52 protein-coding genes (2 of these 52 running past the window's edge) are annotated in these 57,671 nt (G+C 62.1%); 20 read left to right on the top strand and 32 right to left on the bottom strand.

Annotated elements, in window-relative coordinates:
* The 10 genes in view from C5F70_RS25285 to tagH are tightly spaced (at most 52 nt apart) and all read right to left on the bottom strand, a layout consistent with a single transcriptional unit that may run on beyond the window.
* On the bottom strand, window positions 1–84 hold the 5' end (the start) of the coding sequence (locus C5F70_RS25285) for an ABC transporter permease (protein ID WP_104904242.1). It extends 1,101 nt beyond the left edge of the window; the window shows 84 of its 1,185 coding nt (coding positions 1–84); it begins with the start codon at window positions 82–84; its stop codon lies beyond the left edge, outside the window.
* Window positions 84–788, bottom strand: a complete 705-nt coding sequence (locus C5F70_RS25280) for an ABC transporter ATP-binding protein (RefSeq protein WP_104904241.1) — start codon at window positions 786–788, stop codon at window positions 84–86. The genes C5F70_RS25285 and C5F70_RS25280 overlap by 1 nt, the downstream gene beginning before the upstream one ends.
* On the bottom strand, window positions 788–3,757 hold the full coding sequence (locus C5F70_RS25275) for a serine/threonine-protein kinase (RefSeq protein WP_104904240.1): 2,970 nt from the start codon (window positions 3,755–3,757) through the stop codon (window positions 788–790). The genes C5F70_RS25280 and C5F70_RS25275 overlap by 1 nt, the downstream gene beginning before the upstream one ends.
* Window positions 3,754–4,473, bottom strand: coding sequence for a PP2C family serine/threonine-protein phosphatase (locus C5F70_RS25270; RefSeq protein WP_017849970.1), 720 nt, complete (start codon window positions 4,471–4,473; stop codon window positions 3,754–3,756). The genes C5F70_RS25275 and C5F70_RS25270 overlap by 4 nt, the downstream gene beginning before the upstream one ends.
* Window positions 4,474–5,127, bottom strand: a complete 654-nt coding sequence (gene tagF / locus C5F70_RS25265) for a type VI secretion system-associated protein TagF (RefSeq protein ID WP_104904239.1) — start codon at window positions 5,125–5,127, stop codon at window positions 4,474–4,476. It lies immediately after the preceding gene.
* Window positions 5,124–8,624, bottom strand: coding sequence for a type VI secretion system membrane subunit TssM (gene tssM, locus C5F70_RS25260; protein ID WP_104904238.1), 3,501 nt, complete (start codon window positions 8,622–8,624; stop codon window positions 5,124–5,126). The genes tagF and tssM overlap by 4 nt, the downstream gene beginning before the upstream one ends.
* Window positions 8,621–9,910, bottom strand: coding sequence for a DotU family type VI secretion system protein (locus C5F70_RS25255; RefSeq protein ID WP_017849973.1), 1,290 nt, complete (start codon window positions 9,908–9,910; stop codon window positions 8,621–8,623). The genes tssM and C5F70_RS25255 overlap by 4 nt, the downstream gene beginning before the upstream one ends.
* 6 nt (window positions 9,911–9,916) lie before the next feature.
* Window positions 9,917–11,251 carry a type VI secretion system baseplate subunit TssK gene (tssK, locus tag C5F70_RS25250; RefSeq protein ID WP_046381634.1) on the bottom strand — a complete coding sequence of 445 codons (1,335 nt, stop codon included), beginning with the start codon at window positions 11,249–11,251 and terminating at the stop codon, window positions 9,917–9,919.
* Window positions 11,252–11,269: 18 nt separating this feature from the next.
* Entirely contained in the window at window positions 11,270–11,782 is a 513-nt protein-coding gene (gene tssJ, locus C5F70_RS25245) for a type VI secretion system lipoprotein TssJ (RefSeq protein ID WP_017849975.1), read from the bottom strand.
* A gap of 52 nt (window positions 11,783–11,834) precedes the next feature.
* Window positions 11,835–13,145, bottom strand: coding sequence for a type VI secretion system-associated FHA domain protein TagH (tagH, locus tag C5F70_RS25240; protein ID WP_104904237.1), 1,311 nt, complete (start codon window positions 13,143–13,145; stop codon window positions 11,835–11,837).
* 394 nt (window positions 13,146–13,539) lie between these two features.
* Between tagH and tssA the strand changes: the two genes are divergently transcribed.
* From tssA to C5F70_RS25190, 9 genes are all read left to right on the top strand, one after another.
* Window positions 13,540–14,562: a type VI secretion system protein TssA gene (gene tssA, locus C5F70_RS25235; protein WP_102618735.1), complete on the top strand. Its 1,023-nt coding sequence runs from the start codon at window positions 13,540–13,542 to the stop codon at window positions 14,560–14,562.
* A 54-nt stretch (window positions 14,563–14,616) separates the two neighbouring features.
* A complete protein-coding gene (tssB, locus tag C5F70_RS25230) occupies window positions 14,617–15,123 on the top strand; it encodes a type VI secretion system contractile sheath small subunit (protein ID WP_017849978.1) in 507 nt (168 codons plus the stop codon).
* Between the two features lie 2 nt (window positions 15,124–15,125).
* Entirely contained in the window at window positions 15,126–16,622 is a 1,497-nt protein-coding gene (gene tssC / locus C5F70_RS25225) for a type VI secretion system contractile sheath large subunit (protein WP_046488991.1), read from the top strand.
* A 175-nt stretch (window positions 16,623–16,797) separates the two neighbouring features.
* On the top strand, window positions 16,798–17,286 hold the full coding sequence (locus C5F70_RS25215) for a type VI secretion system tube protein Hcp (RefSeq protein ID WP_003195562.1): 489 nt from the start codon (window positions 16,798–16,800) through the stop codon (window positions 17,284–17,286).
* Between the two features lie 78 nt (window positions 17,287–17,364).
* Window positions 17,365–17,880, top strand: coding sequence for a type VI secretion system baseplate subunit TssE (tssE, locus tag C5F70_RS25210; RefSeq protein ID WP_005792513.1), 516 nt, complete (start codon window positions 17,365–17,367; stop codon window positions 17,878–17,880).
* Window positions 17,877–19,736: a type VI secretion system baseplate subunit TssF gene (gene tssF / locus C5F70_RS25205; RefSeq protein WP_104904235.1), complete on the top strand. Its 1,860-nt coding sequence runs from the start codon at window positions 17,877–17,879 to the stop codon at window positions 19,734–19,736. Before tssE ends, tssF begins: the two co-directional genes overlap by 4 nt.
* Window positions 19,700–20,743, top strand: coding sequence for a type VI secretion system baseplate subunit TssG (gene tssG, locus C5F70_RS25200; RefSeq protein ID WP_046381629.1), 1,044 nt, complete (start codon window positions 19,700–19,702; stop codon window positions 20,741–20,743). Before tssF ends, tssG begins: the two co-directional genes overlap by 37 nt.
* Window positions 20,736–23,393: a type VI secretion system ATPase TssH gene (gene tssH / locus C5F70_RS25195; RefSeq protein WP_104904234.1), complete on the top strand. Its 2,658-nt coding sequence runs from the start codon at window positions 20,736–20,738 to the stop codon at window positions 23,391–23,393. Before tssG ends, tssH begins: the two co-directional genes overlap by 8 nt.
* A gap of 173 nt (window positions 23,394–23,566) precedes the next feature.
* A complete protein-coding gene (locus tag C5F70_RS25190) occupies window positions 23,567–25,498 on the top strand; it encodes a type VI secretion system Vgr family protein (protein WP_104904233.1) in 1,932 nt (643 codons plus the stop codon).
* 29 nt (window positions 25,499–25,527) lie between these two features.
* Here the strand turns inward: C5F70_RS25190 and C5F70_RS25185 are convergent, their stop codons facing one another.
* The 8 genes from C5F70_RS25185 to C5F70_RS25140 all read right to left on the bottom strand — a co-directional run bounded on the left by C5F70_RS25185 (window position 25,528) and on the right by C5F70_RS25140 (window position 31,859).
* Window positions 25,528–25,953: a guanosine-3',5'-bis(diphosphate) 3'-pyrophosphohydrolase gene (locus tag C5F70_RS25185; protein WP_017849984.1), complete on the bottom strand. Its 426-nt coding sequence runs from the start codon at window positions 25,951–25,953 to the stop codon at window positions 25,528–25,530.
* Between the two features lie 460 nt (window positions 25,954–26,413).
* Window positions 26,414–26,677 (bottom strand): hypothetical protein, encoded by a 264-nt coding sequence (locus C5F70_RS25170; RefSeq protein WP_046385147.1) that lies wholly within the window; start codon window positions 26,675–26,677, stop codon window positions 26,414–26,416.
* Between the two features lie 8 nt (window positions 26,678–26,685).
* Entirely contained in the window at window positions 26,686–27,939 is a 1,254-nt protein-coding gene (locus C5F70_RS25165; protein WP_017849987.1) for a PAAR domain-containing protein, read from the bottom strand.
* A gap of 43 nt (window positions 27,940–27,982) precedes the next feature.
* Window positions 27,983–28,417 (bottom strand): DUF1795 domain-containing protein, encoded by a 435-nt coding sequence (locus C5F70_RS25160; protein WP_046381626.1) that lies wholly within the window; start codon window positions 28,415–28,417, stop codon window positions 27,983–27,985.
* A gap of 254 nt (window positions 28,418–28,671) precedes the next feature.
* Window positions 28,672–29,772, bottom strand: coding sequence for a hypothetical protein (locus tag C5F70_RS31265; RefSeq protein WP_256588306.1), 1,101 nt, complete (start codon window positions 29,770–29,772; stop codon window positions 28,672–28,674).
* Window positions 29,773–30,039: 267 nt separating this feature from the next.
* Window positions 30,040–30,315, bottom strand: coding sequence for an HU family DNA-binding protein (locus C5F70_RS25150; RefSeq protein ID WP_003213368.1), 276 nt, complete (start codon window positions 30,313–30,315; stop codon window positions 30,040–30,042).
* 191 nt (window positions 30,316–30,506) lie between these two features.
* On the bottom strand, window positions 30,507–31,655 hold the full coding sequence (locus tag C5F70_RS25145) for an NAD(P)/FAD-dependent oxidoreductase (RefSeq protein WP_017849991.1): 1,149 nt from the start codon (window positions 31,653–31,655) through the stop codon (window positions 30,507–30,509).
* 36 nt (window positions 31,656–31,691) lie between these two features.
* Window positions 31,692–31,859 (bottom strand): rubredoxin, encoded by a 168-nt coding sequence (locus tag C5F70_RS25140; RefSeq protein WP_017849992.1) that lies wholly within the window; start codon window positions 31,857–31,859, stop codon window positions 31,692–31,694.
* 197 nt (window positions 31,860–32,056) lie between these two features.
* On the opposite strand from C5F70_RS25140, the gene C5F70_RS25135 reads away from it, so the two are divergent.
* Complete coding sequence (locus C5F70_RS25135; RefSeq protein WP_079444949.1) at window positions 32,057–32,620, top strand: chorismate lyase; 564 nt, start codon at window positions 32,057–32,059, stop codon at window positions 32,618–32,620.
* Window positions 32,620–33,510, top strand: coding sequence for a 4-hydroxybenzoate octaprenyltransferase (gene ubiA / locus C5F70_RS25130; protein ID WP_046485965.1), 891 nt, complete (start codon window positions 32,620–32,622; stop codon window positions 33,508–33,510). The genes C5F70_RS25135 and ubiA overlap by 1 nt, the downstream gene beginning before the upstream one ends.
* 30 nt (window positions 33,511–33,540) lie before the next feature.
* Here ubiA and C5F70_RS25125 read toward each other — a convergent pair whose 3' ends face one another.
* On the bottom strand, window positions 33,541–33,921 hold the full coding sequence (locus C5F70_RS25125; protein WP_017849995.1) for a hypothetical protein: 381 nt from the start codon (window positions 33,919–33,921) through the stop codon (window positions 33,541–33,543).
* 154 nt (window positions 33,922–34,075) lie between these two features.
* On the opposite strand from C5F70_RS25125, the gene phoB reads away from it, so the two are divergent.
* The 3 genes from phoB (at window position 34,076) to C5F70_RS25110 (ending at window position 37,692) form a co-directional block, all read left to right on the top strand.
* Window positions 34,076–34,765 (top strand): phosphate regulon transcriptional regulator PhoB, encoded by a 690-nt coding sequence (gene phoB / locus C5F70_RS25120; protein WP_003176964.1) that lies wholly within the window; start codon window positions 34,076–34,078, stop codon window positions 34,763–34,765.
* A gap of 59 nt (window positions 34,766–34,824) precedes the next feature.
* Window positions 34,825–36,147, top strand: coding sequence for a phosphate regulon sensor histidine kinase PhoR (gene phoR / locus C5F70_RS25115; RefSeq protein WP_104904232.1), 1,323 nt, complete (start codon window positions 34,825–34,827; stop codon window positions 36,145–36,147).
* A gap of 204 nt (window positions 36,148–36,351) precedes the next feature.
* Window positions 36,352–37,692 (top strand): hemolysin family protein, encoded by a 1,341-nt coding sequence (locus C5F70_RS25110; RefSeq protein ID WP_017849997.1) that lies wholly within the window; start codon window positions 36,352–36,354, stop codon window positions 37,690–37,692.
* A gap of 3 nt (window positions 37,693–37,695) precedes the next feature.
* On the opposite strand, the gene C5F70_RS25105 is transcribed toward C5F70_RS25110, so the two are convergent.
* The 7 genes from C5F70_RS25105 to C5F70_RS25075 all read right to left on the bottom strand — a co-directional run bounded on the left by C5F70_RS25105 (window position 37,696) and on the right by C5F70_RS25075 (window position 46,695).
* Complete coding sequence (locus C5F70_RS25105; protein WP_104904231.1) at window positions 37,696–38,367, bottom strand: M23 family metallopeptidase; 672 nt, start codon at window positions 38,365–38,367, stop codon at window positions 37,696–37,698.
* A gap of 207 nt (window positions 38,368–38,574) precedes the next feature.
* The gene (locus C5F70_RS25100) at window positions 38,575–39,480 is read right to left on the bottom strand and encodes a response regulator (RefSeq protein ID WP_046485961.1); all 906 of its coding nucleotides are present in this window, start codon (window positions 39,478–39,480) and stop codon (window positions 38,575–38,577) included.
* A 167-nt stretch (window positions 39,481–39,647) separates the two neighbouring features.
* Entirely contained in the window at window positions 39,648–40,409 is a 762-nt protein-coding gene (gene phoU, locus C5F70_RS25095) for a phosphate signaling complex protein PhoU (protein ID WP_017850000.1), read from the bottom strand.
* Between the two features lie 70 nt (window positions 40,410–40,479).
* Window positions 40,480–41,313 (bottom strand): phosphate ABC transporter ATP-binding protein PstB, encoded by an 834-nt coding sequence (gene pstB, locus C5F70_RS25090; RefSeq protein WP_017850001.1) that lies wholly within the window; start codon window positions 41,311–41,313, stop codon window positions 40,480–40,482.
* Between the two features lie 191 nt (window positions 41,314–41,504).
* Window positions 41,505–43,175, bottom strand: coding sequence for a phosphate ABC transporter permease PstA (gene pstA / locus C5F70_RS25085; protein WP_046485946.1), 1,671 nt, complete (start codon window positions 43,173–43,175; stop codon window positions 41,505–41,507).
* 15 nt (window positions 43,176–43,190) lie between these two features.
* A complete protein-coding gene (locus C5F70_RS25080) occupies window positions 43,191–45,224 on the bottom strand; it encodes an ABC transporter permease subunit (protein ID WP_169884756.1) in 2,034 nt (677 codons plus the stop codon).
* A 484-nt stretch (window positions 45,225–45,708) separates the two neighbouring features.
* Window positions 45,709–46,695 (bottom strand): phosphate ABC transporter substrate-binding protein PstS, encoded by a 987-nt coding sequence (locus C5F70_RS25075; protein ID WP_017850004.1) that lies wholly within the window; start codon window positions 46,693–46,695, stop codon window positions 45,709–45,711.
* A 305-nt stretch (window positions 46,696–47,000) separates the two neighbouring features.
* Here C5F70_RS25075 and C5F70_RS25070 point away from each other — a divergent pair, with 305 nt between their 5' ends.
* Window positions 47,001–48,059, top strand: coding sequence for a helix-turn-helix domain-containing protein (locus tag C5F70_RS25070; protein WP_104904230.1), 1,059 nt, complete (start codon window positions 47,001–47,003; stop codon window positions 48,057–48,059).
* Window positions 48,056–48,547, top strand: a complete 492-nt coding sequence (locus C5F70_RS25065) for a nucleotide-binding protein (RefSeq protein WP_046485940.1) — start codon at window positions 48,056–48,058, stop codon at window positions 48,545–48,547. Before C5F70_RS25070 ends, C5F70_RS25065 begins: the two co-directional genes overlap by 4 nt.
* A 59-nt stretch (window positions 48,548–48,606) precedes the next feature.
* Here the strand turns inward: C5F70_RS25065 and C5F70_RS25060 are convergent, their stop codons facing one another.
* Window positions 48,607–49,896 carry an MFS transporter gene (locus tag C5F70_RS25060; protein ID WP_017850005.1) on the bottom strand — a complete coding sequence of 430 codons (1,290 nt, stop codon included), beginning with the start codon at window positions 49,894–49,896 and terminating at the stop codon, window positions 48,607–48,609.
* A 468-nt stretch (window positions 49,897–50,364) separates the two neighbouring features.
* Between C5F70_RS25060 and C5F70_RS25055 the strand changes: the two genes are divergently transcribed.
* Both C5F70_RS25055 and C5F70_RS25050 read left to right on the top strand, forming a co-directional pair.
* Entirely contained in the window at window positions 50,365–50,769 is a 405-nt protein-coding gene (locus C5F70_RS25055) for an acyl-CoA thioesterase (protein WP_010566936.1), read from the top strand.
* 58 nt (window positions 50,770–50,827) lie between these two features.
* Window positions 50,828–51,727: a D-hexose-6-phosphate mutarotase gene (locus C5F70_RS25050; protein ID WP_104904229.1), complete on the top strand. Its 900-nt coding sequence runs from the start codon at window positions 50,828–50,830 to the stop codon at window positions 51,725–51,727.
* A 53-nt stretch (window positions 51,728–51,780) separates the two neighbouring features.
* On the opposite strand, the gene C5F70_RS25045 is transcribed toward C5F70_RS25050, so the two are convergent.
* From C5F70_RS25045 to C5F70_RS25025, 5 genes are all read right to left on the bottom strand, one after another.
* Window positions 51,781–52,317, bottom strand: coding sequence for a DUF3299 domain-containing protein (locus C5F70_RS25045; protein WP_017850007.1), 537 nt, complete (start codon window positions 52,315–52,317; stop codon window positions 51,781–51,783).
* A 78-nt stretch (window positions 52,318–52,395) separates the two neighbouring features.
* Complete coding sequence (locus tag C5F70_RS25040) at window positions 52,396–52,641, bottom strand: GlsB/YeaQ/YmgE family stress response membrane protein (RefSeq protein WP_046381616.1); 246 nt, start codon at window positions 52,639–52,641, stop codon at window positions 52,396–52,398.
* 106 nt (window positions 52,642–52,747) lie between these two features.
* Window positions 52,748–53,833: a 5-(carboxyamino)imidazole ribonucleotide synthase gene (locus tag C5F70_RS25035; RefSeq protein WP_046381615.1), complete on the bottom strand. Its 1,086-nt coding sequence runs from the start codon at window positions 53,831–53,833 to the stop codon at window positions 52,748–52,750.
* An 11-nt stretch (window positions 53,834–53,844) separates the two neighbouring features.
* A complete protein-coding gene (gene purE / locus C5F70_RS25030) occupies window positions 53,845–54,336 on the bottom strand; it encodes a 5-(carboxyamino)imidazole ribonucleotide mutase (RefSeq protein ID WP_017850010.1) in 492 nt (163 codons plus the stop codon).
* Window positions 54,337–54,587: 251 nt separating this feature from the next.
* Window positions 54,588–55,496 carry a LysR substrate-binding domain-containing protein gene (locus C5F70_RS25025; protein ID WP_017850011.1) on the bottom strand — a complete coding sequence of 303 codons (909 nt, stop codon included), beginning with the start codon at window positions 55,494–55,496 and terminating at the stop codon, window positions 54,588–54,590.
* 182 nt (window positions 55,497–55,678) lie between these two features.
* On the opposite strand from C5F70_RS25025, the gene aspA reads away from it, so the two are divergent.
* Both aspA and C5F70_RS25015 read left to right on the top strand, forming a co-directional pair.
* On the top strand, window positions 55,679–57,103 hold the full coding sequence (aspA, locus tag C5F70_RS25020) for an aspartate ammonia-lyase (RefSeq protein WP_017850012.1): 1,425 nt from the start codon (window positions 55,679–55,681) through the stop codon (window positions 57,101–57,103).
* 379 nt (window positions 57,104–57,482) lie between these two features.
* Window positions 57,483–57,671: the start of a sodium:alanine symporter family protein gene (locus C5F70_RS25015; protein WP_102618756.1), read on the top strand. It continues 1,263 nt past the right edge of the window; the window shows 189 of its 1,452 coding nt (coding positions 1–189); it begins with the start codon at window positions 57,483–57,485; the stop codon falls past the right edge of the window.

The raw sequence follows: 57,671 nt of genomic DNA, 5'->3' as shown, positions 1-57,671 counted from the left end.
CAGCGCCAGCACCGCGCAGGCCGACAGCCACGCATCGTTGCGGTAATCCTGCCAAGCCAGGGAAGCCACCAGACCGAGGCGCATCAGCACACCTCCCCGAGGGTGGCGGTGATGCCGCCATCAGTGTCGCGACGGCAAGCGATACGGCGCACCTGCAAGCCGCTGGCGCGAGCCAGGGGTTCGTCATGGGTGGCGATCACGCAAGCGGCGCGGTGTTCGCGAGCGCGGGCCAACAGCGCTTGCATCACCCGTTCGGCGTTAAGCGGGTCGAGGGACGCGGTCGGCTCATCGGCCAAGACCAATTGCGGCGCATGGGCCAGGGCGCGGGCGCAGCTCACGCGCTGGCGTTGGCCGACCGACAGCGCCGCCGGTTTCTTGGCCAGTTGATCGCTGATTTCCAATTGCTCGGCCAGGCGCGCCACGCTGCCATCGTCCTTCAACCCCAGCAGTTGCCGGGACAAGGCGATATTGCTGCGCACATCGAGAAAGCCCAGCAAGCCGCCGGTTTGCAGGACATAACCGAGGTGCCGGCTGCGCAGCTCGGCCAGGGCGGTCTGCCGATCGGCGCGCCACAACCCGCCGATATCGGTCTGATTGAATTCGAAGCGGTCCACCTGATCCGGCGCGAGCACCAGGGCCAGCAGGTCGAGCAAGGTGCTTTTGCCGCACCCGCTCGGCCCGACAATCGCCACTTGCTCCCCCGTGCGCAGGTGCAACGCCGGAATCACCAGGCTATAGCGCTGGGCACCGACGCCCCGGCTCTTGTGTACCGCGTTCAGGTTCAGCATTACGGCAGCGTCGACAAAGGGACGCGGTACAACGCATCGCCCGGCTCGGCAGCGCCGAAACGGACCCAGTTGGCCAGGTCATTGTGGAAGGTTTCATAGAGGCGGATCTTCGAATCCAGCTCGTCGATAAAGTCTTCCTGCTCGGCCACGCTCAACGACAGCCACAGGTCCTGGGTCATGTTCAGCGACTTGCTGCGGTACGGCAGGCCTTCCAGGTATTCGCCGAGAATGCCGCCATCGGCCAGGTTGCCACCCTTGCGCAGGGCCTGCGGGTCGCGGCTCATATAGGCCGAGGCGCTGGCGATTTCCTGGAAGAAGTCTTTGGGCGAGGTCTGGGTTTTGCGGGCGGCGTCGACGATCAGTTTCAGCGACTGCTGCAGGTCGTTGAGCTGCAATTTGGTCAACATCACGCACACCTGGAACGCCGGCAGCGCCGGGTTGGTCAGGTCGCGGTCGGCGGTCCAGGCGCTGACCAGTTGCGGCGCCTGGCTCGCGGCTTTGCGCCCGAGGAAGTCCATGTGCATGGCGTAGCCGATGGCGGCGGATTTATCCGCCAGGCTTGGCGCGGCGCTCAGCAAGGGCAGCGGCTGCGGCGTGTCATTGCGTACCTGATGCACCAGGTTGGCGAACACCGTACCGATCTCATCGACGCGCTCGCCCAGCTTGCGTACATCGCCACCCGGCACCTTCGTATACAGGTCGCCGATCTGCGGGTTGGCGTCGGCGGTGAGGATGCGGTACTGGCTTTCGGCGCCGGCGTGGGTTTTCTTGCCGGCGTCGGTGCGCAGGTGCAGGGCGTAGATCTTGATCTGCTTGCCCAGCGCCGCCTGGCGCACTTCGGCTTCGTTCATCTGGGTGGCGGCGAACGGGTCGTTCTTGCGCAGCGCGCCGGCGTCGGTGACCAGCAGGATGATACGGCCGCCGTAGCCGGACCAGTCCATGCCTTCGACAGCCTGCATCACCCCGGCAAACGCGTCCTCGTTGAAGGAGTGACTGGACACGGTCGACGCCTTGACCCCGCGCGCCAGGTCGAGGAAGCGCTGCGGGTCGCGGCCCTGGTCGAGGGTGATCAGGGTCTTGGCCACGTATTCCAGGCCCGGGGTTTTCTTGATGCTGTTGCGAAAACCCACCAGGCCGAAGCTGACGCTGTCCAACTCGCCGCGTTCGGCGATGCGGGTTTGCAGCTCGTGGACCACATCGCGGACCTGGTCGATATACGGCTGCATCGACACGGTGGTGTCGACCACCAGCACCACCGCCGTGCGGAAGGCATCGGCATTGGCGTTGATCAGCGCGGTCGCGGGCTTGGCGACCGCGCTGCTGCCAGGGTCGATGGACGCGACGTTGAGCAACTGCACCGGCTGGCCGTTGTCGTCGAAGCTCTCTTTGGAATCGAAGATCGGCAGCAGGTAGAACTGGTTCTGCGGCACCGCGCTGGCGGCCGGCTCCAGGGCCAGCACCTGGCCGTTGTCGTCGCGGTTGTTCTGCGCCTTGGCCAGCACGCCTTTGGCAGCGGCGGGGTCGGCCAGCAGCTTTTCCACTTCGCCGGATTGGCGCAGGAACATCACCGGCGCCCGGCCGGAGCGTTCGGTGAACTTGAGCACCAGGCTTTGCTTCCAGTCGCTGACCTGGGCGGCCGGCAACCAACCGTCGCTGCGCCCATCGGTGGCGGCACCGACGCGCAGCCATGGGCTGCCGTCGACGTCCTTGCGCTGATACACATAGAGCACGGAAAACGCCGGCAGGGCTTTGCCTGGCGCGCTGCCGGCAGCGCTGGCGAGTTTCGCGCCGGGTTTGCTGAGCACGCGCTGGAACAGGGTTTTCTTGCCCGCCATCAGCAAGGGCCGTTGACCGCCGTCCACTTCGGCGACCGCCACCGGTGGCGTCACCTTGGGCACTGTCGCAGCCGGTAGCTTGGCGGGCTGATCACTGCCGCTCAACCACCAGTAACCCGCGCCACCTATGGCCAAGGCAACCGCCACCGCCACGGCGGCCAACGCCAGCACCGGCCCGCGGCGCTGCTCGGACACCGTGTGCCGTGGGGTTGGCGGCACCACCGGCTGGCGCGCCGGTTGCGGCTTGTCGGTCGGGATCTCGATGGATTGCGGAGTGATGCCGGCCAGATCGAAACTCAGCGGAACCGGCAACGGCCGCACCTGCGTGGCGTCCGGCGACTCGGTCGGCAGTTGATCCAGCGCCAGCAGCAACGCCGCCGCATCCGGGAAGCGCTCATTCGGGTCCTTGGCCAACAGTTTGCGCAGCACGTCCTGATAACGCCCGTGATGCAGCGGCAGTTCCGGCAGCGGCTCGGTCAGGTGGGCCAAGGCCGTGGAGAGCGCGTCGGTGCCGGTATAAGGCAGCTTGCCGACGAGGATTTCATAGAGCACCACGCCCAGCGCATACAGGTCTGCGCGGCCATCGATTTCCTGGCCACGCGCCTGTTCCGGGCTCATGTAGCTCGGCGTGCCCACGGCGAAACCGGCCTGGGTGAACTGGGTGCGGTCGTCCAGGGATTTGGCGATGCCGAAGTCCGACAGCACGGCGGTGCCGTCGGCGCGGAACAGAATGTTCGCCGGCTTGACGTCGCGGTGGACCAACCCCTGCGCATGGGCATAACCCAGCGCCGAAGCGATCTGGCGGATCAGCGTGAGGCCCTGCTCCGGAGTGAGGCCGGCGGCGATGCGCTCCTTGAGCGTGCCGTTGGGCAGGTACTCCATGGCCATGTAATACAGCTCGCCGACATTGCCGATGTCATGGATGGTCACCGTGTGCGGGTGCGACAGCCGCGCCAGGGTCTTGCCTTCGCGCAGGAAGCGCTCGCAGAAACTCGGGTCCGCCGCCAGCGCCGCCGCCATCACCTTGAGCGCGACCTTGCGCTCCAGCGAGCGCTGGGTCGCCAGGTACACGCTGGCCATGGCGCCTTCGCCGATCTCGCCTTCGATGTCGTAGCCCGGGATCACGATGTTCATGCCGATACCTTCACGACGATGGCGGTGATGTTGTCCGGTGCGCCGCGGTTCAGCCCGAGGTGGACCAGGCTGCGCACGATTTCATCCGGGGCGTCATGGTTGAGCACTTCACGGATCTCGTGGTCCTCGACGGTCTTGTTCAGGCCATCGCTGCACAGCAGGTAACTGTCGCCGGGGGCGATCAGCAGGTCGACCACCGCCAGTTCCAGTTGGGCTTCCACACCGATGGCGCGGGTGACGATGTTGGCGCGCGGATGCACACGGGCATCGGCCTCGCTGAGCAGGCCGCTGTCTTGCAGGTCTTGCACGTAGCTGTGGTCGCGCGAAATGCCGTCGAGCACGCCGTCGCGCAGGCGATACAGGCGACTGTCGCCGGCCCACAGGCACACGCCGCGCAAGCCGCGTGCGGCGAACACCACCACGGTGCTGCCCATCATGGTCACGCCACGGTTGGCGGTTTCTTCACGCACGGCCGCGTTGATGCGGATCAGGTCGTTGCGCAAGGCCGCCGAGTATTCCTCGAGGGAACGCCCCAGCGGCACACTGCGCAGGCTGTCGACGATCAGGCTGCTGACGTAATCCCCCGCGGCGTGCCCGCCCATGCCGTCGGCCACCACCCACAGGCGATTCTCGGGCAGGTCCAGGCACGCGTCTTCATTGACCTGGCGAACCATGCCCACATGGCTTTTGCTCGCGGATTTGTACGTCGACCCCATCTACATCACACCTTCTTGTCCGAGCAAAAACTGCGCAAAATCGCTGGTGGCGGGCAGGCCCTGACACCGCAATAAACCAGGGGAAATCGTCTGCGAACCACGCCCCCACCACAGGCTGGCGCCTTCGCAGGCCTGTTCGGCGAGTGCGGTCATGCGCGCATGGGGCACGGTGGCGGCTACCCGCTGCAGCCCGGCGAAACGGCTGTCCACCGCGCGCGGTTCCGTCGCCGGCAAGCCCAGGCTGTCGAGGCCGGCGTTGAAGTTTTCGAAGGTGGCACCGGCATCCAGGGTGCCGAGCAACAGCTCTTCGGCCTCTTCAAACCAGCGGTCCGGGCCACCCACCAGGGACGCCGGGTTGGTGTCGTGATCGAGCAAGGCGACCACGGCCAGCGGGAAATACCGCCCGACCCGGTCGATGCTCGGCATCACCACGCCCGCCGCCGCGTTCGGCCCGCACACGCCGGGCGCCAGCACAAAGCGCCACAGCGGGCTGACCAGATATACGTTGAGCCAACCGGCGCCGAGGCTGTGTTGACTGGCGAGCAGGCCCGCCGCCAGCCAGCTGTCCCACGGGCCGATAAAGCTCTGCGGCAAGGCGCGGCTGACAAAATCGCCGCGACTGGCCAACTTGCCGTAGAAGCCCAACGTCGTCATAACCGCTCCGGCAGGCTGAAGCCACTGAGCACGCGGCTCTTGAACGGGTTGAAGGCGCTGTTGGCACGCAATTCGTAGGCGATGCTCGCACCGTCGACCCGCAGGCGCAGGCTGAAGCGGTCCGGCGCATTGCCGGGCGTGAGGTCCGATTGTTCCAGCAGGCGGAACCAGGCCCACGGGCCGTCCAGGGTCACGCCGGAACGACCGCTGGCCGACGGCGGCATGATCGAAATACGCACCACACCAATACTGCCGGGGTTCGGCCATTGCATCGCCACCGGGCGGCTCGGGCCGTGGTCGTAGCTCAATTGCTGGCCGTCGAGGTCGAGCAGGAACTGGGTGATGCTGGCGTCCATCGCCACCGGCTTGAGCTCGAAACGCACGATCGGCTGAGTACCGCCTGAGCGAAAGAACGCATCGCGGATCGTCGCCGCGCGCTGGAAGGTTTGCAGCACACCCGGCGCAATCCCGAGTTTCTGCGCCGCGCCAGGCTGCCAGCGCCAGGTCTGTGCGGAGGTATCGACGTAGGGCTGCAGGTATTTGCGGAAGTAGTTATCCATCACCCCGCCCACGCCGAAGAACTGGCCGAAATCATCCAGAGTGGCGTCACGCGCGCTGCCCGGCGACATCGGATAACGCCCGGCCAGGGACTGGCGATACACGTTCACCACTTCGCTGACCCACGCCGCGTTCAGCTGGTTGCGCACCCCGCCCATCATGCTGTTGGTGGTCGAGTTGACCACCGACTTGACCATGCCCTGCACCAGCGGCGGCTGGCGCTCGGCGTTCAGGCTGACCCGCGTGGCCGCCGCTGCAGCCTGGTTCTTGGCCTCACCGAGCAAGGCATCACCGCTGGCGCCGACCATGGCGCTGACTTGCACGTACAGCGCGTTCATATCCGCCAGCAGGCCGTCGATGGCCGCCGGCTCGCCTTCGTTCTTGCTGACGATACTGTTGAGCTCGGCGAAGTGCGCGGTCACCGGGTCGTCCGCAGCGGCCGGCGCATCCGCGTTCGGTTGCGCCTGGCCGAGCAGGTTGCCCAGGCGTTCCTTGAGCTTGTCCACGCCGCCTTCGACCGGCACGCCCTTGGCCGCCAACTGGCGTTCCTCTGCCTGCAAGTCGGTTTCCCTGGCCACCGCCACCAGCAGTTTTTTCAGCGGCGAGGTCGGCCCGGAAATCACCCGCAGCACGTCCGCCGCCTGGGCCACGCTGGTGATCGGCACAAAGTCGATGTCGGCGAGCAACGCATCCCACTGGCGCTGGTAGTCCTGGAAGTACAGGCGGCGCACGTCGGCGGCCAGGCTGACCACGTTCTGCTGGTCGGCCTGCTCATGGCCGAGCACCCATTGCTCTTCGGCCAGGGTGCCGGTCTGGTTCAGGCTGCGCAGCAGGAACGCCTGGCGATAGCCCTTGGCGGTGAAGAAACCACTCAGCGGCTCGCCCAACGGCTTGCCGCTTTTGCGGCTGAACACCAATGCGGCGTCGCGGCCGGCGGCTTCGTTGAGGCGGAAGTCTGGAATGCCGTCGGGCAGTTTCTGGCGTTTGACCCGGTCATACACGCGCTGGGCCACTGGCAGTTGTTGCAACTGCCGACGCAGGTCGTCGATCAAGCGCGCATCGAGGCGTGCGCTCGGCGGGTGACGTTCGAACAACGCCTGCAAGTGTTCGGCCAGCGCCTGGCGCTGATCGGCGGGCAGGTCGCGTGGCAGGTTGCGGTCCCAGTCGAGGGCGATCCAGGCCTTGATGAAGTCCGCGTCGTAATGCTCGGTGTCGGCGAGCATCAGGTAGGCCTTGAGGCCCTCGTAGAGGAAGTCGGAGTTACCGCCGCCGTGCAGTTGCTCCTCGATGCGCGTCACCAGGCGCGGCGCGAAGACGGCGATCAACAGCTTGCGATAGACGCTGGCGGATTCGGCTTCGAGCATATCGCCCTGATACAGGCCCAGGCCCTCGGACCAACTTGGCGAATCCCCGGCGAGGTGTTTCACCGCGTTGAGCAACGGCAACACGGCGAGCACTTCGCGCTGTGCCGGGCTGAGGTTCTGTACGGCCTGGCCCAGGGGCGCGACCTTCTGGTCGACCTGGGCGATATACGCCTGGTTGGCGCGATAACTGACCCACCACAGGCTGCTGACCACGATCACCAGCGCCACGGTGGCCGCGAGCACGCCGCGTGCGATCCATTTGCGCCGCCGCTCGACCTGCGGGTTGACGCCCACCAGCCCGCGCTCGGCAAAGGCGACCGCGCTGAACAGTTTCTCGATGAAGTAACTGCGCCCGCTGCCGCTCTGGCGTGCCAAGTGCTGGCGGTCCAGGTTCATGCTCTGGGCCATGGTGCCGATCAAGCGATCGATCGGGCTGCCTTCCTGGGTGCCGCTGGTGAAATACACGCCGCGCAGCAAGACGCGCTCTTCAAAGGCGTTGGGTTTGAACACGCCTTCGAGGAAGCTTTGCAGGCAATCTTTCAATGCGCCGAACTGCTGCGGGAAGCCGTAGATCAAGTCGCGCCGCGCCGGGTCGCGTTCCTGTTGCAGGCGTTCGACCAGGCGTTCGTTGAGGCGCTGTTCGAGGCCGGCGAATTCGCTTTGCAGGTGCGCCAGGGGGCTGTCGCTGTGCTTGCCGTCGTCCAGGGCAAAGGTCATGCCCCACACCTGGGCGCGTTCTTCCTTGCTCAGGTTGTCGAAGAACTCCATGAAACCCGGCACCAGGTCGAGCTTGGTCAGCATCAGGTAGATCGGGAAACGCACGCCCAGCTGGGTGTACAGCTCCTGGATACGCAGGCGAATCGCCGCCGCGTGGGCAGCGCGTTCGGCTTCGCTGCCCAGCAGCAGGTCCGACAGGCTGATGGCGATAAAGGCGCCATCGATCGGGCGGCGCGAGCGCTGCTTTTTCAACAGGTCGAGGAAGCCCAGCCAGGCGGCTTTGTCCACCGGGGAGTTGCTGTCCTGGGTGGTGTAGCGGCCGGCAGTATCGAGCAATACGGCCTGGTCGGTAAACCACCAGTCGCAGTTGCGCGTGCCGCCGACGCCCCGCACCGCCCCGGCGCCCAATTGGGCAGCCAGCGGGAAATGCAGCCCGGAATTGACCAGCGCGGTGGTCTTGCCCGAACCCGGCGGGCCGATGATCACGTACCACGGCAGCTCGTAGAGGTTGCGCCGCTCATCCCCGCCGAGCTTGGCTTTTTTCAGCAGGGCCAGGGCTTCGTCCATGCGCTGGCGCAGGCTGGTGAGTTCTTCGGCGGTGGCGACGCTGTTGGGGTCGGCCGGGGTTTGCGCGGCCAGGCTGCGCATCACTTCGGCGGCCTGGCGACGGGCCTGGAGGATGCGGAACACACGGTAGGCGAGCCAGGCCGCAAACAGCAGGACGATCAGCGCCCAGCGCCGCCCTTCGGGCACCAGCACGTCGAGCAGGGGCCCGACAAACCAGATGATCAGGCTCAGGGCGATCAGGCCCAGCAACGGGATCACCCAGCGAATCATGAAACTGAAAAACGCCTTCACTCGACGCCCTCCGCGAGTACGGTGATTTCAACCCGACGATTGCGGGCACGGCCTTCGGCGGTGGCGTTGGTCGCCACCGGCTCGGTGTCGCTTCTGCCCTCGGCACTGAAGCGATCGCCCTGGCCGGTCTTGGCCGCGAGGATCTCCAGCACCGACTTGGCCCGCGCTTCGGACAAGGCCCAGTTGGACGGGAAGCGCAGCGTGGCAATCGGGCGGTTGTCGCTGTGCCCGGTGACGCGCACCTGGCCCTTGACCTTGCGGATCGCGTCGGCGATGCGCAGCATCAGCGGCTGGTAGTCGTCGACGATGCTGGAGCTGGCCGACGCAAAGAGCTCATCACCGCGGATCGTCACGACGGAACGGTCGACCTTGTCTTCCACCGCGACGCGACCGGCCTTGATGTCTTCCACCAGAAAACCGGCCAGGCGCGGGCGCTCGATCACTTTCGGCTGCGCCACGGGGCGGTCGATGGCCTGCACCGGGATCTCGCCCAGGGCATGGATATTCTTGAACACCGGCTCGGCGTCCGCGGCCAGCTTCAGGCGCAGGCCGAACAGCAACGCCAGCAGCAGCGCCAGGCCGATGGCCACGGCGATCCACGGCGGCATGAACTGCGCCAGGCGATCGCGCGCCACGGTCACGCCGCGCCAGTGCGGCGACAGCTCGCGCTCGTGGTCGCCACGGGCGCTGCGAATCGCCGCGGCGGTACGTTCACGCAGGGCTTCCAACTGGCTGCGACCATCGTTCATCACGCGGTAGCGGCCTTCGAAACCCAGGCACATGCACAGGTACAACAGTTCCAGCAGGTACAAGCGCTCGCGTGGGCTTTGCAGGCAATGGTCGAGTAGCTGGAAGACCTTTTCGCCGCCCCAGGCTTCGTTGTGAACGGTGATCAGCAGGCTCTGCTTGCCCCAATCGCTGGTGCTGCCCCACGGCGTGCTCAACACTGCCTCATCCAGTGCGGTACACAGGGCGTAACGCGCCAGCAGCACTTCGTTGCGCGCCACGCCAGCAGCTTCGGCGCGCTCTTCGAACTGGCGCAGATAGGCCAGCAACTGCGCACGCAAACTGGCCGGCGCCGGGTGGGCGATGGTGTTGCGCAGGCGTGTCAGCAAGGCCAGCAGCGGGCCGGCGGCGCTTTCCAGCGGGTTCAGGCCGTGGCTTTTGCCGGTCAGGATCGGCGCGGCCGGCATCGACAGCGGCGCCGGTTCGGCACGCGCGGGTTCGGGCGCACGGCCACCCGGACGCGGCATGAACTGGGTGCGGTCATCATCATTGGGGTGCATCGCGGATTATCCTCGGATCGCCCAGAAGGCCAGGTTCAAGCCCGGGAACTGCCCGGCGATATGGAAGGCGAAGCCGCCGGAATTGCTCAACTGCTGCCAGTGCTCGCTGCCCCGGTCCAGCTCGTAATAGGTCGAGCCTGCGTGGTACGGCAGTTGGCGCGGCGCCACCGGCAACGGCAGCAGGCCAATGCCGGGCAGTTGCAGGTTGACCAGGTCGCGAATGTGCTCCACCGAGCCGACTTTGCTCTGCTGGCCGAAGCGCGCGCGCAAGGTCTCGCCGGGCACATCGGCGCGTACCACGAGGATGAAACTGGCGCTGTCGATCAGGGTTTTGTCGGCGAGCATTGCCACGTGGATGCCGTAGGCTTTCTCGACGATCGGGATCGGCGTGGCCTTGCTGTCGATCAACATCGACAGCGCTTCACGCAGGGCCTGCATCACCGGGGCAAAACTCAAGGCCAGGTCGTCGTGCTGGTACTGCGGGTATTCCTGGGGGCGCCGGCCGGTGGTGGAGAAGGTAGCGAACTCACCGGCCAGGCTGACCAGTTCGCTGAACAACCGCTCCGGGTGCAGCGGGCTCAGTTGGCTGAGGTGCTGGATCAGCGGCTGGGCACGGTTGACCAGTTGCAACAGCATGAAGTCGGCAATCTCCGACGCGCCGCCCGCGCCCGAAGCGACCACGCGCCCGGCCAGGGCTTCGCCGCGCTGGTGCAGCAGGCCGAGCAGTTCGCTGCGAAACGCGGTCAGCGGTTTGCTCGCGGCCACATCGAGGACTGGCGGGATGTAGCTGTCGTCGAGGACCAGCGCACGGTCGGCGCGTTTTTCCTTGATACGCACCAGGCCGATCGCGGCGTAATCGCTGATGCCGTCCTGCGCGGTCAACAGGCGCAGCGCACGGGAGCCGACGGCCACCGGGGCGCGATTCTCGAACGGTGCGTTGTCGTCACGCACTTCGCGCACCTGGCTCACGTAGCGGGCGGCGCCAAGCGCTTCGCCGTCGTCGACGGTGTCGCGGGCCCCTGCGCGCTTGAGCGGTAAGGCCAGGTAGACGAGACCATCGCGCAGGCTGTCGTCGATATTCAGCGGGCTGGGCGCCAAGTCATCCTGGGGGATATTGAACGGCGTGCCGTCGGGCAACAGGCCGCGTGCCGACACAATCGCCAGCTTGCCCTGGGCCAGCAGGCCCTGATCGATCAGCAGCTCGGAAAACCCCCAGGCCCCGGCCGACAACGGGCGACTGCGGGCGTCGATCAGGTTTTCCAGGTAACGGTCATGCTGCTGGAAGTGCTGCGTTCCGATGAACATGCCTTCCGACCAGACCACGCGATTGTTCCAGGACATGGGGGCTCCGATTGCTTGTTATTGGGCTGGGCTGGATGGGGAAACCACGACGTCCGCACGCACGGCGCGCACATCGAGGCTGATCTGGTATTCGGTGTATTGGCGCGGCGGCACGTTGAGCACCGTGCGCCATTGCGCGCGGTCCAGCTCGCGGTAGCCCACCAACAGGCCGATCTGGCGGGTGGACGGGTCGAGGTCGCGCTGGATGCTCAACTGCTGGCCGGGCTGCACCATCACTTCGTCCTGGTCCAGCAGGTCGAGGCCGAGGGTGGATTGCGCATGGTCAGCCAGGGCGAAGTAATCCGAACGGCCGAAGGTGGCGGCGTTTTTCAGTTCGAAAATCCGCACGCGCACCGGGGCGGCCTGGCCGTTGGCGCCGGGGTTGAGCCCGGCAATCGCGTGAAAGTGCAACTCGACGGCAGCGCTGTTCGCTTCAACCTCGGCGGCGCTGGCCTGGGGTTCGGCGACATCCTTGGTACATGCCGCCAGCATCAGCAGGCTGGCCACTGCGAGTAAAAACCTGGGAATCATCCTTCGTCCTCAATGACGTACTTAGCTTTCCGTTTTATCCATGTGTTGCGGCTCAGCGACGCTGGCGTGCGCTGTGCTCTTCGTAGGCTCGGCTGAATTCGCGGCCGAACAGGTCCTGGAAATCTTCCTGGGCCTCGCGGGAAATATTGCTGTAAAGCTCGGTGAACTGCTGCCAGTACTGGGCCTGGCGCGAGCCGCTGAACAGGCTCGACAGCCCGCCGGGCTTGCCCATGCGTTCCTCCAGCTGCGCCGGTTCGAAGCGGCTGAGCAGGTGTTTGATGGCCGCTTCCACACCGGCCATCACCGCCAATTGGTGAGCGCGCAGGTCGTCGAAACTGTCGCGCACTGCGATGTCCGGTGCCATAAACGCTTGGTTGCCATGACGCAGCAGCAGCTGTAGCGCTTCGTCGGCATTCGGGGCGAATTTCAACGGATTGTTTTCCGCGGGCTGGATCATCGTCTGCTGCATGCGGAATTCGCCCTTGAGGCTGGCGCGGGCACGCAACACGTCGATCAGGCCTTCGACCATCAGCCGGTAGCTGCGGCCGATGCTTTCCATCTGGGCTTCGGCCTGGGCCTTGTCCAGGCGCAATGGGTCCAGGCCGGCGCCGCGCAGGAAGGCGTGCAAAAGATCGGGTTGCTGGGCGGCGGCCACCGGGAGCACAGGCTCGACCACAGGTGGCGGCGCGATCACCGGCGCAGGCGGTGGCGGTGCGCTGACCACCGGCGCCGGTGTGTCACCAAACAGGTCCCAATCCTCGGGAATGACCGAACCCGACGCGGCAGGCGGCACGGCCACCGGGGTCGGCGGGCGGAAGTCGTGTTGCTCGGACGGCACATGATCGGCCACGGTCGGCGGCGGCACGGCGGTCGGGCTGAGAAAATCGAAGAGGTCCGGCAAGGTGTCCATCGACGACGCGCCCTGGAACTGCGGCGCGATCACCGGCGTGGCTACCGGCTTGCTGGCGACGGCGCCCATCAGCGCTTCAAAACTGTTCGGGGAATCCCCGGCAAACGCCTGGCTATCCACAGCCTGGACGTTGAAATCGATGCGCGCCTGGATTTCGTAATCACCGATGCGGATCAGCTCGCCATCCTGCAACGGCTCGCTATTACCCCGGCGCAGACGGATGCCGGCGTTAACCAACTCCACACCGTTTGTACTGTTATCGGTTAAATAATAACGACCATCTTTGTATTGAATTACGCAATGTTTCGAGGACACCAGACGCTCGGGATCAGGCAATACCCAGTCATTATCCGAGCTGCGGCCGATAGCTATCGAGCCCTGGTTCAAGGACTTTTCGGCACACTGCCCAGGGGTAATCTTGTGATAACTAGTGATAGTCAAACACAGCGACATCTTGCCTCCTTGCTGATACTTCGCGCGCAATCGATTCCCGGCGAGCGCCTTTCCCGAGAGATCGCGCCAGGCGACGCGAACCACGGTCATAATCTGCTTTTTACCAGCATGATCGCAGATCTTAACTGGCCTCAATGACAAAAACCCTGTCGTGGAACACCACTCGACTCACCAGTCGCGCAGGTTGTTAAGTACCGCACATCTGTCACAGAGGGCGAATAGCTTACCTTGACAAGCCACAACTACTACACCAAAAATGCACAACTTCTTGAATACCAGTGATGGCACATTAGTGGCGCCACATGTATATGACCAAGAAAACATGCAAAGTTCATCACGCAACTAATGCATGAATTGCCCGTCATCTAACGGGCCGATAGGGAGATCGATTTCAGTGGATGTGCCGTTGCTGCTCGCCGCCGTTTCCGCGACTTCGCCATGTGGCGAAGACATGGAATATGACGCGCAATTTCTACAACTGGAGCGTGATGCCAAGGGGCAGCCCGAGCGCAGCATGGGCGACGCCATCCTGCCTGCCGAACCGCCGGACTGGCGCAGCATCCAGCAGCAAAGCCTCGACCTGTTGCAACGCAGCAAAGACCTGCGCATCACCCATTTCCTGCTGCAAAGCGCCCTCGCCCTCCAGGGTGTGGCCGGGTTGGCCGACGCGCTCACGCTGATCAACGCGCTGCTGCGCGAATACTGGGCCGACCTGCACCCGCGCCTGGATGCCGACGACGATAACGACCCCACCGTGCGTATCAACGCCCTGTCCGGCTTGACCGGCGACGCGACGATCCGCCTGCTGCGCGAAAGCATCCTCACGCGCTCGCGCACCTTCGGCGCCGTGAGCCTGCGCGCCGCGCTGAACGCCAGCGGCCTGATGAGTTTTCCCGATGAACAACTCGGCGCCCAGCAGCTCAACGCCGCGTTCCTCGACAGCGACCCCGAGCAACTGCAAGCCACCCGCGACGCCTTGAGCACCGCGCGTGCCGCCTGCGAAGCCATCGAACAACAGGTCAGCGACCAGGTCGGCTCGGCCCAGGGCGTCGACCTCAGCCTGTTGAAGCAACCGCTCAAGCAGGCGCTGCAGATCCTCAGCCAATTTGTACCGAACGGTGAGACCAGCAGCCGCGAACCCGAGGCCGTCAGTGACGACAATGCCCCCTCGGCCGACTTCGCCGCCGCCCCCACCGCACCGCGCCCCAGCGGCGACATCGCCAACCGCGATGACGTGCTGCGCAGCCTCGACAAGATCCTTGCGTACTACACCCGTCACGAGCCTTCGAGCCCGCTGCCGGTGTTGTTGAACCGCGCAAAGCATCTGGTGCATGCCGACTTCGCGGCCATCGTGCGCAATCTGATTCCCGACGGCATGTCCCAATTTGAAAACCTGCGTGGCCCGGACGGCGAGTAAGCCGCCCGACTGCGCAGTAACAACACCGTCGCTCAAGCGACCAGGAGCAGCAACGTGGCGAAGCAAAGTTCTCAGAAATTCATCGCGCGCAACCGCGCGCCTCGAGTGCAGATCGAGTACGACGTCGAGCTCTACGGCGCCGAGAAAAAGGTCCAGCTGCCCTTCGTGATGGGTGTGATGGCCGACCTCGCCGGCAAACCCGCCGAGCCCCTCGCGCCCGTGGCCGACCGCAAGTTCCTTGAAGTGGACGTCGACAACTTCGACTCGCGCCTCAAGGCCATGCAACCGCGCGTAGCGTTCCACGTACCCAACGAGCTGACCGGCGAAGGCAACCTGAGCCTGGACATCACTTTCGAAAGCATGGACGACTTCAGCCCGGCCGCCGTGGCTCGCAAGGTCGATGCGCTGAACAAGCTGCTCGAAGCCCGTACCCAGTTGGCCAACCTGCTGACCTACATGGACGGCAAGACCGGCGCTGAAGAAATCATCATGAAAGCGATCAAGGACCCGGCATTGCTGCAGGCCCTTGCGAGCGCGCCGAAGCCGGCAGGGGAGCAGTAATCATGACCGAGAATACCGTGCGCGAAAGCGCTCAGAACCTGGGCGCCACCGAAGAAACCAGCGAGTTCGCCTCGCTGTTGCTGCAAGAGTTCAAACCGAAGACCGAGCGTGCCCGCGAAGCCGTGGAAACCGCCGTGCGGACACTCGCCGAGCAGGCGCTGGCACAGACTGACCTGGTGTCCAACGACGCGATCAAGTCGATCGAATCGATCATCGCCGCCATCGACGCCAAGCTCACCGCCCAGGTCAACCAGGTCATCCACCACCCGGATTTCCAGCAGCTGGAAAGCGCCTGGCGTGGCCTGCACTACCTGGTCAACAACACCGAGAGCGATGAGCAGCTGAAGATCCGCGTGCTCAACATCTCCAAGCCGGACCTGCACAAGACCCTGAAGAAATTCAAGGGCACCGCCTGGGACCAGAGCCCGATCTTCAAGAAGATGTACGAAGAAGAATACGGCCAGTTCGGCGGCGAACCTTACGGTTGCCTGGTCGGCGACTACTACTTCGACCAGTCGCCACCGGATGTCGAGCTGTTGGGCGAATTGTCCAAAGTCTGCGCCGCCATGCACGCCCCGTTCATCGCGGCCGCTTCGCCGACCGTGATGGGCATGGGCTCGTGGCAGGAACTGTCGAACCCGCGCGACCTGACCAAGATCTTCACCACCCCGGAATACGCCGGCTGGCGCTCGCTGCGTGAATCGGAAGACTCGCGCTACATCGGCCTGACCATGCCGCGCTTCCTCGCACGCCTGCCGTATGGCGCCAAGACCGACCCGGTGGAAGCCTTCGCCTTCGAAGAAAACACCGACGGCGCCGACAGCTCCAAGTACACCTGGGCCAACGCCGCTTACGCGATGGCGGTGAACATCAACCGTTCGTTCAAACACTACGGCTGGTGCTCGCGCATCCGTGGCGTGGAGTCCGGCGGTGAAGTGGAAAACCTGCCGGCCCACACGTTCCCTACCGATGACGGTGGCGTGGACATGAAGTGCCCGACCGAAATCGCCATCAGCGACCGCCGTGAAGCGGAGCTGGCGAAGAACGGTTTCATGCCGCTGCTGCACAAGAAGAACACCGACTTCGCGGCGTTCATCGGCGCGCAGTCGCTGCAGAAGCCGGCCGAGTACGACGACCCGGACGCCACCGCCAACGCCAACCTGGCCGCACGCCTGCCGTACCTGTTCGCCACCTGCCGTTTCGCGCACTACTTGAAGTGCATCGTGCGCGACAAGATCGGTTCCTTCAAAGAGAAGGACGAAATGCAGCGCTGGTTGCAGGACTGGATCCTCAACTACGTCGACGGCGACCCAGCGCACTCCACCGAAACCACCAAGGCCCAGCACCCACTGGCGGCAGCCGAAGTGATCGTGGAAGACGTCGAGGGCAACCCGGGTTACTACAACTCCAAGTTCTACCTGCGCCCGCACTACCAGCTCGAAGGGCTGACCGTGTCGCTGCGCCTGGTATCGAAACTGCCGTCGGCGAAAAGCGCATAAAAAATCGGGACTGGCTCGCTCCCTGTAGGAGCGAGCTTGCTCGCGAAAAACTTGAAGGCGCTGCGTTCATCCAGGATGCCCGCGTCACCGTTGACGACCTTCGCGAGCAAGCTCGCTCCTACAGGGGTAGGCGGCGTTAACAAATACAGTGGCTGAGTCCACACAGGGAGAAAACATGGCTGTTGATATTTTCATCAAGATCGGCGACATCAAGGGCGAGTCCATGGACAAAGCCCACAAGGACGAAATCGACGTGCTGAACTGGAGCTGGGGCATGTCCCAGTCCGGCAACATGCACGTAGGCGGTGGCGGCGGCGCGGGCAAGGTGAACATCCAGGACCTGTCGCTGACCAAGTACGTCGACAAGGCCTCGCCGAACCTGATGATGCACTGCGCCAGCGGCAAGCACATCGACAAGGTCAAGCTGACCGTGCGCAAGGCCGGTGGTGAAAGCCAGGTCGAATACATGGTGATCAACCTGGAAGAAGTGCTGGTCACGTCCCTGAGCACCGGCGGTTCGGGCTCCGATGATCGCCTGACCGAAAACGTCACCCTGAACTTCGCCCAGGTGATGGTCGACTACCAACCGCAGAAAGCCGACGGCACCAAAGACGGCGGCGCGATCAAGTTTGGCTGGAACATCCGTTCCAACACCAAGCGCTGATAGCCCTGGCGGCCGTGGCCCAGCGCCACGGCCCCAGGCACTTTGTCCCTCTCGCAACCCGTCCGTGGAGCTGCTTTGGTGGTAACTGAAATCGCTTCCCGCGACCGTCTGCAACCGTCCCTGTTGGACCGGTTGACCGACGACGACCCAACCAACCCGAAGGAAAGCGCCGACAAGCGCGTGCTGTCCCTTACCCAATTGAAGGCCTCGGTGCTGCGTGACCTGGCGTGGCTGCTCAACACCACGTCGTTGCTCGATGCCGATGCCACCCTGCACACCCCGGCCGGCACCTCGGTGGTCAATTACGGCCTGCCGGCGCTGGCGGGCAACAGTGTTTCCAGCGTCGACATCAAGGCCCTGGAAGCCCTGATCTACCAGGCGATCGCCACCTTTGAGCCACGTATTCTGCGCCACACCCTGCGCGTCAAAGCCCGTGTCGGCCATGGCGAGATGAACCACAACGCCCTGAGCTTCGAGATCGAAGGCGACCTGTGGGCGCAGCCGGTGCCGTTGCGCCTGCTGCTGCAAACCGACCTGGACCTGGAGTCGGGCCATGTACGCGTGGTCAACGCCGACCAGCGGAGACGCCCATGAACCCGCGCCTGCTGGAGCTGTACAACCAGGAACTGCACCACGTGCGCGAAAGCGCCGCCGAGTTCGCCAAGGAATACCCGAAGATCGCCAGTCGGCTGAGCCTGTCCGGCATGGACTGCGCCGACCCCTACGTCGAACGTCTGCTCGAAGGCTTTGCCTACCTCACCGCCCGCGTGCAGCTCAAGCTCGACGCCGAGTACCCGACCTTCACCCATAACCTGCTGGAAATCGCCTACCCACACTACCTGGCGCCGACCCCGTCGATGACCGTGGTGCAACTGCAGACCGACCCGGATGAAGGCTCCCTGGCCAGCGGTTTCCCGTTGCCGCGCGACAGCGTATTGCGCGCCGCGTTGGGCCGCGAAACCCAGACCTGCTGCGAGTACCGCACCGCTCACCCGGTGACGCTGTGGCCGTTGCAGGTCAGCCACGCCGAGTACTTCGGCAACCCCGCCGCCGTGCTCGGGCGCCTGGCGGCCAGCGAACCGAAAGCCAAGGCCGGTTTGCGCCTGACCCTGCGCACCGGCGCCGAGTTGCCGTTCAACAGCCTCGCGCTGGACAACCTGCCGCTGTACCTCAGCGGTGCGGATGAGCAACCGTTCCGCCTCTACGAACAATTACTGGGCAATGCCTGCGCGGTGTTTGCGCGCAAGCCGGGGGGCGATTGGGTCGAGCGCCTGCCACCAGACGCGCTGCGCTCGCGCGGTTTCGACGACGCCGACGCGGCCATGCCCGTGGTGGCGCGGGCGTTCCAGGGCTATCGGTTGCTGCAGGAATACTTCGCCCTGCCCCACCGCTTCCTGTTCATCGAGTTCGCCGAGCTGAGCCGTGCGGTCAAGCGTTGCGACGGCCAGGAACTGGAACTGATCGTGCTGTTCGACCGCCACGAACCGAGCCTGGAAGGCAGCGTCGGCGCCGCGCAGTTCCTGCCGTTCTGCACCCCGGCGATCAACCTGTTCCCGAAACGCGTGGACCGTATCCACTTGTCCGAGCGGGTCAACGAACACCATGTGATCGCCGACCGCACGCGGCCGATGGATTTCGAGATTCACTCCCTCGACGGCATCACCGGCCACGGCACCGGGCCGGAGCAGCCGTTCCTGCCGTTCTATGCGGTGCGCGACCCCTCGCGTTATGGCCGCGACCAGGCGTACTACACCGTGCGCCGTGAGCCGCGGGTGCTGTCCAGCGACCAGCGGCGCAACGGCCCGCGCTCCACCTACGTGGGCAGCGAAACCTTCGTCAGCCTGGTGGACAGCCAGCAAGCGCCCTATCGCCACGACCTGCGCCAACTCGGCGTAAGCGCGCTGTGTACCAACCGCGACTTGCCGCTGTTCATGAGCGTGGGCAATGGTAAGACCGACTTTACCCTCGCCGACAGCGCCCCGGTGCTGGCCGTGCGCTGCGTCGCCGGGCCGAGCCGCCCGCGCGCCAGCCACGCCCATGACGCCAAGGCCTGGCGCCTGATCAGCCAGCTGTCGCTCAACTACTTGTCCCTGAGCGAACAGGGCCAGGGCGCAGGCGCCTTGCGCGAACTGCTGCGCCTGTATGGCGACAGCAACGACGCTGCCCTGCAATTGCAGATCGAAGGCCTGCGCGAAGTCAGCAGCAAAGCGGTGACCCGGCGCCTGCCGATGCCCGGCCCGATCGTGTTTGGACGCGGCCTGGAAATCACCTTGGAATTCGATGAAAACGCGTTTCGCGGCACCGGCGTGTTCCTGCTCGGTGCGGTACTGGAACGCTTCCTGGCACGCTACGTGTCGATCAACAGTTTTACCGAGACGGTGATCCGTACCACCGAACGCGGCGAGATCATGCGATGGAAAGCCAAGCCCGGACGTCGTCCGACCCTGTGAGTACCCTGGATGCAATGCACCAGGAGCCCTGGGAATACGATTTCTTCCAGGCGCTGCGGCGTATCGAATGCGAATCGCCGGACCTGCCGCGCCTGGGCCAGTCCCTGCGCCTGGCGGACGACCCGCTGCGCCTCGGGCAACAGGCCGACTGCACCTTCGCCCCGGCCACCCTGGCCTCGGTCGACCCCGCTGGCGACGGCAAGCCAGCGCGGCTGCAGCAGTACTTTTTCGGCCTCGGCGGACCCAACGGCCCGCTGCCGCTGCACATCACCGAGTACGTGCGCGAACGCCAGCGCAACAATGCCGACAGCACCAGCAAACAGTTCCTGGATATCTTCCACCATCGCCTGTTGAGCCTGTTCTACCGGGCCTGGGCCGAGGCGCGGCCGACCGTCAGCCACGACCGCCCGGACGATGATTACTGGTCGGCGCGCCTCGCGGCCTTGAGCGGTCGGGGCATGCCGAGCCTGCTCAACCAGGGGCTGATCCCCGACACGGCAAAGCTGCATTACAGCGGCCACCTGTCGGCGCAGACCCGCTACCCGGATGGCTTGAAGGCGATCCTTGGCGAGTACTTCGGCCTGCCGGTAGAGATCGAAGAATACATCGGCCAATGGCTCGAGCTGCCCGAGCGCAGTCGCGTCGGGGTCAGCGCCAACCGGCTCGGCGTGGACTTCTGCCTGGGCAGCCATGTGTGGGACCGCCAGCACAAATTCCGCATCCGCCTGGGCCCGCTCGCGCTGGACGACTACATGGGCATGCTGCCCGGCAGCCAGCCGTTCAACGAGCTGGTGGCCTGGGTGGCCGAGTACCTGGGCCATGAATTGGACTGGGACTTGAACCTGGTTCTGCAACAACCCGAAGTCCCGGCGCTGCAACTCAACGGCCGGTTCCGCCTGGGCTTCAACACCTGGCTCGGCCGCCCTGCGGTTGATGCCAACGACCTAATCCTGGCCCGGCATTACGCCGATCACGCCACCACCTCAAGGAATCCAGAGCATGGGTGAAATCAGTCGCGCCGCACTGTTCGGCAAACTCAACAGCGTGGCCTACAAAGCCATCGAAGCCGCCACGGTGTTCTGCAAGCTGCGGGGCAATCCGTATGTGGAACTGGCCCACTGGTTTCACCAGTTGCTGCAACTGCAGGACTCGGACCTGCACCGCATCATCCGTCAGTTCAACGTGGAACCGGCGCGCCTGGCCCGCGACCTGACCGAAGCCCTCGACCGCCTGCCGCGGGGCTCGACTTCGATCACCGACCTGTCCTCCCATGTGGAAGAAGCCGTGGAGCGCGGCTGGGTCTACGGCAGCCTGATGTTCGGCGAAAGCCAGGTGCGTACCGGTTATCTGCTGCTGGGCATTCTGAAGACGCCGAGCCTGCGCCATGCGCTGTTGGGTTTGTCGGCGGAGTTCGACAAGGTCAAGGCCGAAGCCCTGAGCGAACGCTTTGACGAGTACGTCGGCGACTCGCCGGAGAATGCGTTGACGGCCAGCGACGGTTTCAACGCCGGCGCCGTTCCGGGCGAAGCCAGCGGTGCGATGGCGCCGAGTGCGATGGGCAAGCAGGAAGCGCTCAAGCGTTTCACGGTCGACCTGACCGAACAGGCACGCAGCGGCAAGCTCGACCCGATCGTCGGCCGCGACGAAGAGATCCGCCAGTTGGTGGATATCCTCATGCGTCGACGCCAGAACAACCCGATCCTCACCGGTGAAGCCGGCGTGGGCAAGACGGCCGTGGTCGAAGGCTTCGCCCTGCGCATCGTCGCCGGCGACGTGCCGCCCGCGCTGAAAGACGTGGAACTGCGCAGCCTCGACGTCGGCCTGCTGCAAGCCGGCGCCAGCATGAAAGGCGAGTTCGAACAGCGCCTGCGCCAGGTCATCGAAGACGTCCAGGCCTCGCCGAAGCCGATCATCCTGTTCATCGACGAAGCCCACACCCTGGTGGGTGCCGGTGGTGCCGCCGGCACCGGTGACGCAGCCAACCTGCTCAAACCGGCCCTGGCCCGCGGCACCTTGCGTACCGTGGCCGCGACCACCTGGGCCGAGTACAAGAAACACATCGAAAAAGACCCGGCCCTGACCCGCCGTTTCCAGGTAGTGCAGGTGGCCGAACCGTCGGAAGACAAGGCGCTGCTGATGATGCGCGGCGTGGCCTCGACCATGGAGAAACACCATCAGGTGCAGATCCTCGACGAAGCACTGGAAGCCTCGGTGAAGCTGTCCCACCGCTACATCCCGGCGCGCCAGTTGCCGGATAAATCCGTCAGCCTGCTGGACACCGCCTGCGCCCGCGTCGCCATCAGCCTGCATGCGGTGCCGGCCGAAGTCGACGACAGCCGTCGCCGCATCGAAGCCCTGGAAACCGAGCTGCAGATCATCGCCCGCGAGCATGCGATCGGCATCGCCATCGGGGCACGCCAGAGCAACAGCGAAGCCCTGCTGAGTGCCGAGCGCGAGCGCCTGGCCAGCCTGGAAAGCCGCTGGGCCGAAGAGAAAACCCTGGTCGATGAGTTGCTCGCCACCCGCGCGACGTTGCGTGAAAAAGCCGGCGTGGTCGACAGCGGCAACGATGAGTTGCGTGCGCAATTGGTCGACCTGCAGCAGCGCCTCACCGCGCTGCAAGGCGAAACCCCGCTGATCCTGCCGACCGTGGATTACCAGGCCGTGGCCTCGGTGGTCGCCGACTGGACCGGCATCCCGGTCGGCCGCATGGCGCGCAACGAACTGGAAACCGTGCTCAACCTCGACCAGCACCTGAAGAAACGCATCATCGGCCAGGACCACGCCTTGCAGATGATCGCCAAGCGCATCCAGACCTCCCGCGCCGGCCTCGACAACCCGAGCAAGCCGATCGGCGTGTTCATGCTGGCCGGCACCTCCGGCGTGGGCAAGACCGAAACCGCCCTGGCCCTGGCCGAAGCCATGTACGGCGGCGAGCAGAACGTCATCACCATCAACATGAGCGAGTTCCAGGAAGCCCACACCGTGTCGACCCTCAAGGGCGCGCCACCGGGCTACATCGGCTACGGCGAAGGCGGCGTGCTGACCGAAGCGGTACGGCGCAAACCCTACAGCGTGGTGCTGCTGGACGAGGTGGAAAAAGCCCACCCGGACGTACACGAGATCTTCTTCCAGGTGTTCGACAAGGGCGTGATGGAAGACGGCGAAGGCCGGGTCATCGACTTCAAGAACACGCTGATCCTGCTGACCACCAACGCCGGCACCGAGTTGATTTCCCAGGTCTGCAAAGACCCGGCGAACATCCCCGCGCCGGAAGACATTGCCAAAGCCCTGCGCCAGCCGCTGCTGGAGATTTTCCCGCCCGCACTGCTCGGCCGACTGGTGACCATCCCGTATTACCCGCTGAGCGACGAGATGCTCAAGGCGATCACCCGCCTGCAACTCGAGCGCATCAAGAAGCGTGTGCAGAACACCCACAAAGTCGCCTTCGATTACGACGACGCGGTGGTCGATTTGATCGTCTCGCGCTGCACCGAGACCGAAAGCGGCGGGCGCATGATCGACACGATCCTCACCAACAGCCTGCTGCCGGACATGAGCCGTGAATTTCTCACGCGCATGCTCGAAGGCAAGGCGCTGGCGGGTGTGCGGATTAGTAGCCGGGATAACGAATTGCACTATCAGTTCAACGATTGACCTGAAGAAACACGATCAAAAATGTGGGAGGGGCGGTGCGACGATTCGACTTGCCCCCGATGGCGGTGAATCAGTCACCAGATGCATCAACTGACACACTGCTATCGGGGGCAAGCCCCCTCCCACATTTGCAGCCGGTTTCTTCAGCTATTACGCAATTTACGGGTTAACCGATGCTATTCAACCAAACCTCACGCCTAGCCAAAATCACCAGCCCCCTCGGGCCGGACGTGCTGTTGCTCAATCAAATGGGTGGCGGCGAAGAGTTGGGCCGGCTGTTCGCCTATGAGCTGCAACTGACCTCCCTGGACGCCAACATCGACCTCAACCAGTTGCTGGGCAAGCCGATGAGCGTCGGTGTGCAATTGGCGGACGGCGGCGAGCGGCACTTTCACGGCATCGTCGCGCAGTGCAGCCAGAGCATCGACCAGGGCCAGTTCGCCAGCTACCAGGTGACGCTGCGCCCGTGGCTGTGGCTGCTGAGCCGCACGTCGGACTGTCGGATTTTCCAGAACCTGAGCATCCCGCAGATCATCAAGCAAGTGTTCCGCGACCTCGGCTTTTCCGACTTCGAAGACGCCCTGAGCCGGCCGTATCGCGAGTGGGAATACTGCGTGCAGTACCGCGAGACCAGCTTCGATTTCGTCAGCCGCTTGATGGAACAGGAAGGCATCTACTACTTCTTCCGCCATGAACAGGACCGCCACGTGCTGGTGCTGGCCGATGCCTACGGCGCCCACGCCACGGTGCCGGGCTACGCGTCGATTCCGTACTACCCCAAGGACGAGCAGCAACGCGAACGCGACCACCTGTACAACTGGCACCTGGCCCAGCAAGTGCAGCCGGGCTCGCTGGAGCTCAACGACTACGACTTCCAGCGCCCCAGCGCGAGCATCGACGTGCGCTCGGCGATGCCGCGCCCGCACGCCGCCGGCGACTACCCGTTGTACGACTACCCCGGCACCTACGTGCAAAGCGCGGACGGCGAACACTACGCGCGCACCCGCATCGAAGCCCTGCAAACCCTGCATGAACAAATCGAATTCAACGGCAACGCCCGCGGCCTCGGTTCCGGCCACCTGTTCAGCCTCACCGGCTTCAGTCGCCAGGACCAGAACCGCGAATACCTGATCGTCGGCTGCCGCTATTACATCGTTCAGGAAAGCCTGGAAAGCGGCGGCGGCTCCAGCTCGGCGCAGTTCGACAGCAGCCTGACCTGCATCGACGCCCAACAAAGCTTCCGCCCGCTGGCCAACACCTATCGCCCCATCGTCAAAGGCCCGCAGACCGCGCTGGTGGTCGGCCCCAAAGGCGAGGAAATCTGGACCGACCAGTACGGCCGCGTGAAGGTGCATTTCTACTGGGACCGCCACGACCAGTCCAACGAAAACAGCTCGTGCTGGATACGCGTATCGCAATCCTGGGCCGGCAAGAACTGGGGCTCGATGCAGATCCCACGAATCGGCCAGGAGGTGATTGTGAGCTTTCTGGAAGGCGACCCCGACCGGCCGATTATTACTGGGCGGGTGTACAACGCGGAGCAGACGGTGCCGTACAAACTGCCCGAGAATGCCACACAAAGTGGTATGAAAAGCCGCTCCAGCAAGGGTGGCTCACCCGCCAATTTCAACGAAATCCGCATGGAGGACAAAAAAGGCGCCGAGCAACTCTATATCCACGCGGAGCGTAATCAGGATATTGCCGTAGAAAATGACGAAGGCCATTGGGTGGGGCATGACCGCCACAGCACTGTGGATCACAACGAGACGGTCAGAATCGGTAATGACCGCCTGCGCGCGGTGTTGGCTAACGATGCTTTGCATGTCGGCGGGGCCAAGAGCGACAGTATCAACACCCAATACCTGATCGAGGCAGGATCGCAAATTCGACTGGTCTGTGGAAAGAGCGTGCTGGAGTTCAATGCCAATGGCGAGATCAACATCTCGGGTACCGCGTTCAATATTTACGCCAGTGGTAACGGCAATATCGATACAGGCGGCCGGCTGGACCTCAATGCGGGCAATGCTTGTGCCGTGGATAACAAGGGTAAAGGCATCAAAAGCGTTATTGATGCAGCGGTGAAAGCCTTCTTTCCCAAGCGCTGACAAGGCAGACAGAGCGCCTGCCCAGTCGATCAGGTCGACAGCAAAAGATAGCGCAGCGCTTTGTGATATTTGGCGATCCGTTCCAGGTCCTTGGCCTCTAAGGTGGGCAATCGCGTGAGGTTGAGGTTGTCCCGGATATCTTCGATTTTCACCTTGCGCGCCAACTCGTCAGGCCGAATCCGCGCGATAAAGTCTTCGTAGACTTCGCCAGGACGCTTTGAGAGACAGTCGATGGCACGTATCACGTGCTCGCTGAGGCCTAATTGTCTTAATTCATCCAGGGTGACATCACTGTCTTCGACAACATCGTGCAGAACGCTGACAACCTGCTCATCCAATGTCTCGAATTTCAACATCAAGCGCAGCGGATGCAGAATGTAAGGCTTGCCAGACTTATCCAGCTGCCCAGCATGAACACGACAGGCCAGCGCAATGACGGTGTCGAGAATACTCATTGACGTGTAAATCCTTTTTCATATTGCTCACGAGTGATTTCCCGGCCCGAGCACAACGCTTCCCGATACAGACGATGGTCAGGAGCAACCGGCTCAGTACGCTCTTGTGCGCCATAGAACTTGACGTATATTTTTTCTCTCGATGATCCCAGCGATACATGACTTCTTCGAAGTTGTAGTCGATGAACACATCCCGGGTCAAAAGCGCTTCAAAATCAATTGCCACTGCTCCCCCTTATCGCGTCGTAATAGGCTTTGCTCTTATTGGCAATGGCTTTTGCTTCGGCACTGTTTGGGTCCAGCACTCGCCACGCCTCATAGTACTTGTGGCCCAGCCCATCTTCGACGTTGGCTTTCGCCGCTACCGCATTGTAGGTGCCATCACCCAACAACCTACCGAGCGCGTCAGCACTCCTTTCCATAGATCCTTTCAGAAGTGTGGGTAGACGATGTTGAAACGTCAGATCGCCGTGCCTCGGTTCGTTCCCGGCTGAATCAGCAACAGCTCGTCCAACTCGCGCTTGCGACAACGCATGACGAACGGTAGAGCAGCGTTCGGGTCACGCTTGAACAGTTCAAAAGTTGCCCGATCAATTTCATAATATTCCTCGTAATCGACCATACCGTTGCTGACCGGTATGGATACGTAAAAACGACCCGACTCCTTTTCGATTCCAACGGAAAACATGTGCTCCCGACTTACAAAAACATCCTGAAATTTCATGATCACCTCTAAAATCCTAATGGCGTCCAACTGAAGTCAGTGGGCGCAATACTGCCTGCGTCAATGACTGCCTCACTGCTGCCCGTAGGCAGTTTACCGCCAGGAATCCATAACTCATTCGCCCCGGCCTCATTCCCGGAGGGAATCCGTAGATTCAAGTCTTTCGGGGCGGGGATATCGATGCGAACCAGAGTGCTGTTATCCAGCGTGTTTTTCGGTAATCCAAGCGCCTGCTCCAACGCTCTCGGGTCACCCTTGGCGTTGGCCAGCAATTGATCCGCCTCGTGCTTGGGCATAATGAAGGAGGTGCCATCACGCTGAGCAATTCCGTACTTGTCGAGGTTGGACTTTGTCATGAAGCGCGAGGCGCCTTTATCGAACTGGGCTAGATGTTCGCTTACGTACTTAGGTGAGAGGTAGGTATCGGCATTTGGTCGGCTTCCCTTCGGCATTGCCAGGATATCAGCCTCAGTCACGCCAAGTTTGTACTTAGGCGTCGCCAACCTTGCCATCTTCGGACTCAGCCCTAGCATCGCCATACCTGCCACGCCTTGGAGCAGATCTCGATAGCCCGGCCCAAGCCGGTCACCCAATTCACCCAGTAGGGTCATGCCGCCTAAAACCAGGCCGCCGATCACGACAAACTCGACAAGTACCGCAAGACCCACCATGGCGGCCATTACCAGTGCAGCGCCGGCTGCCAGCAGCCCCATAAGCTCCAGCCCGGAATGCATCCAACCTTCGATATCAAGAACAAACGCAACCGAAACTGTCGGCCCACCGATAAACGTATTGGGGCTGCCACTCTTGATATGTGCACCGCAGACCATTTTGCTATGCAAGCGGGCCGCCGGCTTGCCGTTGATAAAGACCGTGGCACTGCCTTCGGCGATCAATACCGGAAACGGCCACATTGGGTGACTCATCGGAAAACCGGTACAGGACGAGGCGATGTCCTCTCCCGCTCGCATCGCATTGAGGCCATTGATATAGACATTGAAACTGCCCTTCAACAACTTCCCCGTGGTAGGTTCGGGTAGGTTGAAAAGCGTATTTAGACCTTTGACGATTTGGAACATCGACAAACCGCCCGCAGCGACCGAGCCTGCCATGATCGCCACCGCCACTCCACCTGTGGCAACGGTGGCAGCGATGACTGCAGCTCCAATCAATGCGCCCGCCACAGCGCCGGCGATCATCGACATGACCCCAAAACCGTGGGCTATTTCATCACCCAAGCGTGCTGCTGCTTGCGCATCCATTGCGTCTATCTGCCGTATTGGTTAAACCGCTGCCGTGTATGAATCAGGTGCCTGACACAAGGGGTTTGAGGCTGCTCATGGCAATTTTCCAGGCAGTCTCGTGATGAGCCAGATCACTCGGCGTGGTCGTCAATGTGGTGATCAGCACGGCCGGTTTTCGTTCGATAAACATCTGGCGCAACATCAGTTCGCGCCCTTCACGCTTCCAGGTGTAATCCAGCAATGTGGCGGCATGTTCATGCAGCACCGTGTCCCATCGTTGGACCAACTTGAACTCAGGCAATTGCTGCTCTGCGCTCTTCACTTGCTTGTCGATGTAATCCGCGAAGATCGCGTCGCCTTGGGAGGCATCACGACTGATGACAAAACTGGCTTCCTTGGCGCCGCCAACGGCCGGCAGCTTGAAGATATTGATACTCTGGTCCTGCCAGGCATCAGGGATGTCGAGGTCCGCTTCTTGAATTCTGTAGAGGGTCACAGTGATCGCTTTCCATGGATGTGAGTGACTCGGGAAAGCGCAAATACTCGGGTAATGCGCCACAACAATCAAGCCGAGGGAGATTCCCTAGTCCCGTCCCACCAAAAATGGGCACCCAACCCAGTCGGCATGCCCATTTTTCCTACCGTCCCGCAGCCCTTCGAGACCGCACCGCTATTAAAATTTTACGGACAGGGCGGACTTGCCTAAACAAATCCGCCACTCTCCACTCTTGAATCAAGAGTTTATCAAGACTACGTTACATCCGATTCTACAAGCGTTATCAATCTTTTAATCATTCTGTTCATGTGCTTGTGGCGCAGTTCAATCGCATCCATACGAGACTTGTCAGTCGGTGCATCCGACGACTTCGGCGCTTCATACGGTTTATAAACAAGGTCGTATCGTGTACCCAGGTCTTGCAACTGGGCTTCTATGCCATCCATGGTTTTTTCTTGATTGGTCAAGCGCCCGGCTGTGTCTTTTGGTGCCTCCGATTTTTTACTAACCGCATTAGCCTCAGATCCTTCGTTAATGGAAAGGATCTGGTTGACCATCAACTCTGTTTTTATTTCACTGTCTTCGAGGCGCGCGTCTATTTTTTGCTTTTCTGTTGCAGCCGGGTCTACGGTCGTGGTCGTGCCGTCCGCGTTCTTTTTTGCCGCGCCTGGCATCGCAGCTTGCGCTTCGATTCTATCGATGATGGCTTTGGAAGCCATATGTTCCCCCACACTCAACGGGATATTCACCAGTGAATTTACCCCCCCACTGATAAGTGAGTTGCGCGCGCTGGACGCCAGTTCAGAAGAGAGCGGCGGGAACCCATTTTTATCGTGTAGATCGTTAATATTTTGCGTGGTCTTTAAAGAATCCTTAATACCAGGTGACGCGGCTTTGGGGTTTGGCAGAGGATGGGAGCCTCTTTGTTTATTTGACCGAGGATTGGAGCCCCCTGATCCATTTGCCTGAGGATTCGGACCTCCTTGCCCATTTGGCAGAGGATTCGAACCTGGATTCGAACCTGGATTCGAACCTGGATTCGATCCTGGATTCGATCCTGGATTCGAACCTGGATTCGATCCACTTCCGGAACCTCCATGTCCACTTGACCCTCCCCCCCTGCGTCCTCCGCCAGCCTTAGTAGCGCCACTTAACTCAGAAGCACCTATTTTCTCATTACTCGCCGTGGGATATTCAATACCCCCTCCGTTACCCGCATTCGAACCATATACAATCTTCGAGGAGTCAGCCGTTTGCTGCCCATTACCCGACGTCAACGGAACTGAGTTTCCTGGCACAGTTGGCTGAGGTGATGGAGTATTTGGAGGAATATAAGTTAGATCAGTGAGTTTCATTGAGACACCTCTTTAAAATAGTCTTGAGCGCGTCCCTGCAATCTCGACTAATAGGTGGCGCCTCGTACCCATTAAGTTCCAATGCGTAAGTAATCGTCCTTTACAAACAATAAAAAACTCTGCCCCGCTAATACTAATAACTGTATAAGCCGTGAGCCCCCTCCTTGCGCCTCGATTGCTTTTCCACGCGCACAAAAAATGGGCACCCGACCCAGTCGGCGTGCCCACTTTTTCTACCTCCCCGCCCCCTTCGAGACGATACCGCTATTACGGGTTGACGCTGTCTTTGAGCGACTTGCCCGGCTTGAACGCAACGGTATTGCTGGCCTTGATTTTCACAGGCTCACCGGTTTGCGGGTTTTTGCCGGTGCGGGCGCCGCGGTGGCGTTGCAGGAAGGTGCCGAAGCCAACCAGGGTGACGCTGTCCTTGCGGTGCAGGGCGCCGGTGATTTCTTCGAGAACGGCGTTGAGGACGCGATTCGCCTGTTCTTTGGTGAGGTCCGCTTTTTCAGCGATGGCGGCTGCGAGTTCTGGTTTACGCATAAGTGAAGCCTCTTTGACGGTTTTTTGTTGTTATGTCCGTGCTGCTCTCTAATGGAGCAGCGCCCAAGGCGCCGCAGGCTCTACTCTGCGGCAGACGGGAGTGAGGATGGCATGCCCTCGGACGCCGCGCCAGTCTCGTGGCGACCTTTCTAGGGTGAAAAATAGGGTTATTCCGACAGAACGACCGGTATTTACGCCAGCAGCGGCGGAAGTTCTTTGTTCAACGCCAGTTTTTCCATCACGGCGCTGCCGGTCAGCGCGTAGCCCAGCAGGCGGCCGCTGGCATCGCGGCACAGGGCCTTGATGTCGGCGCCCTGCCCTTCGACGCTCCACACGCCTTCGGTGCCCCGTGGCGGTGGCGAAACCACCAGCGGGCAGACCGGGGTTTTCACGGTGACCGGCATCGGCCCGTAGCTGACGGCCGTGGCGTTGCCCGCCAGCGTCTGGGCCAAGGCGCGGGCGCAGCTCATCAGCGGCATGACGTACAGCAGGTTCAGGCCATCGACCTCGGCGCAGTCGCCCAGGGCATAGATGTTGGCGTGGGAGGTCTTGAGGTGGCGGTCGACCACGATCCCACGGTTGACCTGCAAGCCGGCAGCCGCGGCCAGGTCGACACGCGGGCGCAGGCCGATGGCCGAGACCACCAGGTCGCACTGGATCACTTCACCGTCCGACAGGTGCGCTTCCAGACCTTCGGCGCTGCGTTGCAGGCGGTTGAGCACCGGGCCCAGGTGGAAGCGCGCCCCAAGGCCTTCCAGCCCGGCTTGTACCGCTGCGGCCGCCGCTGGGTGCAGCAGGGTCGGCATGACTTGCTCGCACGGTGCCACCAGGTCGATTTCGTAGCCGCCGAGGATCAGGTCGTTGGCGAATTCGCAGCCGATCAGGCCGGCGCCAAGCAGCAGCACGCGGCGTTTACCGACGGCTGCCGCGCGAAAGCGGGCGTAGTCTTCAAGATCGTTGATCGGGAAAATCAGCTCCGCGGCGTCGCCTTCGACCGGCACGCGCACGGTTTCCGCGCCCCAGGCCAGGACCAGGTCGCGGTAAGTCACCGCTTCTTCGCCGATCCACAAGCGCTTGTGGCCCGGGTCAATACCGGTGATACGGGTATGAGTGCGTACCTCGGCCTTGAGTTGCTCGGCCATGGCGCCGGGTTCAGCCATGCTCAGGCCATCGGCTTCCTTGTTCTTGGCAAAGCCGGTGGAGAGCATGGGCTTGGAGTAGGAGCGCCCATCATCCGCGGTGATCAGCAACAACGGGGTATCGCTGTCGAGCTTGCGAAACTCGCGGGCCACGTTGTAACCGGCGAGCCCTGTGCCGATGATCACGACAGGTGCGTTCATTCCTTTCTCCTTGTAGTACGTTTCTTAAATTCGCGATTACGCGATTTCAATCATTTCGAAATCCACTTTGCCCACGCCGCAGTCCGGGCACAGCCAGTCTTCCGGAACGTCCTGCCACAGGGTACCCGGAGCGATTCCGTCGTCCGGCCAGCCTTCTTTCTCGTCATAGATCAGGCCGCAGACTATGCATTGCCACTTCTTCATTTACTTGCTTCCTCAGGGTCCAGGCAGGTTGGCCGACGGTCGATAGATCCCGCGTTGCCGTGCGGCTCAGCGCGTTTTGTACTGATCGGGGCCTGCAGATGCAAGTACGATCGACACAAGGCACCGGTTCAGCCCGGCAAAAGAGCCGGACGCCATGGTAAGCTCGCGGCCTCTTTTGCTGCCAATATTGACGCACCGTGCCGCACTCAATCGCCCTTCCCGATGCTTGCCAATGGCTGACCCAGAGCCTTCTGAGCCCCCTGCCCGCGCCGTTGACCCTTGACTGGCTGTTCGACGAGGGCTCGCTGACGCGGCGCCTGACGGGGCTGTCCAGCGACAGTTTCAGCGTGACGCCGCTGTGCGAAGGCTGGCAGCCGTTGCGCGACGATGAGTGCGCGGCACTGGACCTGCCCCAGGCCAGCATCGGTTGGGTGCGCGAGGTGTATTTGCGCGGGCATGGCCAGCCGTGGGTGTTTGCCCGCAGCGTGGCGTCGCGCAGTGCGTTGCAAGGCGACGGGTTGCATATGGACGAGCTGGGGAGCCGCTCCCTGGGCGAGCTGCTGTTCTGCGACCGCGCCTTCACGCGCCGGGCGATCGAGGTCTGCCATTACCCACGCCCATGGCTGCCCACAGCCGATCAGCTCGACGGGCTGTGGGCGCGCCGCTCGCGGTTCGATCGCGGGGCGCTGAGCGTGCTGGTCGCCGAAATTTTCCTGCCGAGCCTGTGGCACGCGGTGCATGACCACCCGGAGAACCGCTGATGTATCAACGCCTGCTCAAATCCTTGAACCGTCTGAACCCCAGGGCCTGGGATTTCATTCAGTTGACGCGCATGGACAAACCCATCGGCATCTATCTGCTGCTGTGGCCGACGCTGTGGGCGCTGTGGATCGCCGGCAAGGGCTCGCCGTCCTTGATCAATATCCTGATTTTCGTGCTCGGCGTGGTGCTCACTCGCGCCGGCGGCTGCGTGATCAACGACTGGGCCGACCGCAAGGTCGACGGCCACGTGAAGCGCACCGAGCAACGCCCACTGGTCAGCGGCAAGATCAGCTCGAAAGAGGCGCTGGTGTTTTTCGCGCTGCTGATGGGCATCAGCTTCCTGCTGGTGCTGCTGACCAACGCGACGACCATCCTGCTGTCCCTCGGCGGCCTGGCGCTGGCGGCGAGCTATCCGTTCATGAAGCGCTACACCTATTACCCGCAAGTGGTGCTGGGCGCGGCGTTTTCCTGGGGCATGCCGATGGCGTTCACCGCCGAAACCGGCAACCTGCCTGCCGCCGCGTGGCTGCTGTACATCGCTAATGTGCTGTGGACGGTGGGCTACGACACCTATTACGCCATGACCGACCGCGACGACGATTTGAAGATCGGCGTGAAGTCTACCGCCATCCTGTTTGGCGACGCCGACCGGGCGATCATTCTGACCCTGCAAGGCCTGGCGCTGGCGTGCCTGTTGCTGGCCGGCGCGCGGTTCGAGCTGGGCGGCTGGTTCCACCTGGGGTTGCTGGCGGCGGCGGGCTGTTTTGCCTGGGAATTCTGGTACACCCGGGACAGGGACCGGATGAAGTGCTTCAAGGCGTTTTTGCACAACCACTGGGCCGGGTTGGCGATCTTTGTCGGGATTGTCGCGGATTACGGCTTTCGATGAGGGGCCAGGCCCCTCATCGCGAGGGCCCAACTAAGGCTTGGCGACTTTCCAGGCCCCGTCCATCTTGCCTTCACCGGTCATGTCGCCGGCCTTCTTGTCCATGACGAAGGTGTAGAGCGGCTTGCCGCTGTAGGCCCACTGACTCTTCTGGTCGTCACGGGTGATCACGGTCCACTTGCCCATGGGCTTGTCGGTGGACGCCGCCATCAATGGCGGCCAGTTGGCGGCGCACTTATCGTTGCACAGGGATTTGCCATCGGCGTCCTTGGCAAAGGTGTAGAGCGTCATGCCGTTGTGATCGACCAGTATCCCGTCTTTGGTCGTCGCGGGGTCCGCCGCGAATGCCAGGGTCGGCAGCGTCAACGCCGCCGTGACCAGCAAGGCCTTCCAAGAAAAAGTACTGTAAGTCATCGGAACCTTCCTTTTGTGGTTGTCAGGATTCGGACCCAAAGCGTAGTCCACGCAGGCGGGAATTGCGCGAGCAGCTAAATTACTGTCACACGACTGCAATAATTCCGTTATCTAATGCGGCGCAAGACAGTTAAATGACAAGAGGACTTTAGGCATGGTTGGCAGGAGCATTCTGATCGTCGACGACGAAGCGCCCATTCGCGAGATGATCGCCGTCGCGTTGGAAATGGCCGGCTATGACTGCCTGGAGGCGGAGAACTCGCAGCAGGCCCATGCCATTATCGTCGACCGCAAACCGGACCTGATCCTGCTCGACTGGATGCTGCCCGGCACCTCCGGCATCGAACTGGCGCGGCGCCTCAAGCGTGACGAGCTGACCGGCGATATCCCGATCATCATGCTCACGGCCAAGGGCGAAGAAGACAACAAGATCCAGGGCCTGGAAGTCGGCGCCGATGACTACATCACCAAGCCGTTTTCCCCACGGGAACTGGTCGCACGCCTGAAAGCCGTACTGCGCCGCGCCGGCCCGACCGATGGCGAAGCACCGATCGAAGTCGGCGGCCTGTTGCTGGACCCGATCAGCCACCGCGTGACCATCGACGGCAAGCCCGCCGAGATGGGCCCGACCGAATACCGTCTGCTGCAGTTCTTCATGACCCACCAGGAACGCGCCTACACCCGCGGCCAGTTGCTGGACCAAGTGTGGGGCGGCAATGTGTACGTGGAAGAGCGCACCGTGGACGTGCATATCCGTCGCCTGCGCAAAGCCCTGGGCGATGCCTACGAGAATCTGGTACAAACCGTGCGCGGCACCGGCTATCGGTTTTCCACCAAGGGCTGAGCCAGCCGGTTTCTGAACGCAAGAGCCTGACTTAACAGCTGACAAGGACGCATGTTCAAGTGAACCAAAACTGGCATGGCACGCTGATCCGCCACCTGCTGCTGTTGATCACCGGCTGCTTGCTGGTAGGCCTGATCAGCGGCCAATACGGCTGGAGCCTGGCCGTCGGCATTGGTCTGTACCTGGGCTGGACCCTCAAGCAATTGCTGCGCCTGCATGAATGGCTGCGCCAACACAAACCCGATGAAGCACCACCCGACGGCTACGGCCTGTGGGGCGAGGTGTTCGACAGCATCTACCACCTGCAACGCCGCGACCAACGGGTACGCGGGCGCCTGCAAGCGGTGATCGACCGGGTGCAGGAGTCCACCGCCGCGCTGAAAGACGCAGTGATCATGCTCGACAGCGACGGCAACCTCGAATGGTGGAACCGCGCCGCCGAGACCCTGCTGGGCCTCAAGACGCCCCAGGACAGCGGCCAACCGGTGACCAACCTGGTCCGCCACCCGCGCTTCAAGGAATACTTCGAGCAGGAAAACTACGAAGAAGCCCTGGAAATTCCCTCGCCCACCAACGACCGCGTACGCATCCAGCTGTACCTGACGCGCTACGGCAACAACGAACACTTGATGCTGGTGCGCGACGTAACCCGCATCCACCAGCTGGAACAGATGCGCAAGGACTTCGTTGCCAACGTCTCCCACGAGCTGCGCACCCCGTTGACGGTGATCTGCGGCTACCTGGAGACGCTGCTGGACAACGTCGACGAGATCAACCCGCGCTGGAGCCGCGCCCTGCAGCAGATGCAGCAGCAAGGCTCGCGCATGCAAACCCTGCTCAATGACCTGCTGTTGCTGGCCAAGCTGGAGGCGACCGATTACCCGTCGGATAACCACCCGGTGGCGGTGCAAAGCCTGTTGCAGACCATCAAGAACGACGCCCAGGCCCTCTCCGGCCAACGCGGGCAACAGATCACCCTGGAAGCCGACCCGTCGGTACTGCTCAAAGGCAGCGAAGGCGAATTGCGCAGCGCGTTTTCCAACCTGGTGTTCAACGCCGTGAAGTACACCCCGGACAAGGGCAATATCCGCATCCGCTGGTGGGCCGACGCCCAGGGCGCGCACCTGAGTGTGCAAGACTCCGGCATCGGCATCGACGCCAAGCACCTGCCGCGCCTGACCGAGCGCTTCTACCGCGTCGACTCCAGCCGCAACTCCAACACCGGCGGCACCGGGCTGGGCCTGGCGATCGTCAAGCACGTGCTGCTGCGCCACCGCGCACGCCTGGAAATCAGCAGTGTGCTCGGCCACGGCAGCACCTTTACCTGCCATTTTTCGCCGCCCCAGGTAACCCGTTCGCGGATGGTCGTGAATGATGAATAACCCGGACACAATACAACACTAAATGTGCGAGCAAGCCCCCTCCCACATTTGGAATTGCATTGTTGCGACGCAGGTATTCCTGGCTCCATCAGGCAGCAACCACTAGGCAAGCGCTGCGCCAGCCGCTACATTGGCCGACTTGTGTCCGCCTTTCAGGCGCTCCTGTCACCCCTATTGAACATACGGAACCCGCAAAACCCCATCATGGACCCTTCCCCAAGTATCACCCTCGCCACACTCTTCGCCGATTTCGGCATGATTCTTTTTGCACTGATCCTGGTACTGCTCAACGCGTTCTTCGTTGCGGCGGAGTTTGCCATGGTCAAACTGCGCTCCACGCGGGTCGAGGCCATCGCCCACACCAACGGTTGGCGCGGGCAGATCCTGCGCACCGTCCACCGCCAGCTCGACGCCTACCTGTCGGCCTGCCAGTTGGGTATCACCCTCGCCTCCCTGGGCCTGGGCTGGGTCGGCGAGCCGGCGTTTGCGCATATCCTCGAGCCGCTGCTGGGCGCCGCTGGCGTCGAGTCGCCGGAAGTGATCAAAGGCGTGTCGTTCTTTTCCGCCTTCTTCCTGATTTCCTACCTGCACATCGTGGTCGGTGAACTGGCGCCCAAGTCCTGGGCCATTCGCAAGCCGGAACTGCTGTCGCTGTGGACGGCCGTGCCGCTGTACCTGTTCTACTGGGCCATGTACCCGGCAATCTACCTGCTCAACGCCAGCGCCAATGCCATCCTGCGGATCGCCGGGCAAGGCGAACCCGGCCCGCACCATGAGCACCAGTACAGCCGCGAAGAACTCAAGCTGATCCTGCACTCCAGCCGTGGGCAGGACCCCAGCGACCAAGGCATGCGCGTCTTGGCCTCGGCCGTGGAAATGGGCGAACTGGAAGTGGTCGACTGGGCCAACTCGCGGGAAGACCTGGTGACCCTGGACTTCAACGCTCCGCTCAAGGAAATCCTCGCGCTGTTCCGCCGCCACAAATTCAGCCGTTACCCGGTGTATGACGCGCAGCGCAACGAGTTTGTGGGCCTGCTGCACATCAAGGACCTGCTGCTGGAACTGGCGAACCTGGACCATCTCCCCGAGTCGTTCAACCTGGCCGAACTGACCCGCCCGCTGGAGCGCGTGTCGCGGCACATGCCGCTGTCGCAGTTGCTGGAGCAGTTCCGCAAAGGCGGCGCGCACTTCGCCCTGGTGGAAGAAGCCGACGGCAAGGTCATCGGCTACCTGACCATGGAAGACGTGCTCGAAGTGCTGGTGGGCGATATCCAGGACGAACACCGCAAGGCCGAGCGCGGCATCCTCGCCTACCAGCCAGGCAAACTGCTGGTACGCGGCGATACGCCGCTGTTCAAGGTGGAACGCCTGCTTGGCGTCGACCTCGACCACATCGAAGCGGAAACCCTGGCCGGGCTGGTCTACGACACCCTCAAGCGGGTGCCGGAAGAGGAAGAAGTCCTCGAAGTTGAAGGCCTGCGGATCATCATCAAGAAGATGAAAGGGCCGAAAATCGTGTTGGCCAAGGTCCTGCTGCTGGACTGACCGTCAATTGCCCAAGGCAAAATTGGGCAATACCCCCACGGGCTGGTTGAACTCATACGGGATCGATACCAGCCCCGCCTCGGTCCGCTGCTGCACCACAAAGTGCAGGTGCGGCCCGCTGCTGTTGCCGGTGTTGCCCGACAACCCCAGCGCACTGCCCACCGCCACCCGCTGCCCCGGCCTGACGCTGACCGAACCTTGCTTGAGGTGCAGGTACACGCCCTGGGTGCCGTCATCGTGCAGCACCCGCACGAAATTCCCTGAAGCATCGTTGCCGCGCCCGGCCTGGTCATTCTCGATCTTCACCACCCTGCCGCTGCGCGCCGCAATGATCGGCGTGCCTTCGGGCATGGCAATGTCCATGGCGTAGCGGCTTTTGGCGTCGGTATGACTAAAGCTGCCGTTGGGGCCTTGGCTCAGGCGAAACGGCCCGCCGCGCCAGGGCAAGGGGTAGCGGCAGGCCTGCTGGGGATAACCGGGCCTTGGCCGGTCGAGCACCGGCCGTTGCACGCGCACGGCCTCCCGCTCCCGGATCACAAACGCCTGGGCGCCGGGGGTTTGCCGGTCGCTGAAAAACACCTCGCCATTGGCGTCGGTGGATTTGTAGAGGGTCATGGCCGGGGTCGAGGTAGCAACCGTGGCCAATACGCAGAGCAGCAGTAGGCGAATGAGCATGACGCGAACCTGCCGGGGGGACTGAATGGCAGGCTAGCAAGGCTTGATGACAAGACCGTGTGAGATTTACCCGATACTGAAAACAACGAACTTCACATGTAGGAGCGGGCTTGCTCGCGATTGCGGTAGTTCAGCCAACGAAGATGTTGAATGAAAGACCATCGGGAGCACGCCCCCTTCCACAGGGGACAGGTGGCGTTCTGTGAATCAGGCACCCGGCACAAAATGCTTCTGCGCCGTACCCCGCGCGATCAGCCGCGAGATGTAGTCCAGTTTCTGTGCATCCTGGTCGATAAAGCGGAAGGTCAGTTGCAGCCAGTCGCTGTCGGGCTTGGGCTCGAAGGCGACGACGGCGTGCAGGTAGCCGTTGAGGCGTGCGACTTCGGCGTTGTCGCCTTGCTCAAGGTCGAGCACCGCGCTTTCCAGTACCTGAGGCAGGACCTCACTGCGACGGACCACCAGCAGCGCTTCCTTGATGCTCAGGCCCTTGATCACGCATTGCTGGGTGCCGCTGGACAGCCGCAACTGACCCTGCCCGCGACCACTGGCGGGCGCAGCGGCGGCAGCCGCCTTCACGGGCGGGCTGTTGAGCAGGCCTTTGCTCGGTGCAGCCGCCGCGATAGGAGCGACCTTGACCGCTTCGGGCTTGCCACCGGTCAGGGCGCTCAGGGAGTCGTTGCCGAACGCTGAGTTCATCTTGGTCGGTGCGCTGGCGACCAGGGCGTCGAGGCGCCCGACCTTGTGCAGGGCGTGCTTGACCTTGGTCAACAGCTGTTCGTTGGTGAACGGTTTGCTGACGTAGCCGGAAACCCCGGCCTGGATCGCCTGCACCACGTTCTCCTTGTCGCCGCGGCTGGTCACCATCACGAACGGCATGGCTTTGAGCTGCGGTTGCTCACGGCACCAGGTCAACAGCTCCAGGCCGGACATCTCGGGCATTTCCCAGTCGCACAACACCAGATCGAAGGTTTCGCGCATCAGGATGGCCTGGGCCTTTTTGCCGTTCACCGCATCTTCAATCTTGATCCCGGGGAAGTAATTGCGCAGGCACTTCTTCACCAGGTCGCGAATAAACGAGGCGTCATCCACCACCAATACACTGACTTTACTCATCGACCCTTTATCCTATAAAAACGCGGCACGCAGAACGCCTGACTGGTGGCATTTTGCCAAAACTCTGTAGTCGTGTTGGGACTTTCTTTCACCCCACGCACAAAAAAATCAGCGCCCACAAACGAAAACGCCCGACCAAAGGCCGGGCGTTAATATCTCGGGCAACCTTACTTATCGTCAGATTCGCCCGGAACATTAGGGATTTGATCGGTAGATCCTTCAACTTCGGCTTTCATGCGCTTGAGGCCCATGTGCCGCACGTCGGTGCCACGCACCAGATAGATCACCAACTCCGAGATATTGCGCGCGTGGTCGCCGATCCGCTCCAGCGAACGCAGCACCCAGATAATGCTCAAGACCCGTGTGATAGAGCGGGGGTCTTCCATCATGTAGGTGGCCAGCTCGCGCAGGGCGGTCTTGTACTCACGGTCGATGATCTTGTCGTACTGGGCCACCGACAACGCCAGTTCGGCGTCGAAACGGGCAAACGCGTCCAGGGCATCGCGCACCATGTTGCGCACCTGGTCACCGATATGCCGCACTTCCACATAACCGCGCGGCGCTTCACCTTCTTCGCACAGTTGGATGGCGCGGCGGGCGATCTTGGTGGATTCATCGCCGATACGCTCAAGGTCGATCACCGACTTGGAAATACTGATGATCAAGCGCAGGTCGGAAGCCGCCGGCTGGCGACGAGCGAGAATGCGCAGGCATTCTTCGTCGATATTGCGTTCCATCTGGTTGATCTGGTCATCGATCTCGCGCACTTGCTGGGCCAGGCCCGAGTCGGCCTCGATCAGCGCGGTGACCGCATCGTTGACTTGCTTCTCCACCAGCCCGCCCATCGCCAGGAGGTGGCTGCGCACTTCCTCAAGCTCGGCGTTGAACTGCGCGGAGATGTGGTGGGTAAGGCCTTCTTTGCTAATCATGTTGGCGTCCTTGGAGCGTCCGGAAAGGTGCGGAGAACCGCAGCGTCAATGCAATCTGAACCACAGCTTCCTAGCCGTAGCGACCGGTGATGTAGTCTTCGGTCTGTTTCTTCGCCGGATTGGTGAACAGGGTATCGGTATCGCCGAACTCCACCAGCTTGCCCATGTACATGAACGCGGTGTAGTCGGAAACCCGCGCCGCCTGTTGCATGTTGTGAGTCACGATGACGATGGTGAACTTGGACTTGAGCTCGTAGATCAGTTCTTCGACTTTCAACGTCGAGATCGGGTCGAGTGCCGAGCAAGGTTCGTCGAGCAGCAGCACTTCCGGTTCCACGGCGATGGTACGCGCGATCACCAGGCGTTGTTGCTGGCCGCCGGACAGGCCGAGTGCGGAGTCGTGCAGGCGGTCCTTGACCTCGTCCCACAGCGCCGCGCCTTTAAGCGCCCATTCGACCGCTTCATCGAGGATGCGCTTCTTGTTGATGCCCTGGATGCGCAAGCCGTAGACCACGTTTTCGTAGATGGTCTTGGGGAACGGGTTGGGCTTCTGGAACACCATGCCCACCCGGCGACGCAGCTCGGCCACGTCTTCACCCTTGCGGTAGATGTTGCTGCCGTAGAGGTTGATCGCACCGTCCACGCGGCAACCGTCGACCAGGTCGTTCATGCGGTTGAAGGTGCGCAGCAGCGTGGACTTGCCGCAGCCCGACGGGCCGATGAAGGCGGTCACGCGCTGCTTGGGGATGTTCATGCTGACGTCGAACAGCGCCTGTTTGTCGCCGTAGTACAGGCTCAGGCCCGGCACTTCGATGGCCACGGTTTCCTGGGCCAGGCTCAGGCTCTGCTTGTCACGACCCAGGGCAGACATGTTGATGCCATGGGAATGGGTTTCTTGTTGCATGGGATGCTCCCTGTGCTACCAATTCGTGTTGTTGAACCGCCGGGGACGGTTTACTCAAATTCTGCGTATATCGTGGTCTAGTGTGGGAGGGGGCTTGCCCCCGATAGCAGTGTGTCAGCCAGCATATGTGTTTCTGATACGCCGCTATCGGGGGCAAGCCCCCTCCCACATTGAGTCCGCGTTTACTTCAATTAACTGTCCAACGCCTTGTACTTCTCGCGCAGGTGGTTACGGATCCACACCGCCGACAAGTTGAGCGTGGCGATCACCAGCACCAGCAACAGCGCGGTGGCATATACCAGCGGCCTTGCGGCCTCGACGTTGGGGCTCTGGAAGCCGACGTCATAAATATGGAAGCCCAGGTGCATGATCTTCTGGTCAAGGTGCAAGTAAGGGTAGTTGCCGTCCAGCGGCAGCGACGGGGCCAGCTTGACCACGCCCACCAGCATCAGCGGCGCTACTTCACCGGCGGCACGCGCCACGGCGAGGATCATGCCGGTCATCATCGCCGGGCTGGCCATCGGCAGCACGATCTTCCACAGCGTTTCCGCCTTGGTCGCGCCGAGTGCCAGCGAGCCTTCGCGCACAGTGCGAGGAATCCGCGCCAGGCCTTCTTCGGTAGCCACGATCACCACCGGCACCGCCAGCAGCGCCAGGGTCAGCGACGCCCACAACAGGCCCGGCGTACCGAAGGTCGGGGCCGGCAGGGCTTCGGCGAAGAACAGGCGGTCAACCGAGCCACCCAATACATACACGAAGAAGCCCAGGCCGAACACGCCGTAAACGATGGCCGGTACGCCCGCCAGGTTGTTCACGGCGATGCGGATGATCCGCGTCAGGGCGTTCTGCTTGGCGTATTCACGCAGGTACACCGCCGCCAGCACGCCGAATGGGGTCACGATCATCGCCATGATCAGAGTCATCATCACGGTGCCGAAGATCGCCGGGAAGATCCCGCCTTCGGTGTTGGCTTCCCGTGGGTCGTCGCTGAGGAACTCCCAGACCTTGCTGAAGTAGAAGCCGATCTTGGTCATCGTGCCCATGGCGTTCGGCTGATAGGCGTGGACCACTTTGCCGATGCCGATTTCGACTTCCTTGCCGTTCGCATCGCGGGCAGTCAAGGCGTCGCGGTTGAATTGGGCGTGCAGGTCGGCCAGGCGCGCTTCGATGTCCTGGTAACGGGCATTCAGTTCGGCGCGGCCCGAGTCCATGTCGGCCTGGGCGGCGGCGTCGAGCTTGCCTTCCAGTTCCAGCTTGCGACCGTGCAGACGGATACGTTCAAGACCGGCGTTGATCGCGCCGATGTCGGACTTCTCAAGGGTCTTGAGCTGGGCCGCCAGCTTGTTCACGCGGTCGACCCGAGCCTGCAGCTCCGGCCACGCAGCCTGGCCTTCGGCGATGACCTTGCCATCCTGCTTGACGTTGACCAGGGTGCCGTAGAAGTTGCCCCACTCACGGCGCTCGATGGTCATCAATTCCAGCGGCTTGGTCTGGTTCTTCAGCCATTCGCCGACGATCCATGTGAAGTCGTTGCCATTCAGATCGCGGTTACCGACTTTGATCAGCTCGCGGGTCATGAATTCCGGGCCCACGTCGGGCACGGGCAGGCCAGCGCTTTTCAGGCGCTCGCGCGGCACTTCTTCTTTCTGTACCACTTCGCCGATGACGATATGGTTGGCCTGGCCCGGGACATCGTAGTTGGCCTGGATCAGGTCAGCCGGCCAGAAGTGGCCCAAACCACGCACCGCAATCACAGCCAGCAAACCAAGGGTCATGATGACCGCGATGGACACCGCGCCACCGCTGATCCAGACGCCGGGGGCGCCGCTCTTGAACCATCCATTCAGGGAGTTCTGTTTCACAGACTTCTACCTTTCTTAAAGCGACGAGTATTTCTTGCGCAGACGCTGACGAATCAGCTCGGCGAGGGTGTTCATGATGAAGGTGAACAACAGCAGCACCAGCGCCGAGAGGAACAGCACGCGGTAGTGACTGCCGCCCACTTCCGACTCGGGCATTTCCACCGCGACGTTGGCCGCCAGGGTGCGCAGGCCTTCGAACAGGTTCATCTCCATCACCGGAGTGTTACCGGTGGCCATAAGCACGATCATGGTCTCGCCCACGGCGCGGCCCATGCCGATCATCAGCGCCGAGAAAATCCCCGGGCTGGCGGTCAGGATGACCACGCGGGTCATGGTCTGCCACGGCGTGGCGCCCAGGGCCAAAGAGCCCAGGGTCAGGCCGCGCGGCACGCTGAACACGGCGTCTTCGGCGATGGAGTAGATGTTCGGGATCACCGCGAACCCCATCGCCAGGCCGACGACCAGGGCGTTGCGCTGGTCATAGGTGATGCCCAGGTCATGGGAGATCCACATCCGCATGTCGCCGCCGAAGAACCAGGTTTCCAGGTACGGGCTCATGTACAGCGAGAGCCAGCCCACAAACAGGATCACCGGGATCAGGATCGCGCTTTCCCAGCCATCGGGAACCCGCAGGCGAATGGACTCAGGCAGGCGGCTGAAGATAAAACCGGCCACCAGGATGCCAATCGGCACCAGCATCAGCAGGCTGAAAATCCCCGGTAGATGCCCTTCGACATACGGCGCGAGGAACAGGCCGGCGAAGAAGCCGAGGATCACCGTCGGCATCGCTTCCATCAGCTCGATCACCGGCTTGACCTTGCGGCGCAGGCCCGGCGCCATGAAGTACGCAGTGTAGATCGCTGCGGCAACGGCCAGCGGCGCGGCCAGCAACATGGCGTAGAACGCGGCCTTCAGCGTACCGAAGGTCAGCGGCGCGAGGCTCATCTTGGGTTCGAAATCGGTGTTGGCGGCGGTCGATTGCCAGACGTATTTAGGCTCGTCGTAGTTTTCGTACCAGACCTTGCTCCACAGCGCGCTCCACGACACTTCCGGGTGCGGGTTGTCCAGCAGCAACGGTTGCAGCTTGCCGTCGGCTTCGACGATCACACGGTTGGCCCGTGGCGACAGGCCGAACACGCCCGGGCCATCGACCACCGGGTCCACCAGCAGGGTGCGGTGGGCGGTGCTGTGGAACACGCCGAACTTGCCGGAAGCGTCGAGGGCGGTGAAGCCTTTGCGACGTTCTTCGGCGGTGATTTCAACAATGGGCGCAGTGCCCATCTCGAAGGTGCGGATCTGCTTCAGGCGCTGTTCGCCATCCGGGTCACGGGCCATGAACCACTGGGCCAGGCCGCCCTTGGAGTTACCGACGATCAGCGAGATACCGCCCACCAGTTGGGTGCTGGCGGTGATTTCGGCGTCGCCGTCTTCCAGCAGTTTATAGCGACCGTTGAGGCTCTTGTCGCGCAGGCTGAACACATCCGCCAGGGCACGGCCGTTGATCACGTACAGCCATTGCTGGCGTGGGTCGATGAAGATCGCCTTCACCGGCTCGGTCATCTGCGGCAGCTCGATACGCTTCTGCTCGCTGGTGACTTCGCCGGTCATCATGTTTTCTTCACGGCTCAGGGACAGCACGTTCAAGTGCGAACCGGCCGAACCGGCCACCACCAGCGAGGTGTCGGTGACGTTCAGCGCGACGTGTTCCAGCGGGCGACCGGCGTCATCCAGCACAATCGGCGTTTCGCCGTAAGGGTATTCGATGGCCGGGCTGATGGTCTTCTTGCCGTCCGGGTAGGACACCTTGTAGGTGTGACGGAACACCAGGGACTGGCCATTGGACAAACCGAGGATCACCAGCGGGCTGCCCGGCTGGTCTTTACCAATCGACACGACGCTGACGCCGGCCGCCAGCGGCAGGTCGATGCGCTTGAGTTCGGCGCCGGTGCTCACGTCGAAGAACAGCGCCTGGCCTTTGTCGGAAACCCGCATGGCGACTTGGTTCTGTTCTTCCAGCGAGATCATCAACGGCTTGCCCGCGTCTTGTATCCACGCCGGTGTCAGCGCGGCTTCCTTGGTCAACGAGGCGCCCTGGAACAAGGGCGCGACCACGTAGGCCAGGAAGAAGAAGATCAGGGTGATAGCGCCGAGGACGGCGAGGCCGCCGATCAACACGTACCAACGGGTCAGGCGATCCTTGAGCGCGCGAATGCGGCGCTTGCGTTGCAACTCAGGCGTATTGAAGTCAATACGCTTGGGGGGAGAAGTCGTCGTCATAGTGGAATTGGCCAGATCATTCATGCGCACACCCTAGCGGTCCTGTATGACAGAAAGATGACAATGCAGTGACGCAAGAAATCCGCCGCATGGCAGAGCCGGCAGCGGACTAAAAATTAGGAGTTTCTGTAGGAGCGAGCTTGCTCGCGAAGAGCGTTAACGATAACGCGCCGCTTCTGAATAAACGCGGTGCTCTATCATCTTTCGCGAGCAAGCCCGCTCCTACAGAACGGCCGGTTTTACCCGGCCCAGCAACTTAGTTGCCTTCTTTCAGACCCAGGTCAGCCAGTGCCTTGGCGGCAACTTTGGCTGGCAGTGGGATGTAGCCGTCCTTGACCACAACTTCCTGGCCCTGCTTGGACAGAACCAGCTTCACGAACTCGGCTTCCAGCGGCGCCAGCGGCTTGTTCGGGGCTTTGTTGACGTAAACGTAGAGGAAACGCGACAGCGGGTATTTGCCGTTCAGGGCGTTTTCTTCGCTGTCTTCGATGAAGTCAGTGCTGCCTTTCTTGGCCAGGGCCACGGTCTTCACGCTGGCGGTCTTGTAGCCGATGCCCGAGTAACCGATGCCGTTCAGCGAGGAGCTGATCGACTGCACGACCGAAGCCGAGCCTGGTTGTTCGTTCACGTTAGGCTTGTAGTCGCCTTTGCACAGGGCTTCTTCTTTGAAGTAGCCGTAGGTGCCGGATACCGAGTTACGACCGAACAGTTGCACTGGCTTGTTGGCCAGGTCGCCGGTCACACCCAGGTCGCCCCAGGTTTTGACGTCGGCTTTGGCACCGCACAGGCGAGTCGAGGAGAAGATCGCGTCGACTTGTTCCATGGTCAGGTGCTTGATCGGGTTGTCCTTGTGTACGAACACGGCCAGGGCATCCACGGCAACCGGGATAGCAGTTGGCTTGTAGCCGTACTTCTGCTCGAAGGCCGCCAGTTCGGTGTCCTTCATCTTGCGGCTCATCGGGCCCAGGTTGGAGGTGCCTTCAGTCAGCGCAGGTGGCGCAGTGGCAGAACCAGCAGCTTGAATCTGGATGTTGACGTTCGGGTATTCCTTTTTGTAACCCTCGGCCCACAGGGTCATCAGGTTAGCCAGGGTATCGGAACCGACGCTGGACAAGTTGCCCGACACACCAGTGGTCTTCGTGTAAGCCGGAATAGCCGGGTCAACACCAGCGGCCACCGCGTGGGCAGTCGCAACGCCAGCAGCGACAAAAGTCATTGCCGCCATCAAACGCTTCAGTTTCATGCCTTACTCCTAGCAGATAGGGATAGTTGGATCGGGGCCAAGTATTGATAGGCCGTGTGAACACTCTATGTCTGGAATATGACAATTAGATGAAAGGCCAGTATTGGAAAGGAACCAGGCTAGGCGCGAGAAATATGCGGAACAACTGGAGTGTGCGGGGCGGCAACGCTCATGTTGCTTGAATTTAGAAACACTTTGTAATCGTTGCTTCATCAACGCTGCCTGCAGCCTGACCAGCGAACGGCGAGTCCCAGGTTGACAAAACAAAACCAAAGCATAGTCTTGTCAACCTAAGGAGATCGCACATGATCAATGACCGGATTCGCCGCGCAAGGCTATTGCGTGGCATGTCGCTGGAAGCACTGGCGCTCAGTCTCGGCGATATAACCAAGCAAGGCCTGAGCAAATATGAAAAAGGGTTGAGTACCCCGAACTCGCGGCGCCTTCTACAATTGGCAAAGGCGCTGGAGGTGAGCCCTGAGTATTTTTTCCGCCCCCAAGCACTGCCACTCGCGCCGCTGGAGTTCCGCAAACTGGCGAAAATGCCCAAATACCGCCAAGTACAGGTTGAGGAACAGATCCGCGAGCATCTAGAGCGGTACATCGCCCTTGAAGAGTGCTTCGATCCGTTGGATATCCAGACTGCCAAAACTCCCGCACAAATGCTGTCGGTGTCCTCAATTGACGACGCTGAACGAGCCGCAGATCAGCTCCGCAAATATTGGGGCATCGGTGAAGATCCTATCGCCCATCTGACTGAGCAATTGGAAGAGCATGGCATCAAGGTAGTAATGCTGGCGGGGCCCGATGATTTCGATGGTGCCTGCGCAGCCACTAATGAGGGCGAACATGTACTGATCGCATTGAATGCCCAGCGGCCAGGTGAGCGTATCCGCTTCACCGCAGCCCATGAATTGGGGCACTGGGTAATGAAACTGCCCGACGATATGCCCGAGCGAGATAAAGAAAACTGCTGTCACCGCTTTGCGGGGGCTTTTCTATATCCAGCTAAAAGCGTCACCGGCGATTTTGGGAGCCATCAACGTTCACGCGTCCACCCCCGTGAACTCTTGATAGCCAAACGCCAATATGGGCTCTCAATGCATGCAGCACTCCGTCGATTGAAGGACCTCAATCTACTGGGGGAAGGTGGTTACAAATCCCTAGCCATCCAATTCAGTAGCAACGGTTGGCGCAAGGCGGAACCCGAACCGCTACCTTGCAAGCCGCCCCAGCGTTTCGAATCACTGGTGTTCTGGGGATTGGCGGAGGGCCTTATCACCAAATCAAGAGCGGCAGAGTTACTGCGGCGCCCAATAAAGGCTCTAGACCCCAATTTTTTGGGCTCACTGGAGAGTGCATGAGCCTGATCTATATCAGCGACACCAATATCTGGATTGACTTCAGAAATGCGGGATTGCTGGAGCATATGTTCAGGCTGCCATTCACTCTGTGCTGTACCGATTTCGTGATGCACGAACTTGAGGACTTCCCCCACGATGAACTGCTCGCTCGGGGGCTGGTTGTCGAGGCATTTGACGAAGGCGGTGTGCAGAAGCTCTTAACGCTTAAAGTCGAACACAACAACAGTTCCTTGGCTGACGTTTCCTGCTACTTGCTCGCACAAGCAACCGGAAGACCGCTACTCACTGGAGATGGAAAGCTCCGTCGCCAGGCCATTCGGGACGGACTGCAAGTGCATGGTGCGCTTTGGTTACTCGACCTAATGGTCGAATATCAGGTCATCAATAATGCCGTTGCAGCAACGGCACTGGAAAATATGCTGACCGGGGGCGCGCGCTTACCCGTATCAGAATGCCAAACCAGACTCTCGACTTGGCGCGTGACATAGAAAGTCAGCATGGACATTGGATAACCAATGAAACGACACCCCATCATGACTAAAGCTATCTACCGCCCGCGCTTCCACAGATACCCACCCACCCCCATCCCCATCACGCACAGGACGGCAACGTAGTAGGCCGGGCCCATCGGGCTTTCTTTCATCAGCAGCGACACCGCCAACGGCGTCAGCCCGCCAAACACGGCGTAGGCCACGTTGTAGGAGAACGACAACCCGCTGAAGCGCACCACCGGTGGGAAGGCTTTCACCATCACGTAGGGCACCACGCCGATGGTGCCGACAAACAGGCCGGTCAGGGCGTACAGCGGGAACAGCCAGTCAGGGTGGTCCAGCAGGCTGTGATACAGCGTCCAGGAGGTCGCCAGCAACAGTGCGCAACCGACCACCAGTATGCGGCCGGCACCGAAGCGGTCGGCCAGGGCGCCGGAGGCAATGCAGCCCAGGCTCAGGGTCACGATGGCCAGGCTGTTGGCTTGCAGCGCAACGGTCGGGCTGAAGTGGTAGAGGGTCTGCAGCACGGTCGGGGTCATCAGGATGACGACTACCACGCCGGCCGACAGCAGCCAGGTCAGTAGCATCGACAGCACGATGGCGCCACGGTGGTCGCGCAGTACCGCGCGCAGCGGCAGTTCGGCGGCCAGAGCCTTGCGTTGCTGCATCTCGGCGAAGATCGGCGTTTCATGCAGCCAGCGGCGCAAGTACACCGACAGCAGGCCGAACACACCGCCGAGCAGGAACGGGATACGCCAGGCGTAATCGGAGACCTGCTCCGGGCTGTAGAGCGTGTTGATGGCGGTGGCCACCAGCGAACCCAACAGGATGCCGGCGGTGAGGCCGCTGGTCAGGGTGCCGCAGGCGTAGCCGATGTGGCGTGGCGGCACGTGTTCGGAGACGAACACCCAGGCGCCCGGGACTTCGCCGCCGATCGCCGCGCCCTGGATCACGCGCATCAACAGCAACAGGATCGGCGCCCACAGGCCGATCTGCGCGTAGGTCGGCAGCAGGCCCATGATCAGGGTCGGCACGGCCATCATGAAGATGCTCAGGGTGAACATTTTCTTGCGCCCCAGCAGGTCACCGAAGTGCGCCATGATGATGCCGCCCAGGGGCCGCGCCAGGTAACCGGCGGCGAAGATGCCGAAGGTCTGCATCATGCGCAGCCACTCGGGCATGTCGGCGGGGAAGAACAGTTTTCCGACCACGGTGGCGAAAAACACGAAGATGATGAAGTCGTAGAACTCCAGCGCCCCGCCCAAGGCAGACAGCGACAGGGTTTTGTAGTCGTTGCGGGTCAGCGGGCGCGACGGTTGCGCACTGCTTGCGGGCACGGAGGACATGGCAAGGCTTCTCTTATAGTAATCAGCGTAATAAAGACGGCACGCCCTGGACTTGCGGCGGTCTGGCAAGATAGCAAATCGCCGGAAAAAGCACAGCGTCGAACGGTTGATAGCGCAGCGCGGTGAACTATTCACGGCGTAGGGAGTCGGTCAACCAGGGCAGGAGAACAGTTGCCGGAAAAAGCTCCGTTACAGCGTCTATTTACCGACCAAATGAGCGCCGAGAGGTCGTCGCGACGCCAGCGTCTCGATATACTCGGCCCTTGCAAGCGCCAGACCCGCAGTCTTGAGGGGCTGCTGTGCCAAAACGCCGTTGGGTGCCATCCAGCCGGTTTGGCAGAGTTTCCCTTTAGTACGCCTTACGAGAAACACAGCTCGCGTCGTGCGTTGGTGCTGAAATGTTTTTCTACAAGACGGCTATCCATTTGAAACACCCATGAAGCGTCACGGCTCAGAGGCACCCTCGGCATGATCGAACTCGAACAAGAAGATCCCATCCCACAAGGCGATCTCGCCCTGCAAATCACCGCACTTCCGCGTGAAACCAACGGTTTCGGCGATATCTTCGGCGGCTGGCTGGTCTCGCAGATGGACCTGGCCGGTACGGCCATGGCCAGCAAGGTCGCAGGCGGGCGTGTCGCCACCGTGGCCATTGATCGCATGGCGTTCCTGGTGCCGGTGGCCGTGGGCGCGCAATTGTCCTTCTATACCCAGGCCCTGGAAATCGGCCGCAGCTCGATCCAGATGATGGTCGAAGTGTGGAGCGACGACCCGCTGTCCAGCGAATGGCGCAAGGTCACCGAGGCGGTGTTCGTGTTCGTCGCCATCGATGGCAGCGGCCGCACCCGTTCGGTACCGTCGCGAGCGCGTTAAACCTCGCCGGGTTTTGACGGTCAATTGCCCCATTGCCTGCTATTAAGAGTGCTTTGTTATGCCGACGCCCCACGTTGAATCCGTGAAAATCGACGAGCTGGACTGCTGGCGCATCCGCCACAACGGCGCCGAGCTGATGGTGGCCCAACAGGGCGCGCACCTCTTCAGTTACCAACGCGCAGGCGAACAGCCGCTGATCTGGCCGAACAAGGCAGCCGTCTTCAAGGCCGGCAAAGGCATCCGCACCGGCGTACCGGTGTGCTGGCCGTGGTTCGGCGTGTTCGATCGCAACCCGCACAGCGTGCAGGCCATGCGCCAGAGCGACCAGCCCGCGGGCGCCCACGGTTTCGTGCGTACTGCACTCTGGGAATTGGCCGCCACCGAACTCGAAGGCGACACCCTGCGCGTCGACCTGGTGCTCCCCGTGCCCGCGGGCGGCTTCCCCGGCTGGCCGCATCAGGTCGACCTGAAGCTGAGCCTGCGCCTGGACGATCACCTGCACATCGGCCTGACCAGTCATAACCGTGGCACCGACACCGTGACCCTCAGCCAGGCGTTGCACACCTACTTCGCCGTGAGCGATGTGCGCAACGTGCAGGTCGAGGGCCTGGACGGGCTTGCGTATATCGATACCGCCGACGGCTGGGCCACCCGGCAACAGGCTGGGCCGCTGCACTTCGGCGCCGAGACCGACCGCATCTACCTCGACACCCCCGCGCAGTTGCACATCGTCGATAACGACTGGCAGCGGCGCGTCCGGCTCAGCAGCGAAGGCTCCCACTCGACCGTGATCTGGAACCCCTGGACCGAACGTGCCAAAGCCTTCGACGACATGGCCGACGACGGCTGGCAGGGCATGCTGTGCATCGAGACGGCGAATGTGCTGGATGACGTGGTGGCGCTGGCGCCGGGCGAAAGCCACACCTTGGGCGTGAGCATCACCAGTAGCGCTTTGTAAACCCAATCAAAATGTGGGAGCAAGCTCCCTCCCACATTGGTCGGTGTTGTGGTTTAGAGATCCGACTCCTTCACCACCCGCACCTTGCCCGCATCCAGCGCATACGCCGCATCGGCCAGGTCGTTATTGACCGTCTCCACCTTCAACGTACCCGTGACCCACAGCGGCGTGTAGATATCATCCAGCTTCAACCCCTTGGGGTAACGCACCAGCACCAATTGGTTCGGCGGCGGTGGCGGCACGTGGATGCACGCGCCTGGGTACGGCACCAGGAAAAACAGGGTGCTGCGGCCCTTGGCGTCGGTTTCCAAAGGCACCGGGTAACCGCCGATGCGGATGTTCTTGCCGTTCATGGCGGCCACGGTCTTGGTGGAATACATCACCGCCGGCAACCCTTTGCTCTGCTTCAAGCCACCTTTGTCGGTGAAGGTGCCCTGGGCTTCGGGGGAGTTGTGGTCGATTTCCGGCATTTGTTCGAGGGCTTTCTGGTCCGACAGCGGCATCAGGTCGAGCCAGTCGGTTTCCGGCAGTTCGCCAGCATGAGCCAGGCCTGGGCCCAGCAGGAGAAACATCAAGAGGAGACGGCGCATGGAGGAGCTCGACAAGGTAAACAGTGCCGGCATTCTAGCCCTCTGCGCCTGCGCAGCGCAGAGGACTTTGTCGCTCGATTAGTTCTTTTTGATCAGGCCGTAGATCACCAGCAGCACAATGGCACCCACCAATGCGCCGATGAAACCCGCGCCCTGGCCTGCCTGGTAGATACCCAGTGCCTGACCGCCGTAGGTGGCGGCAAGGGAGCCGGCGATACCCAGCAGGATGGTCATGATCCAGCCCATGCTGTCGTCGCCGGGCTTGAGGAAACGCGCCAGCAGGCCGACGATCAGGCCGATAAAGATGGTTCCGATGATACCCATGGCATTTCCCTCTGATTGAATGTGAGTCATGAAAAAGCCTAGCCAGGCTTTATCATCCTGCAATCAGAGAGACGGCGGCCGCCAATGGTTCCCGCCGCTCCCGGGATTATTGCTCGGCGATCAACGCTTCGACCTTGAGGATCTGCGCTTGCAGCGTCGCGCGGTCCTGGCAACGCAGGTTGGCGTGGCCGACCTTGCGCCCGGTCTTGAAAGCCTTGCCGTAGTGATGCAGGTGGCAGTCGTCGATGGCGATGACTTTTTCAACTGGCGGGACCACGCCGATGAAGTTGAGCATGGCGCTCTCGCCCACCTTGGCTGTGGAGCCCAGCGGCAAGCCCGCCACCGCGCGCAGGTGGTTCTCGAACTGGCTGCACTCGGCGCCTTCGGTGGTCCAGTGCCCGGAGTTGTGCACGCGCGGGGCGATTTCGTTGGCCTTCAGGCCACCGTCGACTTCAAAGAACTCGAACGCCATCACGCCGACATATTCCAGCTGCTTGAGCACACGGCTGGAATAGTCTTCGGCCAGGGCCTGCAACGGATGGTCGGTGCTGGCCACGGACAGTTTGAGAATGCCGTTGTCGTGGGTGTTGTGGACCAACGGGTAGAAGCGGGTCTCGCCATCGCGGGCACGCACGGCGATCAGCGAAACTTCGCCGGTGAACGGCACGAAGCCTTCCAACAGGCAGGCCACGCTGCCCAGTTCGGCGAAGGTGCCGACCACATCGGCGGCGGTGCGCAGGACTTTCTGGCCCTTGCCGTCGTAACCCAGGGTGCGGGTTTTCAGCACGGCCGGCAGGCCGATGCTGGCGACGGCCGCGTCCAGGTCCGCCTGGGACTGGATATCGGCGAAGGCCGGGGTCGGAATGCCCAGGTCCTTGAACATGCTCTTCTCGAACCAGCGGTCACGGGCGATGCGCAAGGCTTCGGCGCTCGGGTAGACCGGCACGAACTGCGAGAGGAAGGCCACGGTTTCGGCCGGGACGCTTTCGAACTCGAAGGTCACCAGGTCGACTTCTTCGGCCAGTTGGCGCAGGTGGTCCGGGTCGCTGTAGTCAGCGCGCAGGTGTTCACCCAACGCGGCCGCACAGGCATCCGGCGCCGGGTCCAGGAAAGCGAAGTTCATCCCCAGCGGCGTTCCCGCCAGGGCCAGCATGCGACCCAGTTGGCCGCCACCGATTACACCGATTTTCATCGTCAACAACCTCAGGCGATACGTGGGTCTGGATTGTCCAGCACGCTGTCTGTCTGCTCAGCACGGAATTTTTTCAGCATCGCGTGGAACTGCGGGTGCTTGGCGCCCAGGATGCTGGCGGACAGCAAGGCGGCGTTGATTGCGCCGGCCTTGCCGATCGCCAGGGTCGCCACCGGGATACCGGCCGGCATCTGCACGATGGACAACAGCGAATCCACGCCCGAGAGCATCGACGACTGCACCGGCACGCCGAGTACCGGCAGGTGGGTCTTGGCCGCACACATGCCTGGCAGGTGCGCTGCACCGCCGGCACCGGCGATGATCACCTCGATGCCACGGGATTCTGCTTCATCGGCATACTGGAACAGCAAATCCGGGGTGCGGTGGGCAGAGACCACTTTCACTTCATACGGAATGCCGAGTTTTTCCAGCATATCGGCGGTGTGGCTAAGGGTGGACCAATCGGACTTGGAGCCCATGATCACGCCAACCAATGCACTCATCGTCGTGCCTCTTCTCTCTGGGCGCCCGCAGGCGCGTCAAAAAACAACAAGCCACGCGGGAAATCCGGCGTGGCTTGGTGTACGAAATTTGGCCGGTTGGACCGGCCGAAGGCCGCGCAGTATACCGTAATAACGCAGATAAACAGCCCCTGGAATGACCATCTGTCTAGCGGCGCAAACCGGCGGTTTTATTGACTTAAGAGTCAGCGAAAACCCCACAAAACCCCTTCCACAGTTAAGCGGTGCTGGACTCACGTATTCTGCGCGGCACCACCTTCCAGCTTGCGCCACAACAACCGCACGTTTGCCTTACGCACCAAGGCACAGCGGTACAAACGAATCTCCAATGGCACATGCCACTGCGGACCGCCGCAGACCACCAGCTCACCCCGGGCCAACTCGGCACGCACGCTCAGTTGCGGCACCCAGGCGATGCCCAGGCCTTCCAGGGCCATGCTTTTGAGGCTGTCGGCCATCGCGGTTTCGTAAACCGTGGTGAAGCGCAGGGCACGTTGGCGCAACAGCAGGTTCACCGAACGCCCCAGAAATGCCCCGGCGCTGTAGGCCAGCAGCGGCACACTGCCTTCACCTTCCAGGTCGAACAGTGGCTTGCCCTCGGCATCGGCGGCGCACACCGGGAGCATTTCGGTATTGCCCAGGTGCAGTGACGGGAAGATCTCCGGGTCCATCTGCATTGCCGCGTCGGGGTCGTAGAACGCCAGCATCAAATCGCAGCCGCCTTCGCGCAGGGCATGCACGGCATCACCGACGTTGGTGGCGACCAGCCGGGTGGCAATGTTCAGACCTTCGTTGCGCAACTGCGCGATCCAGCGCGGGAAGAAGCCCAGCGCCAGGGAGTGGGCCGCCGCCACCTGCATGACTTCGCCCTGCCCGCCTTCCAGATGGTGCAAATGGCGCAGTACTTCACCGAGCTGCTCGACCACCGTGCGCGCGGTCACCAGGAATAACTGCCCCGCCGCCGTCAATTCCACCGGCGTGCGCGAGCGGTTGACCAGGGTCAGGCCCAGCGCGGCTTCGAGGCTGCGGATACGTCGACTGAACGCCGGCTGGGTGACAAAGCGCCGCTCAGCAGCCTGGGAAAAGCTGCGCGTCGCCGCCAGGGCGCTGAAGTCTTCCAGCCATTTGCTCTCAAGGTTCATCAGTTCCTCCCACGGGTATGCACCATTTTGGCACACACGCCCGCCATGATAGCCGGGTCACACGCCTATTATGCCGTTTGTGCATAGGCCAGTGTTTAACAGCATTGGCCCAAAAACTTCCACAAGCCTAGCATTCACAGCGTTCCGGCCAGTTCCGGGTCCATATCGAGATGATTTCCGTCATGTCCTCCGCTGCATCATTCCGCACAGAAAAAGACCTGCTTGGCGTACTCGAAGTACCTGCTCAAGCGTATTACGGCATCCAGACCCTGCGAGCGGTGAATAACTTCCGCCTCTCGGGCGTTCCGATTTCGCATTACCCGAAATTGGTGGTCGGCCTGGCAATGGTCAAGCAAGCCGCCGCTGACGCCAACCGCGAGTTGGGCCAGCTCAGCGAAGCCAAGCACGCTGCGATCAGCGAAGCCTGTGCCCGCCTGATCCGCGGCGACTTCCACGAAGAGTTCGTGGTGGACATGATTCAAGGCGGCGCCGGCACTTCAACCAACATGAATGCCAACGAAGTCATCGCCAACATCGCGTTGGAGGCCATGGGCCACAACAAGGGCGAGTACCAGTACCTGCACCCGAACAACGACGTGAACATGGCGCAGTCGACCAACGACGCCTACCCGACCGCAATCCGCCTGGGTCTGCTGTTGGGCCATGACGCGCTGCTGGCCAGCCTCGACAGCCTGATCCAGGCGTTCGCCGCTAAAGGTGTCGAGTTCAACCATGTACTGAAAATGGGCCGTACCCAGTTGCAAGACGCCGTGCCGATGACCCTCGGCCAGGAATTCCGCGCCTTTGCCACCACCCTCAACGAAGACCTGGCCCGCCTGAAAACCCTGGCGCCGGAGCTGTTGACCGAAGTGAACCTGGGCGGCACCGCCATCGGCACCGGCATCAACGCCGACCCGCGCTACCAGGCCCTGGCCGTACAACGCCTGGCCACCATCAGCGGCCAGCCACTGGTGCCGGCGGCGGACTTGATCGAAGCCACCTCCGACATGGGCGCCTTCGTATTGTTCTCCGGCATGCTCAAGCGTACCGCGGTGAAGCTGTCGAAGATCTGCAACGACCTGCGCCTGCTGTCCAGCGGCCCACGTACCGGCATCAACGAGATCAACCTGCCGGCCCGCCAGCCTGGCAGCTCGATCATGCCCGGCAAGGTCAACCCGGTGATCCCGGAAGCCGTCAACCAAGTGGCCTTCCAAGTGATCGGCAACGACCTGGCCCTGACCATGGCAGCCGAAGGCGGCCAACTGCAGTTGAACGTGATGGAACCGCTGATCGCCTTCAAGATCTTCGACTCGATCCGCCTGCTGCAACGGGCCATGGACATGCTGCGCGAGCACTGCATCGTCGGCATCACCGCCAACGAAGCCCGCTGCCGTGAGCTGGTGGAGCACTCCATCGGCCTGGTCACCGCGCTGAACCCGTACATCGGCTATGAAAACGCCACCCGCATCGCGCGTATCGCCCTCGAAAGCGGCCGCGGCGTGCTGGAGCTGGTGCGCGAAGAAGGCTTGCTCGACGACGCCATGCTCGACGACATCCTGCGCCCCGAAAACATGATTGCTCCACGTTTGGTCCCGCTGAAGGCCTAAGCGTTTGTTGCACCGCTCACCAGGTTGAGGGACTAGACACCTCTCACCTTTTGAGGGCCTGAAGGCTCGTTCTTCAGGCCCTTTTTTTGTCTCAAGGTTGTGAAATGACGCCCATAAAAACTCCAATATCGCCCCTGCCCGCCACGCCCTGGCTGAAACCTTTAATCAGCCCAGGCAGACGGATCACGTTCGCCTAGGTATAGTGCCGCCCCTCTTCGCGCCAGCGGCCATCGGTAACGAGGCCCGGACACACGCGAAAACGCATGAATAACAACACCCGCAAAAGGATCCGGTCGAACCGTCGCGCACTGCCTGGTGCCAAGTGACAGCGTCGAACCGTCCTGCGTTTGCCATTAGAAAAATCAGCGAGGAACACTCCATGCTCGAAGTCATCAACGACTTCCTCTCAGGGAAAGTACTGATCGTGCTCATTGTCGGGCTCGGCGGTTATTTCACGATCCGCTCGCGTTTCGTTCAGTTGCGTCACTTTTTCCACATGTTTTCGGTGTTTCGCGACAGCCTGAAAAACAGCTCCGACCAGCTCAGTTCGTTCCAGGCGCTGATGCTC

Origin of the sequence: Pseudomonas sp. LH1G9, from assembly GCF_002949975.1 — a bacterium.
In the GTDB taxonomy this organism is placed as follows: Bacteria; Pseudomonadota; Gammaproteobacteria; order Pseudomonadales; family Pseudomonadaceae; genus Aquipseudomonas; species Aquipseudomonas veronii.
Note: the sequence above shows the minus strand (reverse complement) of the source record. Positions and strands in the feature narration are given on the sequence as shown.

Bases quoted from the DNA above. Each gene is read 5' to 3' on its own strand.
- C5F70_RS25280 (WP_104904241.1), bottom strand. From the start codon at position 788: ATGCTGAACCTGAACGCGGTACACAAGAGCCGGGGCGTCGGTGCCCAG.
- C5F70_RS25275 (WP_104904240.1), bottom strand. From the start codon at position 3,757: ATGAACATCGTGATCCCGGGCTACGACATCGAAGGCGAGATCGGCGAA.
- C5F70_RS25270 (WP_017849970.1), bottom strand. From the start codon at position 4,473: ATGGGGTCGACGTACAAATCCGCGAGCAAAAGCCATGTGGGCATGGTT.
- tagF (WP_104904239.1), bottom strand. From the start codon at position 5,127: ATGACGACGTTGGGCTTCTACGGCAAGTTGGCCAGTCGCGGCGATTTT.
- C5F70_RS25255 (WP_017849973.1), bottom strand. From the start codon at position 9,910: ATGCACCCCAATGATGATGACCGCACCCAGTTCATGCCGCGTCCGGGT.
- tssK (WP_046381634.1), bottom strand. From the start codon at position 11,251: ATGTCCTGGAACAATCGCGTGGTCTGGTCGGAAGGCATGTTCATCGGA.
- tssJ (WP_017849975.1), bottom strand. From the start codon at position 11,782: ATGATTCCCAGGTTTTTACTCGCAGTGGCCAGCCTGCTGATGCTGGCG.
- tagH (WP_104904237.1), bottom strand. From the start codon at position 13,145: ATGTCGCTGTGTTTGACTATCACTAGTTATCACAAGATTACCCCTGGG.
- tssC (WP_046488991.1), top strand. From the start codon at position 15,126: ATGACCGAGAATACCGTGCGCGAAAGCGCTCAGAACCTGGGCGCCACC.
- C5F70_RS25215 (WP_003195562.1), top strand. From the start codon at position 16,798: ATGGCTGTTGATATTTTCATCAAGATCGGCGACATCAAGGGCGAGTCC.
- tssF (WP_104904235.1), top strand. From the start codon at position 17,877: ATGAACCCGCGCCTGCTGGAGCTGTACAACCAGGAACTGCACCACGTG.
- tssG (WP_046381629.1), top strand. From the start codon at position 19,700: ATGGAAAGCCAAGCCCGGACGTCGTCCGACCCTGTGAGTACCCTGGAT.
- tssH (WP_104904234.1), top strand. From the start codon at position 20,736: ATGGGTGAAATCAGTCGCGCCGCACTGTTCGGCAAACTCAACAGCGTG.
- C5F70_RS25190 (WP_104904233.1), top strand. From the start codon at position 23,567: ATGCTATTCAACCAAACCTCACGCCTAGCCAAAATCACCAGCCCCCTC.
- C5F70_RS25185 (WP_017849984.1), bottom strand. From the start codon at position 25,953: ATGAGTATTCTCGACACCGTCATTGCGCTGGCCTGTCGTGTTCATGCT.
- C5F70_RS25170 (WP_046385147.1), bottom strand. From the start codon at position 26,677: ATGAAATTTCAGGATGTTTTTGTAAGTCGGGAGCACATGTTTTCCGTT.
- C5F70_RS25165 (WP_017849987.1), bottom strand. From the start codon at position 27,939: ATGGATGCGCAAGCAGCAGCACGCTTGGGTGATGAAATAGCCCACGGT.
- C5F70_RS31265 (WP_256588306.1), bottom strand. From the start codon at position 29,772: ATGAAACTCACTGATCTAACTTATATTCCTCCAAATACTCCATCACCT.
- C5F70_RS25150 (WP_003213368.1), bottom strand. From the start codon at position 30,315: ATGCGTAAACCAGAACTCGCAGCCGCCATCGCTGAAAAAGCGGACCTC.
- C5F70_RS25145 (WP_017849991.1), bottom strand. From the start codon at position 31,655: ATGAACGCACCTGTCGTGATCATCGGCACAGGGCTCGCCGGTTACAAC.
- C5F70_RS25140 (WP_017849992.1), bottom strand. From the start codon at position 31,859: ATGAAGAAGTGGCAATGCATAGTCTGCGGCCTGATCTATGACGAGAAA.
- ubiA (WP_046485965.1), top strand. From the start codon at position 32,620: ATGTATCAACGCCTGCTCAAATCCTTGAACCGTCTGAACCCCAGGGCC.
- C5F70_RS25125 (WP_017849995.1), bottom strand. From the start codon at position 33,921: ATGACTTACAGTACTTTTTCTTGGAAGGCCTTGCTGGTCACGGCGGCG.
- phoB (WP_003176964.1), top strand. From the start codon at position 34,076: ATGGTTGGCAGGAGCATTCTGATCGTCGACGACGAAGCGCCCATTCGC.
- C5F70_RS25110 (WP_017849997.1), top strand. From the start codon at position 36,352: ATGGACCCTTCCCCAAGTATCACCCTCGCCACACTCTTCGCCGATTTC.
- C5F70_RS25105 (WP_104904231.1), bottom strand. From the start codon at position 38,367: ATGCTCATTCGCCTACTGCTGCTCTGCGTATTGGCCACGGTTGCTACC.
- C5F70_RS25100 (WP_046485961.1), bottom strand. From the start codon at position 39,480: ATGAGTAAAGTCAGTGTATTGGTGGTGGATGACGCCTCGTTTATTCGC.
- phoU (WP_017850000.1), bottom strand. From the start codon at position 40,409: ATGATTAGCAAAGAAGGCCTTACCCACCACATCTCCGCGCAGTTCAAC.
- pstB (WP_017850001.1), bottom strand. From the start codon at position 41,313: ATGCAACAAGAAACCCATTCCCATGGCATCAACATGTCTGCCCTGGGT.
- C5F70_RS25075 (WP_017850004.1), bottom strand. From the start codon at position 46,695: ATGAAACTGAAGCGTTTGATGGCGGCAATGACTTTTGTCGCTGCTGGC.
- C5F70_RS25070 (WP_104904230.1), top strand. From the start codon at position 47,001: ATGATCAATGACCGGATTCGCCGCGCAAGGCTATTGCGTGGCATGTCG.
- C5F70_RS25065 (WP_046485940.1), top strand. From the start codon at position 48,056: ATGAGCCTGATCTATATCAGCGACACCAATATCTGGATTGACTTCAGA.
- C5F70_RS25060 (WP_017850005.1), bottom strand. From the start codon at position 49,896: ATGTCCTCCGTGCCCGCAAGCAGTGCGCAACCGTCGCGCCCGCTGACC.
- C5F70_RS25055 (WP_010566936.1), top strand. From the start codon at position 50,365: ATGATCGAACTCGAACAAGAAGATCCCATCCCACAAGGCGATCTCGCC.
- C5F70_RS25050 (WP_104904229.1), top strand. From the start codon at position 50,828: ATGCCGACGCCCCACGTTGAATCCGTGAAAATCGACGAGCTGGACTGC.
- C5F70_RS25045 (WP_017850007.1), bottom strand. From the start codon at position 52,317: ATGCGCCGTCTCCTCTTGATGTTTCTCCTGCTGGGCCCAGGCCTGGCT.
- C5F70_RS25040 (WP_046381616.1), bottom strand. From the start codon at position 52,641: ATGGGTATCATCGGAACCATCTTTATCGGCCTGATCGTCGGCCTGCTG.
- C5F70_RS25035 (WP_046381615.1), bottom strand. From the start codon at position 53,833: ATGAAAATCGGTGTAATCGGTGGCGGCCAACTGGGTCGCATGCTGGCC.
- purE (WP_017850010.1), bottom strand. From the start codon at position 54,336: ATGAGTGCATTGGTTGGCGTGATCATGGGCTCCAAGTCCGATTGGTCC.
- C5F70_RS25025 (WP_017850011.1), bottom strand. From the start codon at position 55,496: ATGAACCTTGAGAGCAAATGGCTGGAAGACTTCAGCGCCCTGGCGGCG.
- aspA (WP_017850012.1), top strand. From the start codon at position 55,679: ATGTCCTCCGCTGCATCATTCCGCACAGAAAAAGACCTGCTTGGCGTA.